Origin of the sequence: Methanoregula sp. (assembly GCF_049690535.1) — an archaeon.
In the GTDB taxonomy this organism is placed as follows: domain Archaea; phylum Halobacteriota; class Methanomicrobia; order Methanomicrobiales; family Methanospirillaceae; genus Methanoregula.
Genome location: NZ_JBAVMX010000083.1, coordinates 1 through 47,442 on the forward strand (window position 1 = coordinate 1; position 47,442 = coordinate 47,442).

The following is a 47,442-nucleotide window of genomic DNA, read 5'->3' on the forward strand; positions in this document are numbered from 1 at the left end:
GAGATCAAGTGGGGCCAGGGAGCAAAATGCATCGGCGGCGAGATCAAAGTCCCCTCGCTCGAACGGGCCCTAGAACTCAAAAACCGGGGCTACATCGTTCTTCCCGATCCGACGTTAAAAGAAAACCAGGCTGCATTCAGAGCCGGTGCGATAAAGGAATTCGAACGCCACTCCCGCCTCGGTTTTGTCACAAAGGAAGGATTCATGGAAGAGATCGACCGGCTCCGCGGGATTGGGTTCAAACGCGTCACGTTAAAGACCGGCGCATACTCCATGGTCGAGCTCGCGATGGCACTGCGTTATAGTTCCGAGGCAAAGATCGATCTCCTCACCATTGACGGCGCTCCCGGGGGGACCGGCATGAGCCCGTGGCCGATGATGAACGAATGGGGCATCCCGACGTTTTACCTCCAGTCGCTCGCGTACGAATTCTGCCAGAAACTGGAGAAGAAAGGCATGAGGGTACCGGACCTCGCGATGGCCGGCGGGTTCTCGGATGAGCCCGGCGTCTTAAAGGCGCTTGCCATGGGCAGCCCGTACTTCAGGGCAGTCTGTATGGGCAGGGGACTGATGATCCCCGGCATGGTGGGCAAGAACATCGAAAAATGGCTGCAGGCCGGGGATTTGCCCAAGTCAGTCTCTAAATACGGTAGCACAATTGAGGAGATCTTTGTCTGCTACGAGGAACTCAAAGAAAAATACGGCCCGCGGATCAAGGAAATCCCGATGGGCGCCGTGGGCATCTATACCTATGCGCAGAAATTCAGGACAGGCCTCCAGCAGCTCATGGCGGGCAGCCGTAACTTCCGGCTCTCAACCCTGTCACGAAACGATCTCATGGCACTCACGGAGGACGCATCGGCAGTCTCGGGCATACCGTATGTCATGGAAGCACGGCATGATGAAGCCCTTGCCACATTGCTGGATTAGACCTGCCGTACACGGGTAAACGATCACTAGGAGGCAGGGAAAATCCGGGCCCTCATTCCCGGTCGTATCCTTATTTTTTTGACATATCCCTGATGCTGAATGTATTGAGTATCTCTAATGAGAGTTTGGTCCCAAGCGAGGGCTGAAGGAACTCGATCCACAAAAAGAAGCCCACCCGGGACGGGGTCGGCCGCTCGAACCGGAAGTGACCCTCCTTTGTCTGCACCATCTTGAGGTACTCCTTTTTCTGACGGGACCGGAGATAGATGATCAGTTCAAAACCGGGGAGATCGGTAGCGATGATCGCTTTTGAGAAATACTGGTAAAACTCCGCGTATTCAATACGTTTACCCTTGACCACGAGGCCGTATTGGTCGCAGACTGCCTTTATGGCATGCGGGTAGAGCGCACCGTACAGGATCTTTTTTACGAGCGCTTCCTGTTCGGTTGCAGGCTCCGCATTCTTCCTTCCCCGGCCATGCGTGATCTCGGAAAAGATCCGGTTCCTGAATTCGTCATGGTAGAGCCGGTAGTCAATCGGGTGTTTGACCGGAATATCGGTGGCACGGATCAGCTTGGGGTGGTTGGTGGGTTTTGTGTACAGGATCCGGGGCCGGTAATGCTTGACAAGCGCCTTGATCTGCTCGCAGGAACTGGTGTGGATAATGGCATTATCCGGATCCTTTGCGAGCCTTTTTACAACAGAATAGTTTGAGATATCAAATGAGGAGATAAGAAGGAATGAGACATGCTCCTGGCCGTACAGGTACCCGAGCAGCCGTTTCTTGAACGCAATCTCGATCTCGAATTCCTTTAAGTCTGCCGGGGATGTCACCACCTCGCCGAATGCGACGTGCTCCTGTGCATCTACGAGGATCAGATCAAATTCGGCAAGGTCCTGCCCGTTTCCCCGGAACGTGATGTCCCCGTACTTCGAGTAAAAGATCCCGTTCTGGCCGAGACATGCCTGATCACCGGCGCGTGGTGCATCTGCCCCTTTGCGGGCGATGTACCTGATGCAGTCGGATTTCTGGGAGATCTCAAGGAACATCTCGTAGACAATTGCTTCGAACCAGCGCCCTTCGGCAGTGCGCATGGGCTCAATATCGGGGGAAAAGAGTTTTTTGCGCTCTGTTGTGTTCATGTGTCGCGTGGCGTTGAGCGCTATCGCCGCGGTGGGTTTAAAATTTTTAAAATTTGAATTCAGCCACGGAATCATGATTGCTTACTGTAGTTTTTTGAGCGGCATGGTAAATAAGAATCTGCTTTTGGGTACCCCGACCGACCCGGGCAGCTGATGGCCGGGGCTAAGTATATACATACGAGGAATATATTTCCACCATATCCTCCGGTTTTACCAGAACTGCGGGATACCATTAGGGAGGGGGTAAACATCGATGATGACAAACAGTATGAATACTGGCAGTGAGCCGCTGCCGCGGTACGCCATGCCGGATGGATCAGAACAGGAATACGAGGTGATCCTCGAACAGATCCAGTACCATCGTAAATCGATGATCGGTTCAGCGTTTTTTTACATCCGTACCGGGGCGGCAGAAGAATTCTGCCTGTGCAGGATCATTCCCGGCGGAGGAAAGATCTTTTTCCATGAGATTGTCGATCACCGGAATTACGGGATCTCAGATGAGGATATGCAGGATGCAGTAAAATACGACACCGGCATCTTTACCCTGCCGGGGCATATTCACATCTCACCGCACATCGAAAAAAAACTCCGTGCGCTTCTGGACGCGGAATAAAAAAAATACGGCCCAAAATTTTTGGCCGTAAAAGATTTGTGGCTGGTTGAAACGTTTTTAAACAGGAGCGGGAGGTGGAGGGTCCCGCTATCCTGAAGTTTCGATTTCTGCATCTGTTGGACGGTAAATTTGCGGTTTTTTTGGTGTTTATGACTCCACATCACCGGTCCTGATCCGTATGGATTTCTCGACCGGCAGGATAAAGATCTTTCCGTCGCCGATCTTTCCGGTCCGTGCGGACCCGGTCAGGGTCGCGATCAGATCGTCAACATCCTTGTCGGGAATAACGATCTCAAGTTTGACTTTTGGCAGGAGGTCGACGGTCATCTTGCCGCCGCGGTACTCAAGGGAGATTCCCTTCTGTGCACCCCGGCCTTTGACCTCGCTTATGGTCATGCCGACATAGCCTTTGTCTTCAAGCGCTTTTTTCACGAACTCAAATCGTTCGGGTTTGATGACTGCAATTATCATTTTCATGGTAATCACCCTGTTTTCCCCTAGGCTCGTTCCCCGTGCTGGGAGATATCGAGCCCGACGTATTCTTCTTCTTCAGTCACACGCAGTCCGATGGTTTTGTCTACGATGATGGCCAGGATATACGTGACCACAAATGCGTAGATGACTGCCGACCCTGCGCCGACAATCTGGGCGATGAACTGGTGGACGTTGCCCTCCAGGAGACCCGAGGCACCGTTGACCGCTGCGGATGCAAAGATACCGGTTGCGAGTGCACCCCACAGGCCGCCCATACCGTGGACTGCCCATGCGTCAAGACTTTCATCGATACCTTTGCTCTGCCTCCAGAGCATGATCCCGTAGCACATGACACCGGCGACTGCACCAATCACGATCGAAGACATCGGAGTTACGTAACCAGCTGCCGGCGTGATGGCGACAAGTCCTGCCACAGCACCACTGATGAAACCAAGCGAGCTCGGTTTGCCGCCGTGTGCCCATGAGACGAGGAGCCATGTCATTGCCGCGGCTGCTGTCGCCGTGTTGGTGGTGACAAAGGCGTTAACCGCAAGGCCGTTTGCTGCAACGGCACTTCCAGCGTTAAACCCGAACCAGCCGAACCAGAGGAGCACGGCACCAAGGATCGACCACGGGATATTGGCCGGTTCCATTGCGTACTTACCATACCCGACGCGTTTCCCTATCACAATCGCCAGTGCTAGAGCTGCAAACCCTGAACTGATGTGCACGACTGTGCCGCCCGCGAAATCGATCGAGCCGAACTGTGCAGTCCAGCCGCCGCCCCATACCCAGTGGGCAAGCGGATCATACACAATCGTGGTCCAGAGCAGTGCAAAGACAAGGTATGCACTGAACTTGATACGCTCGGCAAAACCGGACGTGACGATTGCCATGGTAACGGTCGCAAACACGAGCTGGAATACCATGTACAACATTCCCGGGATAATTGTACTGTACGGGCCGGGGTCCGTCATACTCACGCCGTTTAAGCCCAGGTACTGCAGGTTGCCGACAAAGCCACCCACATCAGGGCCGAATGCAAGACTGTACCCGATCAGCACCCACTGGATGCTCACGAGGGCAAAGGCCACAAACGAGAGCGTGATCATGTCAATGAAGTTTTTCTTCCGTACAAGACCGCCATAGAAGAACCCGACTCCCGGCGTCATGATCATGACAAGGGCCGTTGAGGCGAGTACCCATGCAATTGCTCCAGAATCCATAACCATTTAATTCACCTGTAAGATCAAATCTGCTTTTATGACGGAGCCCATATACTTTTTTGGTTATACGGGCAGACACAGGATCTTTCCCCCGGAACGGTAGCGTTCATGAAAGACCAGTAAGCTGTTCCGGAGAGAAAGTCCGGTTGCCGGTTTGTGAACTGGTTTTTCTGCATCATACGGGTTTCGAGGTCCTGAATTAACCAATTTGTACACTGAAATTGTAGGAAGGAAGTTCTATTCCTACATATATAAATTTTATCATTTTGTCACTACCTACCTTACAATCAGAACGAGTATATTTTACCGATTACCTGACAGGAAAAAACGCGGTATATTACCTGAACCGGACCGTTACAGGGATCAGATACTCCCGAAAAAAAGTATAAAAAAAGGAAATATGCAGGATCACTTATGCCCGTTCACCATGATGGCAGATGTCGAGGCCAACGTACTCTTCGTCAGGAGTCACCCGCAGACCGATAACCCTGTCGATGATCCATGCGATGATAAAGGTCATCACGAACGCGTAGATCACCGCTGCAAACGCACCCACCGTATTTGCCATCAGCTGGTGGACATTACCTTCGAAGAAGCCGGAGAAGCCGGCGACTGCGGCAGCGGCAAAGAGACCGGTCGCGATCGTTCCCCAGACCCCGCCCATGCCGTGGATCGCCCACGCGTCCAGGCTCTCATCGAGCCGTTTGCTGATCCGAAGAAGCATCATGGCAAAGCAGAGTACTCCAGCGACCGCTCCGATAAGAATTGCCACCAGCGGGCTCACAAAGCCGGCAGCCGGCGTGATCGCCACCATCCCAGCAATTGCACCGCTTACCATGCCAAGTGAACTGGGCTTGCCGTGGTACCAGCTTGCGAACATCCATGCGAGTGCACCGGCGGCAGCGGCAGTATTCGTGTTCACAAAGGCGGTGACTGCACTGCCGTTAACTGCAAGGGCACTTCCCGCATTAAACCCGAACCAGCCGAACCAGAGCAGGGCCGCACCAAGGAGCGCAACCGGGATGTTGTGCGGCTCCATCGAGTACTCGCCAAACCCGGCCCGTTTCCCTATCACAAGCGCCAGCGCAAGTGCGGCAAATCCCGAGCAGATCTCCACAACCGTCCCTCCCGCAAAATCGATCATTCCCATCTGCTGCGCCCAGCCACCGCCCCATGCCCAGTGTGCAAGCGGGCAGTACACAACGGTCAGCCAGATGAGGGCAAACACGATAAAGGACGTCAGCTTGACCCTCTCTGCGACTGCAGAAGTAACGATGGTGAGCGTAACTGAGGCAAAGAAGAGCTGGAAGACCATGTAGACCAGCGGAGGGTAGGCTGCAGTGCCTGCATTCGCACTCACCCCGTTCAGGCCCAGGTACTGCAGATTGCCGATAACCCCGCCCACATCAGGGCCGAATGCAAGCGAGTACCCGACAACGATCCACTGGATGCTCGTGAGCGCCAGCACCAGAAACGAGAGCGCAATCATCGAGATAAAATTCTTCTTCCGTACAAGTCCGCCATAAAAGAACCCGACTCCCGGGGTCATCAGCATGACCAGAAGCGCCGAGACCATGAGCCAAGTTGTAACACCGGTATCCAGAGCCATAATTTTCTCCTGTAACTGAATAGATGTAACTATTGTGTCCGCCGCCACTCTGACGCCGGGAGGGTGCAAGTGATCCTGCCCGCAGGTTAACGGGCAGACGCACCTATCCGGCGGGTTTCTTTGCCGGAATACCCTCAGCTAGTGTCAGAGCGACGTTAAGGTCAGTTACCGGATAAAAAGTCCAGTCTGAACCAGATTGTGATAAAAAATTTAAAAGATTAGTAGGTAGCGAGGTACCGCTCGAGTTCCCACGGGTGAACCGTGAGGCGGAACGCGTCGGTCTCTGCTTCTGCAATGTTTGTCAGGGTTTCGAGAATGTGCGGACCGAGCGCGTCGCAGAGCACCTGATCTTTTAACAGGTACTGGTGCGCTTCTGCAAGGCTGCCAGGCAGCATATCGATCTTCATCTTCTTGCGCTCTTTTGCGCTCAGGTGATAGATGTTGACATTGGTGGAGTCCGGCGGCATGATCTTGTTTTTCACACCATCAAGACCGGCAGCGAGCATGCAGGCGAACGTGAGGTACGGGTTGCACATCGGGTCAGGGCTGCGGAACTCGGCACGGGTGCTGTTGCCCCGGGCAGCCGGTACCCGGATGAGAGCGGACCGGTTCGTGGTGCTCCACGAGATGTAGCAGGGAGCCTCGTAGCCGGGGACGAGACGCTTGTAGGAGTTGATCGTCGGGTTTGCAACCCGGGTGATCGCCTTTGCGTGCTTTAAGAGACCGCCGATGTAGTAGAGTGCGGTGTCGGAGAGGCCGTCTTTTGCATTTGCATCGAAGAATGCATTCTTGCCGTTCTTTGCAAGCGATCCGTGGGTGTGCATGCCGCTCCCGTTGATACCGGCGAGAGGCTTTGCCATGAAGGATGCGTGCAGGCCGTACTTGAGCGCAATGGCCTTGGTCGCAAACTTAAAGGTCATGACCCGGTCTGCGGTCGTGACTGCATCCGCGTACTTGAAATCGATCTCGTGCTGGCTTGCAGCGACTTCGTGGTGGGACATCTCGATCTCAAAGCCCATGCTCGTAAGCGAGAGCACAATCTCACGGCGCACGTCTTCTGCCTTGTCCTGGGGGGCCAGATCGAAATAACAACCCTGGTCCACGAACTGCGTGGTCGGCTTGCCGTCAACGAGGTTGAAGAGGAAAAATTCGAGCTCGGGGCCGGTGTTGAAGGTATATCCCATCTTTGCCGCTTCGGCCATGACCTTCTTTAACACATACCGGGGGTCGCCTTCAAAGGGCTTGTTCCCGTAGGTGTACACATCGCTCATGAACCGGGCAACCTTTCCTTCCTGGGGCCGCCAGGGCAGGACCGCATACGATGCCGGGTCTGCCTTCAGGAGCATATCTGACTCTTCAATCCGGGTAAACCCTTCAATGGAGGATCCATCGAACCAGGTACCTTCGGTCAAGGATTTCTCGGCCTGGGCAGCCGGGATCGCGGCATTCTTTGGCATGCCGGGCACATCGGTAAACTGGAGCCGGATAAATTTTACGTTATCGGCCTCAATTTTCTTGAGCAACTTGGATACGTCCGCTGACATAATGGAATTAAGTTTCCAACCAATTACATTTATATTTTCTGAACTAACTCTTGTGAGGAGAATGCTTACATTCAATTCGGAGAACGCTTCAGTACTATACGTTTCAATTTCCCGCTGGCGCGAAAGGGCCAGCCGGGACCTGACAACACATCCTAAATCAGACCTCCCGATTGTGATAAAAAATGTGCGGAATTATTGGTGTCATTGACAAACGCCGCCAGTGTATGGACGGCAGCAGTATACGCAAATCGCTTGCGATGATGGACGAGCGGGGAAACGGCGAGGGCGCCGGGTACGCAGCGTACGGCATTTACCCGGAATTTAAGGACGCATATGCCCTCCACGTTTTCTTTGACAATGTCAAAGAGAACAAGCCGGCCCTCGTGAAGGAACTCGAGGCAAAGGGAACGATCGTCCATGATGAAGAGATCCCCACCTTTGAGGCAGGGATAAAAAAAGTCCACACACCCTGGCGTTTTTTTTTCACACCGGATACCAGCAACACCCAGAAACCCGGCACGACTGCGGATGATATTGTCACCGATCTGGTCATGCAGGTAAATACCGCACACAAGGGCAGCCTGATCTTCTCCTCGGGAAAGAATATGGGAGTGTTCAAGGCATCGGGATGGCCGGAGCAGGTCGCCGATCTGTACCGGATCCAGGACTACAAGGGATATCTCTGGCTTGCTCACAACCGGTACCCTACGAACACGGCAGGCTGGTGGGGCGGGGCACATCCGTTCAACCTCCTTGACTGGAGCGTCGTCCACAACGGGGAGATCACCTCGTACGGGACCAACCGGCGCTACATCGAGAGTTACGGATACGAGTGCACGATGTACACCGACACGGAAGTCGTCGCCTACCTTATCGACCTGCTGGTCAGAAAACACGGACTTTCCGAAAAAATGGCGGTGCGTGCCCTTGCCCCGCCGTTCTGGGACGAGATCGATGAGATGCCCGAAAAAGAGCAGGAGCTCAACCGGGCTCTTCGGCTTACGTACGGCCCGGCGCTCATGAACGGCCCATTTGCCATCTGTGTCGCAACCCCGGACAGCCTCATGGGATTTACCGACCGGATCAAACTGCGCCCGCTTGTTACCGGCGAACACAAGGACCGGCTCTATATCTCAAGCGAAGAGGCGGCAATCCGGCGCATCGAGCCGGCAATCGAGGATGTCCGCATGCCAAAAGCCGGCGAGCCGGTGATCGGGAGGGTCATCGCATGAGCATCGGCAGTATCCCGCTCCGGTTCAAAGTGGAACTCGACACCGAGCGCTGCATGAACTGCGGTCGCTGTATCGAGAACTGCTCGTATGGCGTATTCCGGAGAGAGGACAACAAAATCGTTGTCAACTCCAGGAACTGCGTTGCCTGCCACCGCTGCCTTGCGTTCTGTCCCCGCGACGCGATCGATATCTACGAGAAACCCACGGATTACCGGAGCCACCCGGTCTGGACACGCGAGATCCGCGAGGCGGTCTTTAACCAGGCAAAGACCGGCAAGATCATCGTCGCCGGAATGGGTAACGTCCTCCCCTACCCGATGATCTTCGACCGGCTCGTCCTTGATGCCTGCCAGGTCACGAACCCCTCGATCGATCCGCTTCGGGAACCCATGGAGCTGCGGACGTATATCGGGAAAAAGCCCGCGGCACTTTCCGTTAAGGAGCACAAGAACGGCGACACGGAGCTCCTTACCAAGCTCGCCCCGAACCTGAAAATCGAAACCCCGATCATGATCGGCCACATGAGTTACGGTGCGATCAGCCTCAATGCCCAGACTGCTCTTGCAAAGGCCGTCACAAAAATGGGGACGTTCATGGGCACCGGGGAAGGCGGGCTCCACGAGTCGCTCTACCCGTACCAGAGCCACATGATCGTGCAGGTCGCTTCAGGCCGGTTCGGGGTCGACATTAACTACCTTGAACGAGGAGCGGCAATCGAGATCAAGATCGGGCAGGGGGCAAAACCCGGTATCGGTGGGCACCTGCCGGGCGAGAAAGTCTGCGCAGAGGTGTCCTGCACCCGGATGATCCCCGAGGGCAGCGATGCGATCAGTCCGGCACCGCACCACGATATCTACAGTATCGAGGACCTAAAGCAGCTCGTGCACAGCCTCAAGGAGGCGACCGAGTGGAAGAAACCGGTCTTTGTGAAGATCGCAGCGGTGCACAACTCGGCTGCGATCGCGGCCGGTATCGCACGCTCGGGTGCCGACGCCGTGGTCATCGACGGATTCCGCGGCGGGACGGGAGCGGCTCCCCGGGTCTTCCGCGACCATGTGGGCATCCCGGTCGAGGCGGCAGTCGCAAGCGTCGATGAAAAACTCCGCAAGCAGGGAATCAGGAACGAAGTATCGATCATCGCAAGCGGCGGGATCCGGCAGAGTGCTGATATCGCGAAGATCATCTGCCTTGGCGCCGATGCAGTCTACATCGGGACATCTGCCCTTGTTGCCATGGGCTGCCGGGTCTGCGGCACCTGTAACCGTGGCACCTGTGCCTGGGGGATCGCAACCCAGAGACCGGAACTGACAAAACGGCTTGACCCGGAGACAAACGCGGTGCAGGTCGCAAACCTCATCCACGCATGGACCGACGAGATCGCGGAGCTCATGGGAGCGGCCGGCATCAACAGCATCGAGAGCCTGCGGGGCAACCGCGACCGGCTCCGGGGCTATATGCTGGACGAAGGCCTGCTCAAAGTGCTTGATGTAAAGACCGTGGGGGCGTGAAACCGATGGCAGTACTTCGCATCGATGCACAAGACCTGCACTACACCCCCCTTAACCAGCAGATCAGGAAAGCCATCTGTGACGGCACAAAAGAGATCGTGATCGACAACGTGCTCGGCCAGCGGTTTATCGGCGACGGGCTCCGGGGCGATGACGTGACGATCACGGTAAACGGCGTCCCGGGCGGCGACCTCGCGATGTTCATGAGCGGCCCGACCGTGATCGTCCACGGGAACGCGGACCATGCACCGGGCAACACGATGAACCAGGGAAAAGTGATCATCCACGGGAGTGCCGGGGATGCGACCGCCCATTCCATGCGGGGCGGCCGGGTCTATGTCCGGGACGATATCGGGTACCGCGGCGGCATCCACATGAAACAGTACATGGAGAAGCGCCCGATCCTTGTGGTCGGCGGTTCCGCCCGTGCGTTCCTCGGCGAGTACATGGCAGGGGGCCTCTTAATTGTCCTTGGCATGAACGGGCAGGTGCCGGTCGCTGAACGCGGTGTCGGGAGCGGTATCCACGGCGGCGAGATCTTTGTCCGGGGAAAGGTTGAAGATAAATACCTCGGCGTCGGCGCAAAGCAGCTGCCGGCGACTGTCGAACAGATGGAGATGGTACACCCCATCATAGAGGATTTTGCAAAAGCGTTCGGGATCGATGCGGAGCCCCTGATTTCCGCACATTACTCCCGGATTGCCGCGTCGAGCGCACGACCGTTTGCAAGCAAGTATACACCGGAGTGATGGAGATGGCAGAAAAAAGTTATCTCGATTTGAAAAGCGAGGTCTGGGATACAAAGAAATGCTCGGGATGCGGCGCGTGTGTCGCAGTCTGCCCGGCCGACGCCCTCTCCTTTGCTGAAGGGGAAATGATCGTAAGCCCGAAGAGCAACGGCTACTGCAAACAGGCGACCGACAGCGTACCCTGCGGGGCGTGTTATGCCGTCTGTCCCCGGACCGGCGACCAGCCAAAAGAGACGCTCGGCACATTCCTCGAACTGCTCTCTACAAAAGCGGTCTTTGAGATCCCGCACCGGCAGAGCGGCGGGGCAGTCACGGCAATTCTTGCAAATGCCCTTGACGAGGGCCTGATCGATGCCGTGGTCACCGTGACCGAAGATCCCTGGACACTCAGGCCGTCTTCAGCTGTCATAACAAAATCAGATGTCCTCATCCGGGAAGCCGGCAGCCGGTACAGCTGGTGGGTGCCGCTCCTTGCAGCGCTCAAGGAAGCCGCAATCACGCGCAAGTATACGAAGATCGCAGTGATTGGTGTCCCCTGCGCTGTGCAGGCCGCAGCCCGGATCCGGGCAAGCGAGAACGATCTCCTCCGCCCGTACGCACAATCGATCCGGCTTGTGATCGGGCTTTTCTGCACAGAGACCTTCGATTACGCTGCTCTTGTTCACGGCAAGCTGGAAACGAAATACAAACTCGCACCGCACGAGATAAAAAAATTGGACGTGAAAGGCAAGCTCGATATCTTAAAGCAGGACAACACGCACCTTTCCGTACCTCTTGCAGAGCTTGAGGATACGATCCGGCCGGGCTGCCGGATCTGCACGGACTTCTCATCGCTCTGTGCCGATCTCTCGGCCGGCGCAGTCGGGAGCCCGGCAGGTTTTACAACGCTTGTTATCCGGAACGAGACCGGCAAAGGGTTTGTGGAGAGCGCCATCCGAAACCACAAACTGGTGACTGAAAAAAGTGTTGATACCGCTGCGATCGAGAAGCTGGCGGGATCCAAGATCAGGAAAAATTCCCGGTAAACATTTTTTTCCCGCACGGCTTTTGTATTCCCTGCCGCGCCGGACACTCCGGTCTCCTCTCTTGGTTTTTGTTTTTCAAGAATGGTTTTAAGTGCGGCCTTCCTCATTGTACATTACCAGATATTCTCCGGAAAATGTATGTGTTAACATCGTACGCGATCCGGAAAAAAAGGTGAATACCATGAAGATGATAAAGGCGATGATACGGCCCGAGAAGTTCGAGGACGTCAAGGGTGCGCTGGACGCAGAAGGATTAGGATCGATGACGATATTCGATGTCGAGGGGCGGGGAGTCCAGAAGGGCATCAAGCAGCAGTACCGCGGCGCCGAGTACATCGTCGACCTGATCCCCAAGCGCGAACTGGAAATTGTCGTTGCCGATGATGTGGCGGAGAAGGTGATCGAGATTATCAGGAAGGCTGCATATACCGGCAAAATAGGCGACGGCCAGATCTTCGTTTTGCCGGTCGAGGACTCGATCCGGGTCAGGACCGGGGAACGAGGATCGAAAGGGATCTAAAAAACCGGTGCATGGTGTCGTACCGGGGCCCGATCCAATCCGGGCCTGATTTAGTCGTTTTTTCTGTGAGTGTCATTACAGACTTACATTAATCCGGGCTCAATCCGAGCCCCGATTACCCTTTTCCCATCCCAAAAGAAGCCCATATCGGGCTCCGTTTAAAAATAACCTCAAATCAGGCTTATTTTCGGAAACGGACGAAATAAAACAGACTCGATAATGCGGTTTTTTGGGCAAATCTCAGGTGAAATTATCACTTGGACGATCCGGAAAATGATCGCTGCCAGAACGCGAATATGGCCCGCTAAAGGGCATTATATGGGGCCAGATTTGGGCGGATTTTGGCGAAAAACGGCTTTAAATGGGTTGGATTTTCAGGATTGAAAATCGGACGGTTTTACGGGAGTTTTTCTCATCTCAATCAGAGCAGGACTACCAAAACGATCGTTATTGTATTACGTTCCAGGGGTTTGATCTTAGTATCAGGAAATGCAACAGTGTTGTAAAATTTATTTCGGGACTTTCTGGATCATCTGCACATCCTGAACCATAACCAGCCCGTCCTCGATCATTGTCTCGACTTCAGGGAGAACGGCCATAATTTTTTCTTTGGTGTCGATCACATCGATGATGACCGGCAGGTCAAGGGAGAACTGCAGGACATCGACCGTCCGGAGTTTGTTTTCATGGCCAAAGCCGCTCATGCCCCGGTAAACAGTACACCCGGTCAGACCGTGCTTCATAAAATATTCCGGCAGGAACCGGCTGGCCGGTTTCTCGTTGATCTTTGTCGATTCCGCGATATAGATGCGCATTAATGCCCCGTTCTGCAACATGACCCGTCTCCTCATTTTCACATGGTAACTATACAATATCCCAGGAATACACCGATGATGCTCCCGGCAACGTTTGAGAGGATGTTTACTCCCATCATATAATAATCATGATTTTCCATCAACCGGAACGTTTCGTACGAAAACGTGGAAAAGGTGGTAAAGCCCCCAAGACCCCCGATACCGACAAGGTACTGGATATTCTCCGGTGCATGCGTGAACACGACAAGCGAGAACGCAAAACTGCCGCTCACATTCACCAAAAGCGTCCCCAGCGGGATTCCCCGGTACTGCCGGATTTTTGAAAGTTCAAACCTGAGCAGGGACCCAACCGCACCCCCTATTCCTACAAGGATTGCCGGCTCCATATCAGATCCCCCGCTGGTACGAGATCAGGTGCCGTCCTGCAAGAACACCGGCCAACCCGAACATGAGGTTTGCGAGCAGATTTGCCATGCCTATGACCGGCCCGGCCTGGAAACTCTGGACAGAAAGCGCTGAAAATGTCGTATACGCCCCGATAACACCGGTGGTAAAAAAAATGCGGGTATTCCTGCCAAACGCACCGATGTATATCGATTCATACATGAATATCCCCATCAGGAAACAGCCGGAGAAGTTGACGATGAGCGTTCCCATAAGGGAGGAAACCTGCTCATCGACAATATAGCGCAGGACAGCCCCGAAAAAACCGCCAATGGCAATCAATGCATACGAAACAATGTCGATTTTCATTCCTGATAAGAGCCCCGCGTGAACTGGTGTTACCCATATGAGCGGATAGGTAAAGAGGGTTTCCCGGTCAGGATTCCTGATCATGGGGCTGCATCGCTAAAACCCGTTCCCTGGTCCCGCGTTTACAATCCTGACAGACCTTCGTTCATTTTCCTGGTTGAGGGCCTTTTAGGCAAACGAGTGGGTAACCAGAACCTTGCAAAAATTTCAAATGCCAAATTATAGGAAAATTCCAAAAAAAGATTGTTACGCCTGCGTTTCCCGGGTAATTCTCACCAGCGGTGAGCACCGGGCAAAGAACCCGGCAATAAATCCCGCAAACTCTTCCTGCCAGCAGTCCGCTCCCTCAAACACGCACCAGTCCTTCTCAAGCGACATCCGGATATGGCGGCCGACACCCACATTTAAGAGCGCGGGGGAGGTGAGGAGGTCTGCCGCACGGACGAATTCCCGGGGCACCTCCATCACGTACCGCCCGTTCTCGACAAACGGCCCGGGCAGGGTCGCGTCCCGGTACTTCTCCCGGAATTTCTCGGCGTTCATCCGGTTCCAGACCGGGGGGCCTTCGTGGCGCCTGATGGGTGGGAGGTCTCCTGCAAGCAGCTCGAAGAGCAGCATGCACCGCTCCGTCCCCATCCGGTAGTGAGCGTGGTGAACGACAAAACCGTTGCGTGCGAGCAGGTCGCAGATCGCACCCGTGCTCCGCTTCAGCTGGGGCACCACGATCTCCTCGATGAACGGCGGGGTCGCAAACGTGATCGCGTAGAGAGACGTCCCCCGCTCCGCCAGCAGTGCGGCCAGCTCCTCTTCGCTCACCGGCGTTTCTTTGGGCAGCGTAAAGAACGCTTCCGAGGGCGACTCCAGGTAGCCCCGGGAGAGCTCGATGAACTCTGCCATCCGGTCCATCGAGACTGCTGCCGCCACGTTCCGCCGGGGATCGACCGGGTCGATTACGATCAGCGGCTCATCAAACTCCTTTGCCGCGTGGTGCCCGATGTCGATCTTAAGGTGCGGGCCCCATTCAGAAGCGGCACGAAGGAGCGGGGTAAACCCGCCGTAGTGGAGCACTAAAAGTTCGCAGAGATAGCCCGAGAAACCCTCGGTCATCTGGTCGGAACCGTAGATCCTCCCGGCCTTTGCAAACCGCTTTAACAGGAGCACGTCGTCAACGAGACCGTTGATCTTCTCCGTAATGTATCGGGTGTGAAACGGTGTCCTGTCCACCGCGCTCTGGATATGGGCGGCACTCGCGACATTGTAGCAGGGGACGAGGTCCACATCAATGGAATCAATCGTCGCGTTTATGTACGGGTGCTCGGCGTACTTCTCGCAGAAGGACGTGGTAAACTTCCGCGCAATGCTGCGGGCGAGCGCGAGGCCTTCGGCTTCGAGCGCCTCGCGGGGCATTTCGGGAGAGAAGAGCATGAAGACATCGAGATCCCGGTCGCCTTTCACCCACGTGTTCCGGGCAATAGAGCCGACGATCATCCCCTCCGCCTTCCCGCTTTCTTTGATCGCTGCGAGCAGCCGGGCTGCCACTTTGTGGATGTACTCCCGTTCCTCCGCGGACGGCCTGAGCTGTTCTTTGAGGATCTTCTCCTCAAGCGGCAGCCGGCCGGTTCCTTCACGTTCCTCGTTTACCATGCAACCTCCGCAATGTCCTCGTACACCGGCCCCCGGGGCGTGAGCGTGCTCTTCTTGAGTTTGAGACCGGAAACCGTGCAGCTGCCGCAGGGCGCATCTTTTAATGTTTCAATGCACCGGAAGAGCGACGGGTCTGCCATTTTTACCCGGGCAAGGGTTGCATGGGGAGTGAACGCCCGGTTCTCGCGGGAGAACCCGAGCGGCGCAAGGACGCTTTCCACTGCAAGAAATACGTCCCGACCCTTCCCGGCATCATCGACTGCGCACCAGACCGTGTGCGGGTCCCGGAAATTATTGACCGTGATCCGGCTCCCATTTACCGGGAACGGGGTGGCATGAACAGTATTGAGGGCGGCGATTACCTGAGGGAGTTTCTTCTCATCCACCTCGCCAAGGAACTTGACCGTGATGTGGATGAGCGGCGGATCCACGTAGGAGAGCCGGGCAGTACCTGTACGCAGCACTCCCTGTGCCGCAGCCAGCAGCCCCCGCATTTCAGGAGAGATCTCGAATGCCACAAACGCCCTGACCATCAGGGTACTGATTTGGCCATTCACCTACAAATGGTGATCGTTACAAACGATGCAGGGAAAGAAGCGCTGCACAGGTACTAAACCATGATTTTTTTATCCCACCAATGCATAGTCCTAGATAGCAGAGGGTACTTTTTATGACGAAACCGGTTGAGTTGATCGTGTACACGCTCGAGACCTGCCCGCATTGCGAAATGCTCAAAAAAGCCATAAAAAGGGGCGGCTACAAATATTCCGAACGCGACCTTTCGACCGCGGAGGCCCTCACCGAACTCCGGGTTAACGGCGTCTTTGTTAACGAGGCGCCCGTCCTCCAGCGGGGCGAGGAGTTCTACACCACGGCCGAACTCTTCCCGACAGGAATGCTTGACGACAAAAAACTCGGTTCGATACTTTCGGGTGAATGATGGCAGCTCGGCGGGAGACCCGGCAGCTGACCTTTGACGGCGGCTTTTCCCCAGCCCTGCCCCCTGTCCGCACGACCGACGGCCACATTGTCGACTGGGACCGGAACCGGATCGTCGACCAGATCAAAAAGGAGACGAAACTTGTCGAGGATTTCTACGGTTACGATGGCGCAGACGATGAGACCGCAGAGGAGATCGCCCGGAGGGTCGAGCAGCGCATCCTTGCCCTTGGCTTAAAGTCGCTCTCGGGCCCGCTCATCCGGGAGATCATGAATATCACGCTCCTTGAAAAGGGCATGGTGCAGTACCGGAACGTCTGCACCCGGGTCGGGACGCCGGTCTACGATGCGCACCAGATCGATGTGGGGAAGGGCTTTGAGGCGCACGACAACGCAAACCTCCAGGAGAACGCCGAGACAAGCCACAAGAAGAAGGCGGACAAGATCTCAAAAGAGCAGTACCTGCTCCAGCTCCCGCCCGAACTTGCCGACCACCACCTCTCCGGCGAGATGCACATCCACGACCTCGAATATTTCGGGACGCGCCCGTTCTGCCAGGACTGGGATCTGCGCTATTTCTTCTACTACGGCCTCATGCCGGATGGGAACGGGACGAAGGCCTCGGTCGCCGGCCCGGCAAAACGGGCGGAGGTCGCGATCCTCCACGCGGTAAAGGCACTCGGGAGCGCCCAGACGAATTTCGCCGGCGGGCAGGGCTATTACAACTTCCTCACTTTCCTCGCCCCGTACATGGAGGGCATGGCGTATGACGAGATCAAGCAGAACATGCAGATGTTTGTCTACGAGATGACGCAGATGATGGTCGCACGGGGCGGCCAGCTCGTCTTCTCATCCGTCCAGCTCTCTCCGGGCGTCCCTGCACTCTGGCAGGACAAGCCCTGCGTCTATAAAGGAAAAGTCTGGGACGGGAAACAGGCGCCGCGCCGCACGTACGGCGAGTTCGAGCAGGAAGTCCGGCTGCTCTTCAAGGCGCTCATGGAGGTCATGATCGAGGGCGATTACTGGGGGAAGCCGTTCAACTTCCCCAAACCCGAGATCAGCATCGAGCCGGACTTCATGAACGAGCGTGAGGAGTTCAACCGGGCCCACCCGGACCTGCCGACCTTCCGCGACCTGTACCTCATGACCTTCGAGCTCGCCTCCAAGTTCGGGACGCCATACTACGACAACCAGCTGCCGGCGTACCGTGGCGCGGGAAAGGGCATCTCCTGCTACCAGTGCTGCGCATACCAGTTCTCAGCGGTCGCCGACAAGGACTCGGATTTTGATCAGAAACTGATCTTCAAGGACGGCAAGCACTTCTCGATGGGCTCGTGGCAGGTGGCCTCGGTCAACTGCCCGCGTGCTGCCTACAAGGCGGAGGGAAGCGACGAGCGGCTCTTTTCTGAACTCCGGGCACTCATGGATGTGGCAGTCGAGCTCTTCAAGATCAAGCGCCGGTGGATGGACAATATCCGGGCAAGCGGCCGGATGCCGTTTGCGATGCAGCGCCCCAAAGACCCGAACACCGGGGAGCGCGGGGCAATCGCGGTCGACCTCGAAGGCCTCGTGTACACGATCGGCGTGGTGGGGGTCAACGAGATGGTCCAGAACCATACCGGTAAGCAGACGCACGAGTCAAAGGCCGCGTTCAAGCTTGCCGTCCGCGCGATGACCGAGATGGAACTCTACGCACGGAAACTCTCAGAAAAGAACAACATGACCCTCGCCCTTGCCCGCACCCCGGCAGAGACCACGGGGCAGCGGTTCGCGGTCGCGGACCTCATCGACAAGCGGTACCACGATTTTGCCGTAAAGGTGATCAAGGGCGACCTCGACTACGCGCTCGAAAACCTCGGGAAGACCCGGGACCTCCCGATCTATTACACGAACGGCACGCACGTTGCGCCGGGTGCGGATGTCCCGCTGACAAAAAGAATGGAGATCGAGCATGTCTTCTTCCCGATCGTGGACGGCGGGAACATCTTCCATATCTGGCTTGGCGAGGCCCGGCCCGATCCCCGGGGACTCATGGACATGGCAATGAACCTCTGCCGGAACACGCAGATCGGGTACTTTGCGTTCACCCGGGACCTCACGGTCTCGCTCCGGCAATTCCGCGAGTACCGGCCGGACAAGAAGACGATCGGCGAGTGGCATCCGGCTGATATCCCGGTAAAGGCGTAAATTTTTTTTAAAAGAAAATATGGGGAAAGAGCGCAGAGATTTTTTTACTTTTCAGTCAAATCCAATCCACAACCTTCATCTGGTTTTACCAACGACACACATTCATGGACACACCGGATGCCCGCGTGAAAGGTTCTGGTCTCCTCATCCTCACTATCGCGCTTGCCATCTTCATGGCAAGCCTTGACGGAACGATTGTAAACATCGCACTTCCGGCGATCACCACAGCGTTTAACGTCTCGACAAGTACCGTGAGCTGGGTTGCCACATCGTACCTCCTTGTGGAAATGGGCTGCGTGCTCATCTTTGGAAAGATCGCGGATACGTACGGGTACAGGAAGATCTTCCTTACCGGCTTTGCAGTCTTTACGACCGGATCGCTTCTCTGCGGGTTCTTACCGGGCATTGTTCTTGGCTTCCCTGCACTGGTGATCTCCAGAGTATTCCAAGCGGTAGGCGGGGCAATGCTCATGTCAGTTGCTGCCGCCATGATTACCGCGTTCATACCGGCAGATCGGACGGGAAAGGCGATGAGTGTCATCATGCTCTGTTCGGGTCTCGGAGCGGCAATGGGCCCGCTCATCGGAGGGCTCCTGACGCAGTACCTTTCCTGGCAATGGATCTTCTTTATCAACGTGCCGATTGGGATCTTCGCAGTCCTTCTCGGGGCAAGGGTAATCCCGACATCGAAGCGGGTGGCGGCTTCCGGCGCATTTGACACGGCAGGGGCCGGGCTAGTATTTGTGGGTCTTGCTTCGTTTGTCTTTGTCCTCTCGGAAGGAGCGGTATATGGCTGGACTGCGCCGGTGATCCTTGTCGGGGCGGCAGTCGCAGTCATCGCTCTTGCAGGATTTGTATGGCACGAACGCGGTGCTGCAGACCCGATGCTCGATATAAGCCTGTTCCAGAACCGGAACTTCCTCTTGGTCAACCTGCTCCTCTGCCTGGTTTTCATAAGTTATGCAGGGATCGAGTATCTCCTGCCATTCTATCTCCAGATTGTCCAGAATTACGATGCAGCAACCGCCGGCATGGTCCTGACCTCCCTGTCACTGCCCATGATGATCGCCGGGCTCATTGCAGGTTTGGCATTCAACCGGTTCGGGCCGCGCCGGCTCTGCATCGTTGCCGGTCTCCCGCTGGTCGCCGGCTATTATATGCTGACCACCCTAGGTGTCAGTACCCCGATTGGCTTCATCAGCCTTTCCCTGGGCCTGATCGGTTTCGGATTCGGCATGATCGTGACCCCGGCAACGACACTTGCCATGATCTCGGTGGAGAAGAGAAAAGCTGGGATGATCTCAAGCCTGACGAGCCTTGAACGGAGTGCCCCCATATCGATCGGGATCGCTGTCTATAACCTGATCCTCATCGAGGGCATTCTCCTGATCGCAAAATATAGTGAGGTCACCACACAGTCCCCGGCCCATATCCAGAAGGAGGTATTTTCTGTCGGGTTTAATGTCGGATTTCTTGTATCGCTCGTGCTGGGAATTGTGATCATCATCATCGCCCTTGCAATAAAAGAGGAGATCCACCCGGAATACGAAGAGGAGTCAAAGGTCCTGTCGTACCGCAACGCTCCGTAAATGCAGCCGGAATAATCGGCCGCCAAACGGTTTGAGATCCGATTCTCAAATCATATCTTTTATGTGCAGGCGATCGCGCCAGTCATGGTGTCTCCGAGCTGGATGACGTTCCGGAAAATCGCCAAATGCGTAAAAAACTTTTTATAAATTTTTTTGTTCTGAAGGGAAGTCAGGTAAAAGGAATCAGAGAAGCCGGATAACCTTTCAAACAGCCCTTTTTTTATTCCTATCTCCGAAACCAAATTTAATATGCTCGCAAACAAAAGGACGATAGTCATGAAATTAGGCGTGTGGAATGATTACGGTCGCCTGAGAGAGGTTGCCGTCGGAATGGCAGAGAATGCAGTCGTACCGGGCTATAGCGATGCGTTCCCTCCGTTTGCACAGGAACTGACCCGCAAATACGCCGGCCAGCCGGCAGATTCAGTGCCGGGACTTGACGAGATGATGGCGCTGACGCAAGGACAGCTCGATCATCTCGCACGGGTTTACCGGGATCACGGGGTAATCGTCCACAGGCCCCGGAAATATACGAAGGAAGAATCAGGGTATCAGAATGAATTGCAGGTGGGGGACCTCCGGGTGTTTCCGGCGGATCCCATTTGGGTGATCGGCAGGAACATTATAGAATGCCAGTTCCGGCAACCCTACCGGAATAAGGAACGGTTCCCGCTTCGGGATATGATCGCCAAACGGATAGATGAGGATCCGAATCTCCGTATGCTGAGTTGCCCGGTCACCATGCCCAATTCCGGTGATTTCGTCCTGGAAGGAGGAGATATACAGATCTGTGGAAACGAAGGCATGGACGTTCTTGTCGGAGTTGACGATGAGCGAAGCAGCAGTGCGAATGGCGTCGAATGGCTGCGCCGGCGGCTTGCAGAAGATGGTTACACGGTTACACCGGTTCCCATTATCAAAGCCGCCCCGGTTCACCTGCTGGGAGCCATGGGGGTGTTCGGCCCGACCAGTGCAATGATTTACCGGCCGGCATTTATCAATGGGATTCCCAAACCCATGAAGGACTGGGATCTCATCGACATTACGCTGGAAGAAGCTGAAGCCGGCGGTCCCTGTGCAGTCATGCTGGACCCTGACACTATCCTGATGGTCGCGGAAGTACCGCGTTTAGTCGACCTGCTGGAAAAGCGCGGGCTGAAGGTTATCACCATGCCCTTCGATGCTGTCACGAAGCTTGACGGTGCAATCCGCTGTGCAACCTTTGTGATCCACCGGGATAAAAACTAAATTAACCCTTTATGAGAGCGGCAAAGATGGCAAACGGGAATATTCCTTTATTTCCTGATCATATTTCTGGTTGACCCGGTCTCCGGCGGCCCGTGTTTATCACAGGATGGAGAGGCAGTCTGATGAAACTCGACTCTGGTACTACAATCTTTATCCGTCTCGTTCTCCTCATGATCGGGTTGGCTCTTTTAGGGAGCCTTATTGCCGGCATATATTATGCTGAAGATGTTCTTCCGGACGAAAAAGTTGTTACTGTTCACCAGGGGGGTATTGGAGCACTCTTCTTCAATAAGTGCCTGTATATCTGTTCTCTCAGTTACGATCTTTGCAAAGGGAATAACCCGTATAAATATCCGAACCGCGACAAAGTCTGCCGTGATGAACGGGAATCCTGTAACACGACCTGCGTACAGGCCCATTCAGTGCCACCGTAATGACAGGACGGGAGATTCCACGGCCGGAGGTGCGTTGGAGCTGTTATGGAGACGTTTTAGAATTTTATCGTCTTCGGCGTTTTCCGTACGCATCGATCGCTTTTATCCACATCCGCCATCACTGCCTGTCTTAACGGGTTTTGGCAGAATGGCAAAAGAGCGGTGCAGGACTTAAACCACAGCCCCGATCCGGCAAAAAATTATGGCTGACCGCTGAAGGTCAGGAGGGATGAACTGCCATTGCCCGTAAGGACAAGCGTGCTGCCGTTGATCCCGTATCCCCTGACTGATTCAAGGGCTGTCAGATACGCAGATTCCTGGTTCATGATATCCTGTTGCGGGCACATCATCCTGGTTGATCCAATACCGCTGATCGCAAGGGATGTCCCGTTTGCAGTATATCCGGCAAAATAATTGTTGCACCCGGACGATCCTGCCATCTTCCCGCCGGAATCAAAGACTGCGGTTACCCGGCTGCCGGCAACAACCGTTGATACCGCATTGCCTGAGTCAACCGAGGAAAGAGTCCAGTTGGTCCCGACGAGCGGCAGGGATGCGCCGGGAGTGGTTTTTACAAACGTGAGAATTGCATTCCCTGACTTGTCAGAGATGATGAGCCTGTTGCTGTCGAGGGCGAAGGAACCTGCTTTTGGCAGGAGGTCCAGATAGGCAGTTTCCTGATCCATCACGCCGGGCTCGGCGCAATACATCATCGTGGAACCGGCGTTTCCGATGCTCATCGAGCTGCCCGATACCACCCAGGATGCAAAATAGCGGTTGCACCCTGCAGATCCGGAGAGATTTCCATCATCGCCAAACGTCAGAGTGATGGAATTACCGGCAAGGGCCGGCATGATCGTTGCATTTTGCGTGTACTGGACAAGCGTCCATTCCGTGCCGTTGAGTTGGCCGGCCGGGGAGTGGCTGGTACAACCCGCTGCTACAAGAAAGAAAATGAGGAGGACGGTGCTTCCCGCAATGGCGATAACACCGGTCCACGCCTGTTTCGCGGTATTTTGCATACAGCGTAATGAGCACGGCCGGCGTATAATTTTATCTCTGATGGGGGGGGAATATTCGCAGTTATTCCCCCGCCAGGTCTTAATTGCCTGAAGCCCCCTCAAAGAGCGGCTGAAGATCGATTTGCGTCCAATCCAGCCTTTGCGGTACCCGTACCCAGATCCTGAGGTCTGCAGGCACTGCCACGATCTGGTACGATGTGGTGTCCGGGGCCAGGAAAACGCCTCCCTCCTCCAGGGGTGTCGACATGACATTCATGACCTTTGCTGGGGTGATCGATCCTTTATTCTGGTCGGCAAACATAAGGAGGTTCTCCCGGCGCCAACCGGACTCCCCGGACAGGTTATCGTACAGGGACAGGGGCTGGGGCGGGGTGAGTCCCCATGACGGGTCCACGAAATGGTTGGTTCCGACAACAACCCCGTCCCGGTCCGGTGCCCGGCGTACGATGTTCCAGGTTGTCCATTCGTATGAGTATGCTCCCTCTGGTGATGCTGTGTTGATGACATATGCAGTATCCGTAGTCACGGAACGCAGCCGGTAATTCATCTGGTCCGGCGTTGCAGCATCCTGCAGGACCGAGAAGAGGGATATGACACCTATAGCCCGGTCAGTCCTCCTGAACGATCCCCCCGAAGAGGCCCCCATGTTGAGTTCCAGGAACTGCTTATCCTCGTTTATACCCGTTGTAACATAGACCAGGCCGGTATAGCCGATGTTTGCAAAGGGGATGCTCCCGTCATCCGGATTCCAGACCGTTACGGTGGTGTAATTTGTCATCACCGGGGAATAATCGTAGTTCCTACCAAAAACAAGCTTTCCATCTGAAGTGTACGGGCCCCATACGGCTATCCCGGAGCAGCCGGTCCAGCCGGTCGCAACCGAGGGGATGTAAAGTTCCATCGCATTGATCATCTGGAGATCCGCTAAAGAGAGGTTAGAGGTTTCGGCCATACCATACATGATCTCCTTGTACCTCTGGGGATATGCATCGAAAATGTTGCTTCCCTTCTGCTCCATACCTGCCACAGTGATACCCGGCGTACTGACAAACTGCGTCTTCATGATCGTGTCGATCTGTGTCAGTTCATTGCGATAGAGCGCCCCGTACTGCCTCCCCATCTCCCGGTAATTTCCCTGAAGAACGGTGATTACCAGGCCGTTTTTCTCGTATCGCGTACCATTTTCAAAAGTTTCCGTGGTGACCAGGACACTGTTATCGCTCATGGAGCCGGTCATCTGAAGAGAGGCTGCTCCTCCGGATATCCCCGCCGGAGCATTCTGGTTGGAAAAAGCCTGAACCGCCAGGACGATTCCTCCTCCGCCAATCACAGCAATCAGAATAAGCAGGACAACCCAGTGATGGTGTGTGTGCATGTCGATCATTTGACATTTATATTTCACAGGTTATTATGTATTACTTGGAAAATCCTGCTTCATCAGAGGTTGAGAGGAATCTAAAATAACACGACAATTTTACGGTCCTGCAAAAAATCGAGTAAACCAAATTGTCGGGAATAACGACAGATTGATCTAATCCAGCTATTGGAGCTGCGTCATGTTTTCGGTTTGTTCTTTTTATTGTCTGCGGGGTTTTAGAGAGATTATCGCTCTCTCCTACAGGGTCTTTGTCTGCCAGGTACCTGCCGCGGGATCAGGACTTCCGGGTTTTGTCTTCATCTGTATGACCTGCCTGCATGAGGTATATGGCTCCTGCAAGACAGAGAATGGCAACCGGCAGTATAATGGCCTGCCAGTCCAGGAGATGATCGCCATTTACGATCACGATTTCGAGGAACTGGACAAACAGGATGGTAATGACGACCTCGGTAAGGTAGAGTTTCAGCTGCCCTATGCTGTTGATCCGGATCCATGCGGGATAGCTGCCAGCCTGTAAAAAGTCACTGTTAATAAAAAGCGTATAAATGCCGTAAGAAAAGATGAGGAGAATGAGGGCAAAAAGGAAACAGTCTATCGCGTTGATGACAAGAATCACAACACCCGATGTGGCTGATTCCGCCCCATGGGCTTCAATAAGGAGATGAACCGGATCTCCGCCAAGCAGCATGACGCCGACAGCACCGGCGATCTTCAAGGCACCGAGAATAAAGAGAAGGACCGCCCCGATAAAAGATGAAATTACCGCAATGATGCTGATATACCGTAGACTGATAAACGTCTTGATAATATCCATAACAAATTACAATTCCTCGCACCGCTCCTATATCAAAATATCGTTGTTATGGTGCAAAGGTGGTTTTTATGATGGCCGGGCGAGAGTAACGCGCTGGACGGGTACCTGATCTATGTCGTCCCGGCCTCGCTCACCCCGGATCAGACGTACGTGCAGATCGCGTTCAACGGGAACGACACTGCCGTGTGGAAACTGGCGTGAAGCGCAGGTAAAAGTTCACTTTTTTTATGCGACGGGCCGCTCATCCGGTGTACCAGCGGGATGAACACAGTCCGACGAGTCACGCTGGAACGTGAAGGAAACCGTGCGATAAGAAACGTACGCGCTAAAAAAAAAGACCGGGATATTACCGGTAATCCGGGATCTTCCGGAGCGTGATGTCCATAACGCCGCGGTGCACCCGGTAAGTACTGTGGATGATATCGATGGGCTTTTCGAGCATGACTTTGGTGGTGCGGTTATCGACACAGATCCGGACTTCATTTCTCTGGATATCCGCAAAAGGTGCGTGCTCGGCCTCGGGCGGGATCGCAGCGGTGATGAAGATCTGGGTATCGGTCTCCACTACTTCGTAGGGAATATCATCGTCGCCGCTGTCTGCGCCGCCGGGGAAGCACCCGGGTTCGCCGGACGCGTGCCGAGTGACGATGGTGTACCCGATGATGCGGGCGTTCTCGGCTTCGGGCATGTTCCGTACGATCTCTTCAACTATTCTGGAGAGGTTGCCAAACACTTCATCGTAGGGATTGTTGGGATTCGTCTGCATGGACTCCTCTGAGAGTGATCCGGTTCTTCTTTTTCGATACAATGCCTCTCTTCTCGAACGGTGCAAGGAGCGGCCCGAGGTCTTCCTCGGAACACCCGATCGTTTCCGCAAGTTCGGCGGGGGTCAGGGGTTCGTGGGAGAGGGCAATTGCTACAGATAGTTCTCGCTCGCTCCTGAATAAATCTGTATGGTTGCGGGCAAGATCGGCAAGTTTCGTATCGATATCGTGGTTGAGCTGTTCGAGCTGACCGACCAGCTGGTCGTGGGCCTGGACCATTTTCGCGAGCATGACGACGGCCTGCCGGGTCCGTTCGTCCGCCGCGGTCCGGATCTCGCCTTCGTGCCGGGTCATGATGATCTGCAGGTTTTTGAGGCTGACGTCCACGAGGATGTCGTTTGCGAGATAATAGTACTTGCGCCGGCGGTCGTCCAGCTGGCAGGAAAGGATCTCCTCCCGCTCCATGAGCTGGAGATGGTCGATGACGGCTTTGGGCGAGATCTCCAGAGTCTCCGATATCTCGGTGACAAAGCACGGTTTCTGGCGCAATAGTTTTATGATGCGCCGGCGGTTCCGGTTCCCGAGGATATCCAGGAGCCGGGAGACCTCTGCGAGATCTTCCATATTCACTTAATGTTAGTGCTGCGAGGATTTAAAGTGGAGAGGTGGGGGTTCTGGTGCGTTCGCGGGAAGTTATGGGGGCATCGTTTCCATGCATGCAGCATGATGCGAACACTGTACCCGGGTGAAGATTCTCACAATGCAAATCAATAAATAACCGTGTATTATATTCTATAGACAGTGAGTAAGTCCTTCCCGAAACGGATGAGGCCACCTTATGGTGGTGTGACAAAGTAGGGAATGGCTTCACTGACTTATTTTCGTCGCCCTTTGAAAAAGTCCAGTGCAACCTTTGTCCGTTCGCAAACCTGCGGGAAAAAATTGTATTCATGTGCGGGGTTTCTGTTATATCGGGCATAGTGACGGTATACGGTGCCGGCAATAATATCCGCAATCTGGATCCCGCACTCCACCTTCGAGTTACAGTGGAAGATTTTGACCGAGAGATTTGGATACCTGTTGAACCGGTCAAAGTTCCTATTTAACAGAGTCTGGTTAAATTCATGCTGGCGCACACCGTACAGGGATTTGTCAATGATGACATTGATGTCGCTTTTAAAACCGTATTCTATAATCACCTCTTCAACCAGTTTGGCAGCAAGCCAGTTGTAAAGACCAGAAGTATCCCGCAATTCTGGTTTCACCTCATTTTTTCTCAACAGGCTGTACGCAAAATCGTAGGTTCCTTTGAGAAGTTCGTTGACGACGATCCTGCGACAGTTATCGTGAAGGTTGGAACTTTTAAGTTCATCGAACTTGTACTGATCCCAGATTTTCCTCTTGGCCCGGCTCACGTACTTTTTGCAGCCCGCCTCGTCTTCGGGCGTTTTTACAATAACGCCGCCAAATACAAAAAAATCAGACCCATTCGGATATCCCAGATCTCCGGATTCATCCAGATAAATATTCACACCTAATGGAGAGATCCCGGGAGGCACTCTTTGTAATATTTTAAAAGAGGAATAAGTGTCTTCTCATTTTGAATTCACGACAGTACATAACTCCATACCCGGGGGGAGGGGGGCACCAGTCACTAAAAATGGTTGAAACCTCCCGCGACAAACCACCCCACATAACCGCCCGTAACAGACCGCCGCTCTCGTCATTCGGATTTTTTTTATTTTATAAAAACCATTAACCGTTCAGCGCACCTATAAGATACTGGTGATATTTTTGGAGAGACAGTCCGTTCAGTCCTGTATCCTGCGCTCCGTGGGATATGATGATAGCATGAAAAATCTGGAGATAGAATTTCACTCAGGACTTGTTTACCAGTACTCGGGTGTCCCTACAAAAGTCTACAACGATCTCATAAGTTCAAGCGCGGTCGGGAAATACTTCTCCGACAAGGTCCGGAACCGGTTCCGGGCAAAACTCGTAACCGTATAATTTCCCGGAATATCTTCCTTTTCTGCCGATAAAAACGGCCGGGCCTTAAAAAAAAGAGTATACTGGGTTTCTTACTTTTTCAGGTGCGTGATGAACTGTTTGTTCACTGCATCCCAGTTCACGAGATTCCAGAACGCCTCGATATACTTTGCCCGGTCGTTCTTGTAGTCCACGTAGTACGCATGCTCCCAGACATCAAGCACAAGCAGGATCCGGAATCCCGGGTAAACGTTCACGTTGTGCTTTTCGATCTGGTTGATAAGGAGGTGATGCGTTGTTGTGCTCGCTGAAAGGACCGCCCAGCCGGAGCCTTCGACACTCGACGCTGCCTGCGTGAACTCTTTTTTGAACCGCTCAAACGACCCGAATTCCTCATCGATTGCTTTCGCGAGTTCGCCTTTCGGGGCTCCGCCGCCGCCTTTTCCCGACGGCGCAAGGTTCTCCCAGAACGTGTTGTGGAGCCGGTAGCCACCGATATGGAAGGACAATTCCTTTAACGTCGCCTTGATGTCGAGGTCGGCTTTGTCCTTCCGGACCTTGTCCAGTTTCTCGAAGATCGCATTCGCACCGGTCACGTACGCCTGGTGGTGTTTCGTGTGGTGCAGGGTCAGCTGTTCCTTTGAGATGTACGGTTCGAGCGCCGCATAATCGTACGGCAGCTTGGGAAGTGTGTACAGTTTGTCGTTTGCCATAACATTCAACTCCGCAGAGTGTATGCACGGTATTATCCCGGCACACCTATTTTAGGTACTGGATGGCGGCAGGTCGCCGGCGCAAAAAAGGATGCTTAAAAAAAATTATTCAAAGAGCCGGTAGTTCGGCGCTTCGTCTGTTATCAGGATATTGTGCGGGTGGCTCTCGGTCATGCCGGCGTTTGTGATCCGGACAAACCGGGCCTTCTTGTGCATGTCCGCAATCGTGGGAGAACCCGTGTAGCCCATCGCTGACTTGAGACCGCCCACGAGCTGGTAGATGACCTCGCCCACGTGCCCGACGTACGGGGTGACGCCTTCCACACCTTCGGGCACGAACTTCGTGGCTCCGATCCCCTTCTTTTGGAAGTACCGGTCGCTGGACTGGCCCGAACTCATGACGCCGAGTGAGCCCATGCCCCGGTACTGCTTGTAGCGCCGGCCCTTGATCGTGATCACCTTGCCCGGCGCCTCATCGGTGCCGGCGAGCATGCTCCCCATCATCACAGTATCGGCACCGGCAGCGATCGCCTTTGCAATGTCGCCCGAATACCGGACACCGCCGTCCGCGATGATCGGCACGTCCGCCTTTGACGCGATATCGGCGACCTGCGCAATCGCGGTGATCTGCGGGACGCCCGTGCCCGCGACGATCCGGGTCGTGCAGATGGAACCCGGGCCGATACCTACCTTGATGCCGTCCACGTTTGCGTCGACAAGCGCTTCAGCAGCTTCCGAGGTCGCGATGTTCCCGGCGATGACCTCCGCACTGACGCTGCCCTTGATATTTTTGACCGCCCCGACCACGTTCATGTTGTGGCCGTGGGCGCAGTCGACCACGAGCACGTCCACGCCATGCTCGTCAAGGAGGGTCGCCCGGGTAAAGTCAAACGGCCCGACCGCTGCCGCCACCCGCAGGTTGCCCTTTCTGTCCCGGGTCGCACGCGGGTATTGGCGCTTTTCAAGGATGTCCTGCATCGTGATGATACCGATCAGCCTGCCGGACTTGTCAGCCACAGGCAGGCGCTCGACCTTATTTGTGTACATGACTTCGAGCGCCTTTTCGGGCGTTATGTCCTCGTCGGCCGTGATGGGCTTTTTGGTCATGATCGACTTGATGCTCTCCTCGCCGCGCCGGGAGACGATGGCCCGGACGTCACGGCGGGAGACGATCCCGATGATTTTCCCCTTCCCGACGACCGGCACACCGCCGATGCTGTACTGGTTCATCAGTTTCTCGGCATCGGAGACGGTCGCGGTGTCCTCGACATACAGGACGTCACGCTCGATGAGTTCCTCGGCCTGCTTGACGATATTGACTTCCTGGAGCTCGTGTTCGGCCGTCATGTTCCGGTGGATCACGCCGATTCCGCCCTCGCGGGCAAGCGCGATTGCCATCGAAGACTCGGTCACGGTGTCCATCGCGGACGAGACGAGCGGGATATTAAGGCCGATCTTTTTCGTGAACCGGGTCCTGGTATCGGTCTGGTCGGGCTCGGTCCAGGATTCCAGCGGTTCGAGCAGCACGTCGTCAAACGTGAGTGAGAGGGGAACATCCAGTTTTTTTGTGTACATATTTCACCTGAAGTTTTTTACCCGGACTTGGGAAATCACATGGCTCTGTCGGTGTGTCACCGGATCCTGGCAAGGGCAGTCTTCACGAGATCCTCACGGATGGTCGCGTTCCGGTCGCCTCCGCAGACCATCCCCCGGACCCCGATGATCTCCGGGTCGATTCGTTTTAAGGCATCGATATCCTCGAACTTGAGCGAGCCGGCAAGGGCCGTGCCAATCCCGAGTTTCTTGTTTGCCGCCGTGAAACGTGCAAGCGTTGCCTCGTCCATGAAGGAGAACGTGCTCCGCCCGTCCTTAATGCCGGTATCAACCATCGCAAAGTCAGCCCCGCACGCAGCGGTGATCGGTGCAATGTCAAACGGGGAGATCGAACCCATCCGCTCGTAATCGGAATACCCGGCAATGACAACAAACTTTTCAGGAAACTCGTCTTTTACGGCTTTGGTGACCGCTTCGATCACCTCGCGGGCATGGTCTTTCCCGGGAAAGGCAAGCCCGATCTTGATGTAGTCAGCCCCGGCGCAGGCAGCCCCGTAAGCTGCAAGGGAGGCCCCGCCGGGTTTATACGGAAAGTCCCCGATTGCTGCACTGACCGGTTTTTTTGCAAACGTTTTGATCTCCCGGATCACCCAGGGAAAATTGGCGCCAAGCGAGCCTTCAGAGGGTTTTTTGACGTCAATGATATCGGCAGCAACGGAACACTGAGCCTCGGAAATAGAGCTGGGGCTGACCAACAATTGCATAAGCTTTAATGATCTTTTGTACTAATAGTGGTTGCGTTACCGATGGAACTGGTGCTTGCAATGGATTTGCGGCGCAATATGGTCGTGCACGGAAAATCCGGGCTGCGGGCGACCTACAAGCCGCTTGACTGGGGACTTTCTCCGACGGCAGAACCGGTCGGTTTTGTAAAAGCGATCGCGCCAAAATACATCTACATCGCAGATCTCGACCGGATCGAAGGTACCGGTTCCCATGATGCGATGGTCAGGTCATGTGCCGGGTTCGTGGAGTGCTGCTATGTCGACCGGGGAACACGGTCGCCCAGCGATTACCTGTCAGGGCCGCACATAAAAAATATTGTCGGCACCGAAACCGGGGGAGCCGATCTCTCGCGGTACCAGGGAGGCTACCTGAGCGTGGATGTAAAAGACGGGAAGGTGATCCCCTCAGGTGATTCACCGGTGGCTGTACTCAGGGCTGCACGGAAATGGAATTTTGAAGGGTGCATTATCCTCAACCTCGGGTTTGTCGGGACAGAGAACGGACTCGGGTCTGGCTCCGGGACGCTCGAAACATGGAGATCTGCCTATGACTGCCGGTTGTTCTACGGCGGCGGTGTCGCATCCGTTGCGGATCTCGAAACGATAAAAGATGCCGGCTTTGACGGTGCTATCATCGCGACAGCCCTCCACAAGGGCGCGGTGCCGGCCGAATGGATACGGAGGGGATGCTGTTGCTCGTCACCATAGAGGGCATCGATGGCACCGGCAAGAGCACGCTTCTTTTGGCGCTCAAAGAGCGGCTTTCTGATCTCGATGCCGTTTTCACCCGGGAACCCGGAGCAACATGGGTAGGAGAGTCAGTCAGGCGGGCGATTGCCGAGCAGATCGATCCCATTACCGAGGCCACGCTCTTTGTCGCTGATCACGCTGCCCACCTCGCAACGGTGGTGCGCCCGGCGCTTGCGGAGGGAAAGCTGGTGATCTCCGACCGGTACTCGGACAGCCGGTTTGCCTACCAGTCAGTCACGCTGGCCGGTGTGATCCCCAACCCCGAAGGCTGGCTGCGGGCGATGCACAACGGATGGTCAATCGTCCCGGACAAGACGATCCTCCTTGTGATCCCGGTCGATGACGCGCTCGCACGCCTCGCCACAAAGAGCGGCCGCGAGCATTTCGAGCGGCGCGAGATTCTTGAAAAAGTCCAGAACAGGTACCTGGAATTTGCCCGGGCTGAACCGAACCGGTTTGTGATTGTCGATGCATTAAAAGAAAAAGATGAGATCGCCGGGTTTGTTGCCGATGCGATCCGGCAGATCGTGACAAACGGGCAGAAACACACGAAGAAATAGTCGGGGAACAAGATTCACCCGTCTTTTCAAATGGTGCTGTTGCGTCTGCGGTTGATATGTAAATTAATTCGAGGTGAAAAAATCACTACCAACCGCAGATGCAACAGCACCGATGATGGTATTCTATCGACATGTGCTCTAAAACATTATTATACGCATTCCGATGGATGAGATACAATTAGTTGAACCGAATTTTCCCACATTTGCCGAACCCTGTCCACATCCCATCCCTTAAAACTCGCTAAAACCTTGATACCGATTGCAAACGCTATAATTGCCGCCACAATTTCATCCGGATCGCCTTTATTGGTAATTCTTCCCTGGTCCTGCATATGGGAAATCTGCTCCACAATGATATCTGATCCTTGAGTGATATCCGAAATCATTTCACGCAAGAGTGGATCACTAGAAATATTCAACTTCGTTATCTGGGCAAAAAGGCTCGCATACTTGATTTGGCCGGTGAAAAGCACAGTTCCCAACCGCTCCAGCATCACCGGCATGTCCGGATCATCGGCGAATGCATCTCCGACGTCCGATTGAAACCGTGAGAAGATCTCGACGACCAGTTCCCGGATCAACGCATCCCGGTTTTCAAAGTATGCATAGAGTGCGCTCTTCGTAACGCCAACCCTCTGGGAGATCTCTTCGAGGGTGACCGTTTCTATGCCTTTGGTTTCGCCCACCATCAAGGCTGCTGTGAGGATCTTCCGTTTCGCGTCCCCCCGGTATTCAGTATTAATTCGCGGCATAAATATGAGTTATCTGTCCTGTAAATATATCCTCTTTGTGTTCTTTTACATAAACACATAGACTATTAAATCAAAATAAGTTTAATAAAGTTAAAAAATGGTTCTGTTGCGTCTGAGGTGGATATGCAAATTCATCCGAAGTGAAAAATCCGCTATCAACCTCAGACGCAACAGCACCCTATATTCTTCCTATGCCAAGTTAAAAGAACCATTATTTGCCATCCGATGGATAAGATACTATAAGTTGAGCCGAATTTTCCCAGATTTGCTGAACTCTGTTCGAATCCCATCCCCTAAAATTCGACAAAACCTTGAGACCCGTTGCAAGCGCCGTAATTGCCGTCACAATTTCATCCGGATCGCCTTTATTGATGATTCTTCCCTGGTCCTGCATATGGGAAATCTGCTTTTCGAGGATCATTGAACGTTGAGAGATATCCAATAGCATATCCCGTAATATCGGATCATTGGAAATGTCTAACTTCGTTATCTGGGCAAACAGGCTTGCATACTTGATTTGGCCGGAAAAAAGCAGTTTTCCCAACCGCTCCAGCATCGTCTGAATATCCGGATCATCGGCAAGTGCATCCTTAACCTTCGACTGATATCGGGAAAAAACCTCAATGACCAGTTCCCGCATCAACGCATCCCGGTTATCAAAGTATGCATAGAGCGCGCTCTTAGTAACTCCCACTCTCTGTGAGATCTCGTCAAGGGTGACCGTTTCCAGGCCTTTAATTTCACCCACCTTCAAGGCTGCTGTGAGGATCTTCCGTTTGGCATCCTCCCGGTATTCAGTATTAATTCTTGGCATAATTGCACGTTCTATCTATTTTGTAAGTATATCTTCTTTGTGTTCTTTTATATAAACATAAAATCTATTAACTGAACGTAAGTTTAATAAAGTTAAAAATTGTATTTTATTTGCGAACAATGAATTTCGTTGTTCATGTGAATGAACCACGGGTGAGGAACACCATGAGTGACTTAATCGGAAAAGAAACGCGGAATACGATGCCTGGACCTATCAGGAATGGAAAATCTGTCCGGGCAAGAAGCACAAAAAGAGGATACCTATATGTGTGCCTTGCTGCAATGGCGGTAATTCTCCTCGCCGTCGCCCCGGTATCAGCGGGGACCAAGATCATGGCCGGGAGCCCCCAGTTGGATGCGCACATCGCCAGCACGAACGAGTTTTCACCTGGCGACGATGTGAACCTCCAAATCGTTATTGAGAACACCGGGCTCAATCAGTTCACGATGGTCGAGTCAGGGATTATCAGTCCGAGCGATCTCTCGAACACGGCAAAACAGCTGACAGCAACCCTGGATGCAGGAAATGCTCCTCTCGTTGTCAAAGCCGATTCCCAAGATGTAGGAGAGATCCCGGCAAGTTCTAGTGCCACTGCCAATTTCCACATTACGGTCAACAAGTATGCGGCTGCAGGAACCTACCAGATTCCGCTTATATTGAATTATACCTACCTGTACCAGTCCACCCAGGAAGGCACACAGGTTCTGAACTACCTGTACAAGAATATCAACGAGACTCATTACATCCCGATAACAATCAAGCCTGAGGTAGAGATTGCGATTCCCGATGTGGAGGCCAAGAACCTGAATGCCGGGATCGAGGGATATGTTTTCTTAACGGTCAAGAATGTCGGGTCTGACGATGGCCGAAATGCTGTCATCCGGATCCAGCAGAACGGCCAGAGCCTGGTTACCCCCACCGATGGCAGTTTCTATGTTGGCGATTTCCCGGTTGGGGCGGTGGCCAACTGCACCTTCCGCGCACAAGTGGCCAGAGACGCCCAGCAGAAGTCCTATCCGCTCGACGTGCTGGTCTATTATGAGAATTACGAAGGAGACTACGTGGATTCCCCTGTGGAGACTATCGGCGTGCCTGTCGGAGAAAAGGTCGATTTCAGTGTCACCCCGGTCGCGGCAAACGTTACTCCAGGCGATAACGCCGTCATCACATTCCAGTTCCAGAATACCGGCGGCACGACAGCCTATAAAGCCGAGGCACGGATTAGCGCTGTCCAACCCTTCACAAGCAATGACGACACGGCGTTCTTGGGGACGATGGCTCCTGGCGATATCCGGACGGCATCGTTCGATGTGTCGGTAGACTCTTCGGCAACATCTAAAGAGTACGGTCTGGACTCCGAGGTGATCTACCGCGATGCCCTGGATAACCAGATCACTTCCGACCCCCTCAAGGCCAATGTTGAGGTCGTCCCGGCCAAATCTGTCGTGACCCTGGTTGGACTCCCCGGACTTGCTGCCATAATTCTCGTAGTTCTCGCTATTGCAGGCTACGTTGTCTACGTAAAGCGGTTCAAACCCCGGTGACACTTCGAGGATTTCTTGAGATAATAATCCCTGAGGAGAGTAAAACACCATGATTGACCAGATCTTCAGTTCAATCGCACAGTTCGTCAACCGCCATCCAAAAGTGGTGATGTGCATTATTGCAGCAATCGTAGTTGTTGCCATTTTTGGCACGACAATGATCACCATGGATACCGGCGATTTTACCTATATTGATCAGCATTCACCGGAAGGTTCCATCGATTACCAATATTCCCAGACACTGAATACGGATTCCATTGTCCTGATCGTCGACACCAGTGATCCACTGAACCCGAGCGTGCTTAAGTATATCGACAGGCTCGAGGGTGACATCCGTCAACAGCAGTACATATCCGGCACAGAGAGCGTTGTTGATGTCTTAAAAAGCGAGAACAACGGTGTCCTTCCCCAGACAAAAGGAGAGATCGATGCACTGGTAAACGAGATGCCGCCTGCAGTCCAGGCCACCGCGATACCGTCCAATGTCCTGACTTTAGTGCAGATAAATCTCGATAACGGCTTATCGACTGCTTCAGAAATCAAGGCTCTGGACACGGTGAACCTGGCTGTTGCCCAGTCCAACCCTCCGGCCGGTGTAACTGTTGAGATGTCCGGTACTCCCGCATTCAGGCAGCAGATGCAAAACGAGATGAGTACTAATACCGGCATGCTGATTGGCGGAGCCCTAATCCTGATGGTTATCATCATGGGCCTGCTGTTCTCGTATGTCAGCCACCGGTTTCTGCCGGTCCTGTTTGTGGGCCTTGGCCTTACGACCGCTATGGGCCTGATGGGGTTGGCCGGGATCCCGCTGACCCTGGCAGTGATGGGTGCGTTTCCGGTCATGATCGGCCTTGGGATCGATTACGCGATCCAGTTTCATTCCCGGCTTGACGAAGAGGCCCGCAAAGGGTCGCTTGACGATGCCGTGTTTACGACCATCACAAAGACCGGGCCGGCCGTTATGTATGCCATGCTCGCCACGTCCCTTGGCTTTGCGGCGATGTTTGTCTCAACTATCCCAATGGTCCGATCCTTCGGCCTGGTGGCCATGATCGGGATCATGAGCTGCTATTGCATCTCACTTGTGGGGATACCCGCCCTCGCTCATCTCATTAACTACAAGCCTAAACCGCTTGCACCTCAGGTCTGCTACGCAGTCGGTTCGGATGCATGCAACTCACTCCCGACGCAAAAGAAAAAGAAACCCAGGTCTTATGCCCAGTTTCTCACTGATGCTTCAGTAAAAATCGCCAAAAACCCGGTCCCAATTCTCCTGATTGTAGCGCTCATTGCCGTAATCGGATACCAGATAGACCCGCTTATTCCTATCGAGGCTAATGAGAACAATTTTGTCCCTCCCCAAATGCCAGCCAAGATCCAGATTGATAAAGTGACGAGGGTCCTTGGGGGGCTGACTACTGCTGACATCTACGTCCAAGGTGCGAGAGTTACCGATCTCGATACGATACAATGGATCGAAAAATATCAGGATTACGAACTTGCTCATCATGCAGATCTCAAATCGGCAACAAGCATTGTCACGTATATTCTGGCCTACAATGGCGGCGTGATGCCCCAGACCCAGAGCCAGGTGGATGCAGCGCTTGACAGAATGCCTGAAGGTATCAAAGACCAGTACATAAGCGGCTCAATGAGAGGCGTTATACACTTTGGCATGGCCGACCTCCAGATGCCCCAGCAAGAGGATCTTAAAAAGCAGATGGTCAGCGATATCGCATTCCTCCAGCCGCCGCCGGGTATTTCGGTTAATCCAGCGGGAGAATTCGATATATTTACTTCACTCGTTGCCGGGCTGGACGCGTCCAAGGATGAGATGACCTACCTCGGGTTTGGCCTGATATTCGTCTTCCTCATCGTTGTGTACCGGCATATCCACGCGATCTCGCCGCTCATTCCCATCATTCTTGTCGTTGGCTGGAACTCGGTGGTAATGTACGTGCTGGGGATTGCCTACACCCCGATGACTGCAACGCTCGGCTCCATGACCATAGGGGTTGCTGCTGAATACACGATCCTTGTGATGGAGCGTTACTCAGAGGAGGAGGAAAAACTCCACGACCATATCGCGGCTATCAAGGAAAGCGTGAGCAAGATCGGGTCTGCTATCACTGTCTCCGGTCTCGCCACCTTCTTTGGATTCTCCGCCCTCTGCCTCTCCACGTTCCCCATCATCAGTAACTTCGGTATCAGTACCCTTATCGCCATCGGGTTCTCCCTCTTTGGCGCCATCTTCATTATGCCCGCCGTGCTCTCGCTCATGGGCCAGTTCACAGAATGGTTGGAGAAGAGAAAGGTTCGTCCGAATATGGATACCGAGGGATCTCAAAACGCATTGACTCCAGACTAAACCCCAGAAAACAGATTACAGAAGGTACATTCCATGAAATCCTACACCACAATTGCCCTCCTGGTCCTCGCAGCGGTATTCTGCACCATGCCAGTACTTGGAGCGGAAAAATACCAGGGGGGCTCCCCGCAGATATCGGCGTATATCGCCGGGACAAACGAGTTCTCCCCGGGACAGGATGCGACGATCACGGTCGTTATCCGGAACAGCGGTACGAACGAGGTGATGTTTATTGACCAGGGAACTCTGCCGCAGGCCGACCTGCCCACTACCGCGAAACTGGTCACTGTCGCGCTTACGTCGGACGGAGCTCCCATCAATATCACGACGGATGCACAGGACCTGGGCGATCTCACAAGCTCCGGGATAACAAGCGCGAGTTTCTCGGCCAAGATAACCTCTGACGCGACGCTCGGCCAGTATACACTTCCCCTGGTTGTTCAGTATACCTACCTCTCCAACAGCCTCGCGAATCAGCCGACCAGCGACCAGGTCCAGGCTGTATACTCTCCCGTGAACCTGACAATCCCGCTCACCGTCATGATCCAACCGGTCGCCCAGACCGATGTGATTTCGGCTGAAGCATCCGGCCTTGCTGTCGGGACGGAAGGCTACATCAATCTGACTATCAAGAATGTCGGATACGATGACGGCACCCAGGCTTCCGTCAAAATTCTTCAGCACGGCAATAGCGCCATTATCCCGACCGATGACAGCATCTATATCGGGGATTTCCCCCGGGGTGGTGTTGTTTCCTGCCTGTATAAGGTATCCGTGTCCAGTGCTGCGCATCAGCAGACCTACCCGATCGACGTTGAAGTGACCTACACGAACTCGGAGGGTAATACGGCAACTTCGGTAATCGATACGGTCGGTGTGCCGGTGGCTGCAAAGATCTCCTTTACCGTTGTCTCGCCCCCGGCGGTGATCACGCAGGGATCTGACAGCGTGATTGACGTGGTATACCAGAATACGGGCTCGATTACCGCAAACCATGCTGAAGCCCGGCTTTCAACCTACGATCCGCTCTCAAGTTCAGATACACTTGCATATCTCGGGGATATTCCCCCCGGCGGAAAGGTGACTGCCCATTATGCTATCTCCGCTGCCAGCGGGGCGGCTCCAGGAACCTATCCCCTTAATACCGAAGTCAGGTATCGCGATGAACTCGACAACAGCCAGATCTCTGATACCTTCACGGCACAAGTCACGATCGCTGGACCATCGGCAACCGGCGGACTCGGGCAGATCCCCGAAGTCCTTACCCTTCTTGTTCTCATTGCAATCGGTGCAGGGTACTACGTGCTTGTAATGAGAAAGAAAAAAGGAGGTGACGAATGATGACACCTATATTTTCCAGAGTAAAACACTGCAGGATTGCCATAATCTTCCTTGTTTTTGTCGTATGCCTCGTGGCTCCAGCTATGGCAGGGACAAAATACCTGGAAGGCAGCCCAAACCTGACGGCGTATATCGCTGGTACAGACCAGTATACGGCCGGAAGCGACATCAAGATCCCGGTCGTGATCCAGAACACCGGCATCAACACGAACTATGAGGTAGCGTCCGATATTGTGGACCGAGCCGATGTCCCCACGACTGCGAAGTTTGTCACGGTGGCGATGGAGGCTGGAGATGCCCCCATCGTGATAAAAAGCGATCCCCAGATGATTGGCGATCTCGCAAGCGAAGCGCAGGAGACGGTAACATTCTCTGCGAAGGTCAACGCGGATGCTCAGGGGGGTACCTACCAGATCCCGCTCAACATCAGTTACACCCAGTATTCGCACGTCGCCCAGTACGGTATGGACACGTTCCGGTATTATTATGAACCGTACAACGTCACGGTCACGGTCCCATTGTCGATCAAGTCCGAGGTGATCCCCCAAGTTGTCTCGGTAACCTCAGACTCGCTGGTTGCCGGTGCCCAGGGTTACGTGAACCTGAGCATCAGGAATATCGGGTCGCTGGACGGGTCCAAAGCGACCGTCCAGATTGCAGAAGACGACGCAAGCCCGGTCAACCCTGTGGACACCAGCATCTATATCGGCGACTTTCCGCCAGGCAGTACCGTCGCCTGTCAGTACAAGGTTGCCGTGGCATCAGATGCAATCAACAAAACCTATCCATTAGATGTTGTGGTGATCTATCAGAACGATGAAGGCGATTTTGTCAGTTCACAAACCCATACGGTCGGTGTTGAAGTCGGCAGCAAGGTGGATTTCGCGGTTCTTTCTTCCCTGATCGAGATGAGCCCGGGCAGTAAACGGACGATCCGGGTGGAATACCAGAATACCGGCGATTCTACGGTGAAAAACGCTGAGGCACGCCTTAGTGTGGTTGCTCCGTTCACAAGTTCTTCAAATATCGCCTATCTTGGCGATCTCGCCGCCGGCCAGACCGCAGTGGCTACCTACCAGATCAGTGTCGCCAGCGACGCGACGATTAAGGAGTATGGGCTTGATTCGGAAATCCGATACAATGACGCTATCGATGATACGTATATCTCAGACCCCATGAAAGTCGCTATTGACGTGAAAAACCCGACAGGCATCCAGGGAATCGTGTCTAATCCGGTCTATATCGCCGTGCTGACCATGGTGATTATCGGCATTATCTACGCTGTAATACATATGAGAAGAAAAAATGAGAAAAAGCACGATAATACACCTCCTGTTCGTCGATGACAATCCGGACATGTGCACAATCGTTGCAGATTTCTGCGAAAGGATAGGATCGTTTACGGTAAATATCCTTAATTCCGGAGAATCTGCACTTGAATGGCTGTCAACGTCATCGGTAGATGTGATTGTATCTGACTACGATATGCCAGGAGGCATGAATGGGATTATGTTACTCCGGGAATTGCACTCCCGCGGCAACACAACCCCATTTATTCTCTTCACTGCAAACGATACCTGCAACATGAGAGAAGAGGCATACCGGAACGGTGCATTCAGCGTCATCAACAAAACCTCTTCAGGAAAAAACCCGATCCACTGCCTTGTCAGAACAATATACTGGGCTGAACTGTATACAGGGAATTAAAGAGAGATACCGTTCTTAAAAATGAAGAGACGTCTGAAATGCAGAAAATCAGATCCATGAAACGCCAGACCCGTGATACGTTCGGATGGGCGAATGACGATGATGGGTTCCTCACCCTCTCTCCTCATCATCTATCACGGATTGCGGGGACGAATTTTCATGGTGTCTGATATATCATAATTCTGGTCTTTGGAAAATTTAATGAGGAAAAGAACGATCATGTACGGTATGTCCCCTAAAGAACCACATCCGCACCATCGGTTTTTTAAGAACTTTGAACGTGTGCTCAATTTTACGGATTGCGTATTCTCATTTTGCATCACACTGATGGTCCTTTCGCTCACCGTTCCGGTTATTGCGAAAAGCAATGTTACCACAGAACTCACGATTAGTCTCATCAATGAATGGCCGACGTTCTTAATCTATACCATCAGTTTCATTATCATCGGCACCTGGTGGATGAACCATCACCAGATTTTCCAGCATATATACAAGGCAGATCGAATCCTTCTCTGTTTGAACCTCCTGTTTCTCTTTTGTATTACGTTGATCCCGTTCCAGACTTCCCTGATCATCCAGTACCCCGAAAGCCCGGTTGCAGTTATATTTTATGCCCTGACCCAGGCGTTTGCAGGTGTTATTTTCAGTGCGCTCTGGTATTACGCGACAAAAGATCGCAGGTTCTCTGATCCAGACCTTTCCCAGGCAACTGTACATTATTTTATCATGCGCGAGCTTCTTATCTCCCTGGTGTTTTTAATCTCAATTGGAATTGCACTCTATAACACCCATATTGCCGAGTTATCATGGATCTTTATTGGGATTCTCATATGGTGGGTGGGGAAACATTTCTACAAAGAAATGCTGCCAATTGAGGATCAGACCGATTAAATACCGAACTGAGTGGGGTTCTGTCAAGTCTTCGGGGGGTTGCATTAAGCCTTCATCGAGGAAAATATGTCGCCCCCCGCAGACTTTACAGAATCTTCGTCATAGTATAAAAAGTAATTCACTATATTTAGTGTAATTTTTTTAAAAAGATTACATTGCGAGATTTTGAATTCCGGAAAATGAAAGACTCAGCAGTTGAAGATTTCAAAATCCCCGGCTGCCGGATCGATATTTTTAAAAAAATCCTCAGCTCGTGGGCCGGACTTTTCCGGAAATCTATGAATCGGGCCGAACGATTTGGAATCGGTGGGAAAGACGAAAAATGGGGGCAGCCGCCCCAAAAAATACGCCCGTAAAACCGTCCGTTTCGGTTCGCGTGGAAATGGAGCCAATAAATCGGATTATTTGGAAAAATACGCCCAAATTGCGGCCCATATAATGCTCATAATCGGGCTATAGCGGCTTTCCAGCGGCCTCTTTTTCCGGGATCCATCAAATGCCTATTTAGCATGAGATCGGCCCGTAAAACGCGTCTATGCGAACTTTTTAATTCGTCCGATTGCCAAAATACGGCTGATTTGGGCTTGTTTTAAAACGAAGCCCGTAATGGGCTCCGATTGGATCCCGGTAAGGCCAATCAGGGCTTAATCTGGGCCCGGATGAGCGTAGGTCAGATCAGGGGGTTTGGGGCGGTCGCTCCCTACGGAAGAGGGCAGTCGCCACACCTGACAGGGCACCCCACGGTGGGCGAAGAAAAATGATCTGACGCATGCGACCGGAGAAAGAAACAAACAAAACAATTTCGAAATGAGAGAAATTGCCTCACAAAAAATTTTTCCAAGCCGCTGAAACGGTGCGATGCCAGACGCGAGAAAAAGCCTCGTCGGGTTTTGCGCTACGCACTTACCGGGATCCCAACGCGTGATCGGATTTGGTTGATGGAATCGTGAAGCGATGGGAGTAGGCGCACGGACATTCACTTGCCCCGCCGTGCCCCGCGAGGGGCCCTGAGGCGGGGAGCCATCGCTTTTCACCATATTTTTTATTAAACAAAGATGAAAAAAGATTTTTACTTCGTCGCAATCGTCACAATCACATCACCGACCGTGATCACGTCGACTTTCGCGCCCTCTTCCACGTAGGAATATTTCGGCGCAAACGCATTCTCCGGGATGGCGAGATCCTTGCCGTTCACCGTAATCGTTTTTGGCGGGTGAGCGAGTTCTTCGGGCGAAAGAGCCTTGACCGCGTCCATAAACGCGCCCGCATCTTTCCTGAACATCGGGCCGACCACGGAGCGGTTGAAATCGATGCCCGAAACCACCTTGTCGAGATGGGCCTTGTCGGTCCTCCAGTGGACGTCTGCGTTCAAGGTCCGGGCCGTGTCCCCTTCGTCGTTTGCGGTATGCGGGGCGTAGACCGTGACCTTCCCGAGCGGGGCATTTAAGGCAAGGCCGTTGTCGTGCTTGTACTTGCGCACTTCGGCGACGACCTTGACGAGCAGGTCTCCTTCGGCACGGGCCGCGGGATCGTCGAAGGTAAACGAGACCCAGGGCTGTTTGTGCACGCTCCCCTTGTTGAGATACGAGTAGCACTCCTCGGCAAAGTACGGGACAAATGGCGCAAGCATCCGGCAGAGTGCATCGTATGCAGCATACAGGACGCGGCAGGCGCTCTTTCTCGACACGCCTTCGGAATACAGCCGGCCCTTTGCAAGCTCGATGTAGTTGTCGGCGAGCACGTCCCAGGCAAATTCCCGGATCGCTTTCAAGGCCTCATCGAACTCGTAGTTCTCCATCCTCGCGCTGACCGTTTCCACCGTGTCAGAGAGCCGGGCGAGCAGCCACCGGTCGGCAAGCGCGGTGACCGGCGCGTTCTCATCGATGCCCTCCTTCTCGAGCTGGATGAGCGCGAACTTGGCGATGTTCCACATCTTGGTCTGGAACCGGGACGCGGCGATCACATCGTTCCAGGAGAACATGATATCGGAACCAAGAGCAGCGCCGGTGGCCGCCCACTGGCGGAGCGCATCCGCACCGTACCGTCCCACCAGTTCTTCAGGGACGATCACATTGCCCCGGCTCTTGCTCATCTTGAAACCGTCCTCACCGAGCACCATGCCGTTTACCAGGATCTGGTCCCAAGGTTTGCTTCCCGTCAGCGCGACCGAACGCAGGATCGAGTAGAACGCCCAGGTACGGATGATATCATGGCCCTGCGGCCGGATCTGCGCCGGGAAGATCTTCGGCTTGCCGGTCCCGTCCCAGCCGGTCACGTTTAAGACCGAGATGGACGAGTCCATCCACGTATCGAGCACATCCTCCTCTCCGGTAAACTCGTGCCCCCCGCATTTGGGGCAGGGATACTTCGGCTGCGTGAGGGTCGGGTCGCAGGGGAGATCTTTCTCATCCGGCACAACTATTTCGCCGCACTTATTACAGGACCAGACCGGGATCGGGGTCGCAAAGATCCGCTGCCGGGAGATGCACCAGTCCCATTCCATCTGGTCGATCCAGTTCTCCATCCGGAGCAGCATGTGCTCGGGGTACCACTTGATCTGGTGGGCGGCGTCCCGGATCTCCTGCTGTTTGATCCGGATGAACCACTGCCGGCCCGAGAGGATCTCGATCGGCGTCTTGCAGCGCCAGCAGGTCCCGACACGCTGCTCCAGTTTCTCCTGCTTTTTGAGAATACCAGCCGCCTTCATGTCCGCGAGGATCGCTTTCCTGCAATCGGTCGTGGAAAGACCGGTGTATTTCCCGGAAATCGCGGTCATCAGTCCCTTGCGGTCGATGGCCTTCCTGAGCGGGAGGTTGTGCTGTTTCCACCAGTGGACATCCTGCTTGTCGCCGAATGTACAGATCATGACCGCGCCGGATCCGAACTTCGGATCGACTGCCTCGTCCTGCACGACCGGGACAGCATGGCCAAAGAGCGGCACATTGAGGGATTTTCCCTTCAGGGCATGGTACCGGTCATCTGCCGGGTGCACCGCGACTGCGACGCAGGCGGCAAGGAGCTCGGGCCGGGTGGTCGCGATCTCCACGCCATCGAAATCGAAAAAGTTGAGCTGCGTCTCACGGTCTTCGTAAGAAACCTCCGCAAACGCGATCGCCGTCTCGCACCGGGTACAGTAGTTGACCGGGTGCTCGTCCTGGTAGATATAGCCGGACTTTAACATCCTCAAAAACGAGAGCTGGGTCTTTGAGTAGTACTTCGGCGTCATCGTGATGTACTCATTAGACCAGTCCGTGGAGAACGCCATGCGCCGGAGCGTGAGCCGCATCTGCTCGATGTTCTTCTGCGTAAGCTCGCGGCACATCCGCCTGAACTCTTCGCGGGAGACATCATTTTTCGTGATGTGGTTGAGTTCCTCGACCTTTACCTCGGTCGGAAGGCCGTGGCAGTCCCACCCCTGCGGGAACATCACGTTGTAGCCTTTCATCCGCTTGTACCGGGCGAAGAAATCGATGTAACACCAGTTCAGTGCATTGCCGATATGGAAATTGCCCGTAGGATAGGGCGGGGGCGTATCGATCACAAACTGCGGCTTTTTCGAGTTGTAATCAAAATAGTGGTCCTCGTCGCGCCAGGTATTCCGCCAGCGCTCTTCCACCACGGCAAAATCATAATTTTTTGGCAGCTGATCAGACGAAACCATTCCGTACCGGATAGGTCGTTTTATAAAATATAGTGATCGCACCGGGCCCGAAGCCACCTAAAAGAAATACCGGGATTTTGCAAGGAAAAAAACGATAAGACTCTTGACATCTGAAAACAAATGTCTTAAACAATGGTAAAGCAGCGGGGACTGGGCTACGCAGCGGCACTCGCCGGTGGAGCGGTGCTTGCCGGCCCCTATGTGCAGCAGCCATGGCTGATGGCACTGGTCATCATCCTCTTTTCCCTTATTCTCTGGAAATTCTTTGGGACGAAATACCTGGCCTACGTATTCTGTATTCTTTCCGCACTCTACGCAGTCAATCTCCTCCCTTTCGTAGTCCTTGCAACAACGCTCGCGATGATGGCCCTTGGCGAACTGGTCTTCCAGTCCGGGGCTGACGATCTCAATACCTACTTTTATTATGTCATCTCCACGGCATGGGCCGGGGTGCTTGTCATGGTGTACCTCCATGAACAAGTAATCCTGATGGTCATCTTCGGGATCATCGCCGCAGTTCTCTTAAAAGTGATCCTCTTAAAATACGAGGACTCGCTTGTCCTCGAAGGGATCGGCATTGCGATGACGATGTACCTGATAAAGGAACTCAATTATACCGCAGATATTGAGATTGTCATCGTAGCTGTTATTATCGCCTTTGTCTTCGGGTACTTCGCGTACCGGTTCAGGACTGCCGACCTGTCAGGGCTCTTCTCGATAGCGCTTGTCGGAGTCATCCTTCTTGTCTTTGCCGATGCTACCTGGCTGCTGATTATGCTCACCTTTTTTATCCTTGGCTCGGCATGCACCCGATACAAGTTCGAATACAAAAAAAGGATCGGTGTCGAACAGGGCAAGAGCGGGGCGCGGGGATACAGGAATGTTTTTGCAAACGGAATTGTCGCGTGTGCAGCGGCGGTCTTGTACGGGGTATTTGTCCAGCCGATCTTTATCGTGATGTACGTCGGGTGCGTGGCGACGGCGGCAGCCGATACGATGGCAAGTGAGATAGGTGTGACCGGCGGGATTCCTTACATGATAACAACGCTGCGCAAAGTGCCGATCGGGACAAACGGGGGTATCTCGTTAAAAGGGGAACTGGTTTGCCTGATCGGGAGTTTTGCCGTATCCCTCGTGGCACTGGGCCTGCACGTCATTACCCCCTGGATGATGGTCATCTGCACCATAACGGGATTTATCGGTACCAATCTCGACAGTCTTGTCGGTGCGCTCCTGGAAAACAAGGGCTACCTGGGCAACGCGGGAACAAATTTCCTCGCGACACTGGGTGGCGGGATTTTTGCGGTCGCGCTGTACTGGGTATTTATGGTGCATGGTGTGGTGTTGTGAGGAGTAACCCGGGCACGATTGAAAAGATAAGAATGCATTTTTGAACCCGTGTACCCTACCCAGCCACCGTTAAAAAATTCCGGCCGGGGCAAATACATTTTTGTATCGACGCAAAGTCATTGATCCGCCGCGGAGGCGTCCCTTTTGGGTGCGGCGGCACTCATCTCTCATACAGGGGCATAAAAAATAATCTGAAACTGTTTTTAAAATCAAAAAAAAATGCTGGAGTATCAGTATTTGTACCAGCGGCCCTTGCTGTCGAATTCCCCGGTCATCTGCTGGACGGTTGCCACCGGGCTCCCGATCATGCTCCGGTAGAAGCATGCCTTGAACGCAAGCAGGAGCGGCACGAGGAACACGACGCCAATGAAGATGACGGCGGCAGTGATCCACATTCCATCCGGGCCGATCAGGGTTATCAGCTGCTGGGGAGTGAACATCGATGCGAACTGGGTCTCGTTGAAGGCGGAACTGTTGTAATAGTCCACAAGCGGCT

45 protein-coding genes are annotated in these 47,442 nt (G+C 53.9%); 22 read left to right on the top strand and 23 right to left on the bottom strand.

Translation table 11 applies throughout. The features are described from left to right. Positions 1 to 930: glutamate synthase-related protein (locus WCE46_RS05875; RefSeq protein WP_424732773.1), on the top strand; the 930-nt coding region annotated here is incomplete at its 5' end. 70 nt (positions 931 to 1,000) lie between these two features. Here the strand turns inward: WCE46_RS05875 and WCE46_RS05880 are convergent. After that, positions 1,001 to 2,149 carry a hypothetical protein gene (locus tag WCE46_RS05880; protein ID WP_424732774.1) on the bottom strand — a complete coding sequence of 383 codons (1,149 nt, stop codon included), beginning with the start codon at positions 2,147 to 2,149 and terminating at the stop codon, positions 1,001 to 1,003. Between the two features lie 193 nt (positions 2,150 to 2,342). Between WCE46_RS05880 and WCE46_RS05885 the strand changes: the two genes are divergently transcribed. Beyond that, positions 2,343 to 2,690 (top strand): hypothetical protein, encoded by a 348-nt coding sequence (locus tag WCE46_RS05885; RefSeq protein WP_424732775.1) that lies wholly within the window; start codon positions 2,343 to 2,345, stop codon positions 2,688 to 2,690. A 147-nt stretch (positions 2,691 to 2,837) separates the two neighbouring features. Here the strand turns inward: WCE46_RS05885 and WCE46_RS05890 are convergent, their stop codons facing one another. The 4 genes from WCE46_RS05890 to WCE46_RS05905 all read right to left on the bottom strand — a co-directional run bounded on the left by WCE46_RS05890 (position 2,838) and on the right by WCE46_RS05905 (position 7,543). Next, positions 2,838 to 3,167, bottom strand: a complete 330-nt coding sequence (locus WCE46_RS05890; RefSeq protein WP_424037387.1) for a P-II family nitrogen regulator — start codon at positions 3,165 to 3,167, stop codon at positions 2,838 to 2,840. Positions 3,168 to 3,187: 20 nt separating this feature from the next. Next, positions 3,188 to 4,396, bottom strand: a complete 1,209-nt coding sequence (locus tag WCE46_RS05895; protein ID WP_424732776.1) for an ammonium transporter — start codon at positions 4,394 to 4,396, stop codon at positions 3,188 to 3,190. 406 nt (positions 4,397 to 4,802) lie between these two features. Continuing rightward, positions 4,803 to 5,999 carry an ammonium transporter gene (locus WCE46_RS05900; protein WP_424732777.1) on the bottom strand — a complete coding sequence of 399 codons (1,197 nt, stop codon included), beginning with the start codon at positions 5,997 to 5,999 and terminating at the stop codon, positions 4,803 to 4,805. 218 nt (positions 6,000 to 6,217) lie between these two features. Further along, positions 6,218 to 7,543: a glutamine synthetase family protein gene (locus WCE46_RS05905; protein WP_424732778.1), complete on the bottom strand. Its 1,326-nt coding sequence runs from the start codon at positions 7,541 to 7,543 to the stop codon at positions 6,218 to 6,220. Positions 7,544 to 7,725: 182 nt separating this feature from the next. Here WCE46_RS05905 and WCE46_RS05910 point away from each other — a divergent pair, with 182 nt between their 5' ends. The 5 genes from WCE46_RS05910 to WCE46_RS05930 all read left to right on the top strand — a co-directional run bounded on the left by WCE46_RS05910 (position 7,726) and on the right by WCE46_RS05930 (position 12,577). Then, positions 7,726 to 8,775 carry a class II glutamine amidotransferase gene (locus tag WCE46_RS05910; protein ID WP_424732779.1) on the top strand — a complete coding sequence of 350 codons (1,050 nt, stop codon included), beginning with the start codon at positions 7,726 to 7,728 and terminating at the stop codon, positions 8,773 to 8,775. After that, on the top strand, positions 8,772 to 10,283 hold the full coding sequence (locus WCE46_RS05915) for a glutamate synthase-related protein (protein ID WP_424732780.1): 1,512 nt from the start codon (positions 8,772 to 8,774) through the stop codon (positions 10,281 to 10,283). The genes WCE46_RS05910 and WCE46_RS05915 overlap by 4 nt, the downstream gene beginning before the upstream one ends. A 5-nt stretch (positions 10,284 to 10,288) precedes the next feature. Next, positions 10,289 to 11,032 (top strand): hypothetical protein, encoded by a 744-nt coding sequence (locus tag WCE46_RS05920; RefSeq protein WP_424732781.1) that lies wholly within the window; start codon positions 10,289 to 10,291, stop codon positions 11,030 to 11,032. A gap of 5 nt (positions 11,033 to 11,037) precedes the next feature. Then, positions 11,038 to 12,057: a Coenzyme F420 hydrogenase/dehydrogenase, beta subunit C-terminal domain gene (locus WCE46_RS05925; protein ID WP_424732782.1), complete on the top strand. Its 1,020-nt coding sequence runs from the start codon at positions 11,038 to 11,040 to the stop codon at positions 12,055 to 12,057. Between the two features lie 181 nt (positions 12,058 to 12,238). Next, positions 12,239 to 12,577, top strand: coding sequence for a P-II family nitrogen regulator (locus WCE46_RS05930; protein ID WP_424732783.1), 339 nt, complete (start codon positions 12,239 to 12,241; stop codon positions 12,575 to 12,577). Between the two features lie 509 nt (positions 12,578 to 13,086). Here the strand turns inward: WCE46_RS05930 and WCE46_RS05935 are convergent. From WCE46_RS05935 to thpR, 5 genes are all read right to left on the bottom strand, one after another. Beyond that, positions 13,087 to 13,413 (bottom strand): DUF190 domain-containing protein, encoded by a 327-nt coding sequence (locus tag WCE46_RS05935; RefSeq protein ID WP_424732785.1) that lies wholly within the window; start codon positions 13,411 to 13,413, stop codon positions 13,087 to 13,089. 17 nt (positions 13,414 to 13,430) lie between these two features. Further along, complete coding sequence (locus WCE46_RS05940) at positions 13,431 to 13,778, bottom strand: fluoride efflux transporter FluC (RefSeq protein WP_424732787.1); 348 nt, start codon at positions 13,776 to 13,778, stop codon at positions 13,431 to 13,433. A gap of 1 nt (position 13,779) precedes the next feature. Next, a complete protein-coding gene (gene crcB / locus WCE46_RS05945) occupies positions 13,780 to 14,229 on the bottom strand; it encodes a fluoride efflux transporter CrcB (protein ID WP_424732788.1) in 450 nt (149 codons plus the stop codon). A gap of 162 nt (positions 14,230 to 14,391) precedes the next feature. Beyond that, on the bottom strand, positions 14,392 to 15,789 hold the full coding sequence (gene cca / locus WCE46_RS05950) for a CCA tRNA nucleotidyltransferase (RefSeq protein ID WP_424732790.1): 1,398 nt from the start codon (positions 15,787 to 15,789) through the stop codon (positions 14,392 to 14,394). Next, the gene (gene thpR / locus WCE46_RS05955; RefSeq protein WP_424732791.1) at positions 15,783 to 16,346 is read right to left on the bottom strand and encodes an RNA 2',3'-cyclic phosphodiesterase; all 564 of its coding nucleotides are present in this window, start codon (positions 16,344 to 16,346) and stop codon (positions 15,783 to 15,785) included. Before thpR ends, cca begins: the two co-directional genes overlap by 7 nt. A 113-nt stretch (positions 16,347 to 16,459) precedes the next feature. Here thpR and WCE46_RS05960 point away from each other — a divergent pair, with 113 nt between their 5' ends. The 5 genes from WCE46_RS05960 to WCE46_RS05980 all read left to right on the top strand — a co-directional run bounded on the left by WCE46_RS05960 (position 16,460) and on the right by WCE46_RS05980 (position 22,186). Further along, entirely contained in the window at positions 16,460 to 16,729 is a 270-nt protein-coding gene (locus WCE46_RS05960; protein ID WP_424732792.1) for a glutaredoxin family protein, read from the top strand. Continuing rightward, entirely contained in the window at positions 16,729 to 18,915 is a 2,187-nt protein-coding gene (nrdD, locus tag WCE46_RS05965) for an anaerobic ribonucleoside-triphosphate reductase (RefSeq protein WP_424732811.1), read from the top strand. The genes WCE46_RS05960 and nrdD overlap by 1 nt, the downstream gene beginning before the upstream one ends. Before the next feature lie 104 nt (positions 18,916 to 19,019). After that, positions 19,020 to 20,504, top strand: coding sequence for a DHA2 family efflux MFS transporter permease subunit (locus tag WCE46_RS05970; RefSeq protein ID WP_424732793.1), 1,485 nt, complete (start codon positions 19,020 to 19,022; stop codon positions 20,502 to 20,504). A 330-nt stretch (positions 20,505 to 20,834) separates the two neighbouring features. Then, positions 20,835 to 21,752: a dimethylarginine dimethylaminohydrolase family protein gene (locus tag WCE46_RS05975; RefSeq protein ID WP_424732794.1), complete on the top strand. Its 918-nt coding sequence runs from the start codon at positions 20,835 to 20,837 to the stop codon at positions 21,750 to 21,752. 122 nt (positions 21,753 to 21,874) lie between these two features. Further along, positions 21,875 to 22,186, top strand: a complete 312-nt coding sequence (locus tag WCE46_RS05980) for a hypothetical protein (protein ID WP_424732795.1) — start codon at positions 21,875 to 21,877, stop codon at positions 22,184 to 22,186. Between the two features lie 200 nt (positions 22,187 to 22,386). On the opposite strand, the gene WCE46_RS05985 is transcribed toward WCE46_RS05980, so the two are convergent. The 6 genes from WCE46_RS05985 to WCE46_RS06010 all read right to left on the bottom strand — a co-directional run bounded on the left by WCE46_RS05985 (position 22,387) and on the right by WCE46_RS06010 (position 27,696). Beyond that, positions 22,387 to 23,208, bottom strand: a complete 822-nt coding sequence (locus WCE46_RS05985; RefSeq protein ID WP_424732796.1) for an META domain-containing protein — start codon at positions 23,206 to 23,208, stop codon at positions 22,387 to 22,389. Between the two features lie 79 nt (positions 23,209 to 23,287). After that, positions 23,288 to 24,592, bottom strand: a complete 1,305-nt coding sequence (locus tag WCE46_RS05990; RefSeq protein ID WP_424732797.1) for a C45 family autoproteolytic acyltransferase/hydolase — start codon at positions 24,590 to 24,592, stop codon at positions 23,288 to 23,290. Positions 24,593 to 24,860: 268 nt separating this feature from the next. After that, positions 24,861 to 25,400: a YqhA family protein gene (locus tag WCE46_RS05995; RefSeq protein ID WP_422163480.1), complete on the bottom strand. Its 540-nt coding sequence runs from the start codon at positions 25,398 to 25,400 to the stop codon at positions 24,861 to 24,863. 346 nt (positions 25,401 to 25,746) lie between these two features. Beyond that, entirely contained in the window at positions 25,747 to 26,166 is a 420-nt protein-coding gene (locus tag WCE46_RS06000; RefSeq protein WP_424732798.1) for a hypothetical protein, read from the bottom strand. Continuing rightward, positions 26,135 to 26,788, bottom strand: coding sequence for an ArsR family transcriptional regulator (locus WCE46_RS06005; protein WP_424732799.1), 654 nt, complete (start codon positions 26,786 to 26,788; stop codon positions 26,135 to 26,137). Before WCE46_RS06005 ends, WCE46_RS06000 begins: the two co-directional genes overlap by 32 nt. Positions 26,789 to 27,039: 251 nt before the next feature. Beyond that, positions 27,040 to 27,696 carry a DUF3800 domain-containing protein gene (locus tag WCE46_RS06010; RefSeq protein WP_424732801.1) on the bottom strand — a complete coding sequence of 219 codons (657 nt, stop codon included), beginning with the start codon at positions 27,694 to 27,696 and terminating at the stop codon, positions 27,040 to 27,042. 253 nt (positions 27,697 to 27,949) lie between these two features. On the opposite strand from WCE46_RS06010, the gene WCE46_RS06015 reads away from it, so the two are divergent. Beyond that, positions 27,950 to 28,174 carry a KTSC domain-containing protein gene (locus WCE46_RS06015; protein ID WP_424732802.1) on the top strand — a complete coding sequence of 75 codons (225 nt, stop codon included), beginning with the start codon at positions 27,950 to 27,952 and terminating at the stop codon, positions 28,172 to 28,174. Between the two features lie 71 nt (positions 28,175 to 28,245). On the opposite strand, the gene WCE46_RS06020 is transcribed toward WCE46_RS06015, so the two are convergent. The 3 genes from WCE46_RS06020 to WCE46_RS06030 form a co-directional block, all read right to left on the bottom strand. After that, on the bottom strand, positions 28,246 to 28,866 hold the full coding sequence (locus WCE46_RS06020) for a superoxide dismutase (protein WP_424732803.1): 621 nt from the start codon (positions 28,864 to 28,866) through the stop codon (positions 28,246 to 28,248). A gap of 105 nt (positions 28,867 to 28,971) precedes the next feature. After that, on the bottom strand, positions 28,972 to 30,441 hold the full coding sequence (gene guaB, locus WCE46_RS06025) for an IMP dehydrogenase (RefSeq protein ID WP_424732804.1): 1,470 nt from the start codon (positions 30,439 to 30,441) through the stop codon (positions 28,972 to 28,974). A gap of 56 nt (positions 30,442 to 30,497) precedes the next feature. Next, positions 30,498 to 31,184, bottom strand: coding sequence for a (5-formylfuran-3-yl)methyl phosphate synthase (locus tag WCE46_RS06030; protein WP_424732805.1), 687 nt, complete (start codon positions 31,182 to 31,184; stop codon positions 30,498 to 30,500). 27 nt (positions 31,185 to 31,211) lie between these two features. On the opposite strand from WCE46_RS06030, the gene WCE46_RS06035 reads away from it, so the two are divergent. Next, on the top strand, positions 31,212 to 31,913 hold the full coding sequence (locus tag WCE46_RS06035; RefSeq protein WP_424732806.1) for a HisA/HisF-related TIM barrel protein: 702 nt from the start codon (positions 31,212 to 31,214) through the stop codon (positions 31,911 to 31,913). Next, positions 31,898 to 32,515 (top strand): dTMP kinase, encoded by a 618-nt coding sequence (tmk, locus tag WCE46_RS06040; RefSeq protein ID WP_422189691.1) that lies wholly within the window; start codon positions 31,898 to 31,900, stop codon positions 32,513 to 32,515. Before WCE46_RS06035 ends, tmk begins: the two co-directional genes overlap by 16 nt. 149 nt (positions 32,516 to 32,664) lie before the next feature. On the opposite strand, the gene WCE46_RS06045 is transcribed toward tmk, so the two are convergent. Then, positions 32,665 to 33,267: a TetR/AcrR family transcriptional regulator gene (locus WCE46_RS06045; protein WP_422189669.1), complete on the bottom strand. Its 603-nt coding sequence runs from the start codon at positions 33,265 to 33,267 to the stop codon at positions 32,665 to 32,667. 211 nt (positions 33,268 to 33,478) lie between these two features. Continuing rightward, positions 33,479 to 34,081 (bottom strand): TetR/AcrR family transcriptional regulator, encoded by a 603-nt coding sequence (locus tag WCE46_RS06050; protein ID WP_422189671.1) that lies wholly within the window; start codon positions 34,079 to 34,081, stop codon positions 33,479 to 33,481. A 266-nt stretch (positions 34,082 to 34,347) separates the two neighbouring features. Here WCE46_RS06050 and WCE46_RS06055 point away from each other — a divergent pair, with 266 nt between their 5' ends. From WCE46_RS06055 to WCE46_RS06080, 6 genes are all read left to right on the top strand, one after another. Next, positions 34,348 to 35,625: a COG1361 S-layer family protein gene (locus tag WCE46_RS06055; RefSeq protein ID WP_422189673.1), complete on the top strand. Its 1,278-nt coding sequence runs from the start codon at positions 34,348 to 34,350 to the stop codon at positions 35,623 to 35,625. A 49-nt stretch (positions 35,626 to 35,674) separates the two neighbouring features. Further along, positions 35,675 to 37,996, top strand: a complete 2,322-nt coding sequence (locus tag WCE46_RS06060) for an efflux RND transporter permease subunit (RefSeq protein WP_422189675.1) — start codon at positions 35,675 to 35,677, stop codon at positions 37,994 to 37,996. A 33-nt stretch (positions 37,997 to 38,029) separates the two neighbouring features. Further along, a complete protein-coding gene (locus WCE46_RS06065) occupies positions 38,030 to 39,337 on the top strand; it encodes a COG1361 S-layer family protein (protein WP_424732807.1) in 1,308 nt (435 codons plus the stop codon). Then, a complete protein-coding gene (locus WCE46_RS06070; RefSeq protein WP_422189679.1) occupies positions 39,334 to 40,683 on the top strand; it encodes a COG1361 S-layer family protein in 1,350 nt (449 codons plus the stop codon). Before WCE46_RS06065 ends, WCE46_RS06070 begins: the two co-directional genes overlap by 4 nt. Positions 40,684 to 40,693: 10 nt before the next feature. Continuing rightward, a complete protein-coding gene (locus tag WCE46_RS06075) occupies positions 40,694 to 41,044 on the top strand; it encodes a response regulator (protein ID WP_422189681.1) in 351 nt (116 codons plus the stop codon). Between the two features lie 228 nt (positions 41,045 to 41,272). Next, positions 41,273 to 41,935: a TMEM175 family protein gene (locus WCE46_RS06080; RefSeq protein ID WP_422189683.1), complete on the top strand. Its 663-nt coding sequence runs from the start codon at positions 41,273 to 41,275 to the stop codon at positions 41,933 to 41,935. Positions 41,936 to 43,004: 1,069 nt separating this feature from the next. Here WCE46_RS06080 and WCE46_RS06085 read toward each other — a convergent pair. Beyond that, the gene (locus tag WCE46_RS06085; RefSeq protein ID WP_424732808.1) at positions 43,005 to 45,596 is read right to left on the bottom strand and encodes a valine--tRNA ligase; all 2,592 of its coding nucleotides are present in this window, start codon (positions 45,594 to 45,596) and stop codon (positions 43,005 to 43,007) included. A 132-nt stretch (positions 45,597 to 45,728) separates the two neighbouring features. On the opposite strand from WCE46_RS06085, the gene WCE46_RS06090 reads away from it, so the two are divergent. Next, a complete protein-coding gene (locus WCE46_RS06090) occupies positions 45,729 to 46,946 on the top strand; it encodes a TIGR00297 family protein (protein WP_424732809.1) in 1,218 nt (405 codons plus the stop codon). 230 nt (positions 46,947 to 47,176) lie between these two features. Here WCE46_RS06090 and WCE46_RS06095 read toward each other — a convergent pair. Continuing rightward, a partial coding sequence (locus WCE46_RS06095; RefSeq protein ID WP_424732810.1) for a hypothetical protein occupies positions 47,177 to 47,442 on the bottom strand: 266 nt, incomplete at its 5' end.

Excerpts from the sequence above, each read along its gene's own strand:
- WCE46_RS05880 (WP_424732774.1), bottom strand. The coding sequence starts at position 2,149 with ATGATTCCGTGGCTGAATTCAAATTTTAAAAATTTTAAACCCACCGCG.
- WCE46_RS05885 (WP_424732775.1), top strand. The coding sequence starts at position 2,343 with ATGAATACTGGCAGTGAGCCGCTGCCGCGGTACGCCATGCCGGATGGA.
- WCE46_RS05890 (WP_424037387.1), bottom strand. The coding sequence starts at position 3,167 with ATGAAAATGATAATTGCAGTCATCAAACCCGAACGATTTGAGTTCGTG.
- WCE46_RS05895 (WP_424732776.1), bottom strand. The coding sequence starts at position 4,396 with ATGGTTATGGATTCTGGAGCAATTGCATGGGTACTCGCCTCAACGGCC.
- WCE46_RS05900 (WP_424732777.1), bottom strand. The coding sequence starts at position 5,999 with ATGGCTCTGGATACCGGTGTTACAACTTGGCTCATGGTCTCGGCGCTT.
- WCE46_RS05905 (WP_424732778.1), bottom strand. The coding sequence starts at position 7,543 with ATGTCAGCGGACGTATCCAAGTTGCTCAAGAAAATTGAGGCCGATAAC.
- WCE46_RS05910 (WP_424732779.1), top strand. The coding sequence starts at position 7,726 with ATGTGCGGAATTATTGGTGTCATTGACAAACGCCGCCAGTGTATGGAC.
- WCE46_RS05915 (WP_424732780.1), top strand. The coding sequence starts at position 8,772 with ATGAGCATCGGCAGTATCCCGCTCCGGTTCAAAGTGGAACTCGACACC.
- WCE46_RS05920 (WP_424732781.1), top strand. The coding sequence starts at position 10,289 with ATGGCAGTACTTCGCATCGATGCACAAGACCTGCACTACACCCCCCTT.
- WCE46_RS05925 (WP_424732782.1), top strand. The coding sequence starts at position 11,038 with ATGGCAGAAAAAAGTTATCTCGATTTGAAAAGCGAGGTCTGGGATACA.
- WCE46_RS05930 (WP_424732783.1), top strand. The coding sequence starts at position 12,239 with ATGAAGATGATAAAGGCGATGATACGGCCCGAGAAGTTCGAGGACGTC.
- WCE46_RS05935 (WP_424732785.1), bottom strand. The coding sequence starts at position 13,413 with ATGTTGCAGAACGGGGCATTAATGCGCATCTATATCGCGGAATCGACA.
- WCE46_RS05940 (WP_424732787.1), bottom strand. The coding sequence starts at position 13,778 with ATGGAGCCGGCAATCCTTGTAGGAATAGGGGGTGCGGTTGGGTCCCTG.
- crcB (WP_424732788.1), bottom strand. The coding sequence starts at position 14,229 with ATGATCAGGAATCCTGACCGGGAAACCCTCTTTACCTATCCGCTCATA.
- cca (WP_424732790.1), bottom strand. The coding sequence starts at position 15,789 with ATGGTAAACGAGGAACGTGAAGGAACCGGCCGGCTGCCGCTTGAGGAG.
- WCE46_RS05960 (WP_424732792.1), top strand. The coding sequence starts at position 16,460 with ATGACGAAACCGGTTGAGTTGATCGTGTACACGCTCGAGACCTGCCCG.
- nrdD (WP_424732811.1), top strand. The coding sequence starts at position 16,729 with ATGGCAGCTCGGCGGGAGACCCGGCAGCTGACCTTTGACGGCGGCTTT.
- WCE46_RS05970 (WP_424732793.1), top strand. The coding sequence starts at position 19,020 with ATGGACACACCGGATGCCCGCGTGAAAGGTTCTGGTCTCCTCATCCTC.
- WCE46_RS05975 (WP_424732794.1), top strand. The coding sequence starts at position 20,835 with ATGGCAGAGAATGCAGTCGTACCGGGCTATAGCGATGCGTTCCCTCCG.
- WCE46_RS05980 (WP_424732795.1), top strand. The coding sequence starts at position 21,875 with ATGAAACTCGACTCTGGTACTACAATCTTTATCCGTCTCGTTCTCCTC.
- WCE46_RS05985 (WP_424732796.1), bottom strand. The coding sequence starts at position 23,208 with ATGCAAAATACCGCGAAACAGGCGTGGACCGGTGTTATCGCCATTGCG.
- WCE46_RS05990 (WP_424732797.1), bottom strand. The coding sequence starts at position 24,592 with ATGATCGACATGCACACACACCATCACTGGGTTGTCCTGCTTATTCTG.
- WCE46_RS05995 (WP_422163480.1), bottom strand. The coding sequence starts at position 25,400 with ATGGATATTATCAAGACGTTTATCAGTCTACGGTATATCAGCATCATT.
- WCE46_RS06000 (WP_424732798.1), bottom strand. The coding sequence starts at position 26,166 with ATGCAGACGAATCCCAACAATCCCTACGATGAAGTGTTTGGCAACCTC.
- WCE46_RS06005 (WP_424732799.1), bottom strand. The coding sequence starts at position 26,788 with ATGGAAGATCTCGCAGAGGTCTCCCGGCTCCTGGATATCCTCGGGAAC.
- WCE46_RS06020 (WP_424732803.1), bottom strand. The coding sequence starts at position 28,866 with ATGGCAAACGACAAACTGTACACACTTCCCAAGCTGCCGTACGATTAT.
- guaB (WP_424732804.1), bottom strand. The coding sequence starts at position 30,441 with ATGTACACAAAAAAACTGGATGTTCCCCTCTCACTCACGTTTGACGAC.
- WCE46_RS06030 (WP_424732805.1), bottom strand. The coding sequence starts at position 31,184 with ATGCAATTGTTGGTCAGCCCCAGCTCTATTTCCGAGGCTCAGTGTTCC.
- WCE46_RS06045 (WP_422189669.1), bottom strand. The coding sequence starts at position 33,267 with ATGCCGCGAATTAATACTGAATACCGGGGGGACGCGAAACGGAAGATC.
- WCE46_RS06050 (WP_422189671.1), bottom strand. The coding sequence starts at position 34,081 with ATGCCAAGAATTAATACTGAATACCGGGAGGATGCCAAACGGAAGATC.
- WCE46_RS06060 (WP_422189675.1), top strand. The coding sequence starts at position 35,675 with ATGATTGACCAGATCTTCAGTTCAATCGCACAGTTCGTCAACCGCCAT.
- WCE46_RS06065 (WP_424732807.1), top strand. The coding sequence starts at position 38,030 with ATGAAATCCTACACCACAATTGCCCTCCTGGTCCTCGCAGCGGTATTC.
- WCE46_RS06070 (WP_422189679.1), top strand. The coding sequence starts at position 39,334 with ATGATGACACCTATATTTTCCAGAGTAAAACACTGCAGGATTGCCATA.
- WCE46_RS06075 (WP_422189681.1), top strand. The coding sequence starts at position 40,694 with ATGTGCACAATCGTTGCAGATTTCTGCGAAAGGATAGGATCGTTTACG.
- WCE46_RS06080 (WP_422189683.1), top strand. The coding sequence starts at position 41,273 with ATGTCCCCTAAAGAACCACATCCGCACCATCGGTTTTTTAAGAACTTT.
- WCE46_RS06085 (WP_424732808.1), bottom strand. The coding sequence starts at position 45,596 with ATGGTTTCGTCTGATCAGCTGCCAAAAAATTATGATTTTGCCGTGGTG.
- WCE46_RS06090 (WP_424732809.1), top strand. The coding sequence starts at position 45,729 with ATGGTAAAGCAGCGGGGACTGGGCTACGCAGCGGCACTCGCCGGTGGA.